Annotated in this window: 56 protein-coding genes (2 of these 56 cut by a window edge); 19 read left to right on the top strand and 37 right to left on the bottom strand. The window is 70.8% G+C overall.

Annotation, left to right across the window (positions count from 1 at the left end; genetic code table 11):
• Positions 1-556, top strand: partial view of an acyl-CoA thioester hydrolase/BAAT C-terminal domain-containing protein gene (locus tag BCF44_RS00565; protein WP_116172083.1) — the 3' portion only. 338 nt of this gene lie to the left of the window's left edge; the window shows 556 of its 894 coding nt (coding positions 339-894); its start codon lies off the left edge, out of view; the stop codon is at positions 554-556.
• Here BCF44_RS00565 and BCF44_RS00560 read toward each other — a convergent pair.
• The 3 genes from BCF44_RS00560 to BCF44_RS00550 form a co-directional block, all read right to left on the bottom strand.
• The gene (locus tag BCF44_RS00560; protein WP_246014757.1) at positions 535-2,640 is read right to left on the bottom strand and encodes a putative bifunctional diguanylate cyclase/phosphodiesterase; all 2,106 of its coding nucleotides are present in this window, start codon (positions 2,638-2,640) and stop codon (positions 535-537) included. The genes BCF44_RS00565 and BCF44_RS00560 overlap by 22 nt on opposite strands.
• 41 nt (positions 2,641-2,681) lie before the next feature.
• Positions 2,682-3,467 (bottom strand): SAM-dependent methyltransferase, encoded by a 786-nt coding sequence (locus BCF44_RS00555; RefSeq protein WP_170217276.1) that lies wholly within the window; start codon positions 3,465-3,467, stop codon positions 2,682-2,684.
• A gap of 244 nt (positions 3,468-3,711) precedes the next feature.
• Positions 3,712-4,596 carry a LysR family transcriptional regulator gene (locus BCF44_RS00550; RefSeq protein ID WP_116172081.1) on the bottom strand — a complete coding sequence of 295 codons (885 nt, stop codon included), beginning with the start codon at positions 4,594-4,596 and terminating at the stop codon, positions 3,712-3,714.
• A 109-nt stretch (positions 4,597-4,705) separates the two neighbouring features.
• Between BCF44_RS00550 and BCF44_RS00545 the strand changes: the two genes are divergently transcribed.
• Positions 4,706-5,566, top strand: a complete 861-nt coding sequence (locus tag BCF44_RS00545; RefSeq protein ID WP_116172080.1) for an aldo/keto reductase — start codon at positions 4,706-4,708, stop codon at positions 5,564-5,566.
• On the opposite strand, the gene BCF44_RS00540 is transcribed toward BCF44_RS00545, so the two are convergent.
• Positions 5,563-7,854, bottom strand: coding sequence for a CapA family protein (locus BCF44_RS00540; RefSeq protein WP_116172079.1), 2,292 nt, complete (start codon positions 7,852-7,854; stop codon positions 5,563-5,565). The two genes, BCF44_RS00545 and BCF44_RS00540, sit on opposite strands and share 4 nt — an antisense overlap.
• A 70-nt stretch (positions 7,855-7,924) precedes the next feature.
• Positions 7,925-9,325 (bottom strand): glutamate decarboxylase, encoded by a 1,401-nt coding sequence (gene gad, locus BCF44_RS00535; protein WP_116172078.1) that lies wholly within the window; start codon positions 9,323-9,325, stop codon positions 7,925-7,927.
• A 110-nt stretch (positions 9,326-9,435) separates the two neighbouring features.
• Between gad and BCF44_RS00530 the strand changes: the two genes are divergently transcribed.
• The 3 genes from BCF44_RS00530 to BCF44_RS00520 all read left to right on the top strand — a co-directional run bounded on the left by BCF44_RS00530 (position 9,436) and on the right by BCF44_RS00520 (position 12,280).
• The gene (locus tag BCF44_RS00530; protein WP_116172077.1) at positions 9,436-10,245 is read left to right on the top strand and encodes a lysozyme; all 810 of its coding nucleotides are present in this window, start codon (positions 9,436-9,438) and stop codon (positions 10,243-10,245) included.
• Positions 10,246-10,493: 248 nt separating this feature from the next.
• Positions 10,494-11,357 carry a lysozyme gene (locus tag BCF44_RS00525; RefSeq protein ID WP_116172076.1) on the top strand — a complete coding sequence of 288 codons (864 nt, stop codon included), beginning with the start codon at positions 10,494-10,496 and terminating at the stop codon, positions 11,355-11,357.
• A 119-nt stretch (positions 11,358-11,476) separates the two neighbouring features.
• Positions 11,477-12,280: a lysozyme gene (locus BCF44_RS00520; RefSeq protein ID WP_116172075.1), complete on the top strand. Its 804-nt coding sequence runs from the start codon at positions 11,477-11,479 to the stop codon at positions 12,278-12,280.
• A gap of 1 nt (position 12,281) precedes the next feature.
• On the opposite strand, the gene speB is transcribed toward BCF44_RS00520, so the two are convergent.
• From speB to purS, 4 genes are all read right to left on the bottom strand, one after another.
• A complete protein-coding gene (gene speB / locus BCF44_RS00515) occupies positions 12,282-13,292 on the bottom strand; it encodes an agmatinase (protein ID WP_211352831.1) in 1,011 nt (336 codons plus the stop codon).
• 178 nt (positions 13,293-13,470) lie between these two features.
• Positions 13,471-15,744: a phosphoribosylformylglycinamidine synthase subunit PurL gene (gene purL / locus BCF44_RS00510; RefSeq protein WP_116172800.1), complete on the bottom strand. Its 2,274-nt coding sequence runs from the start codon at positions 15,742-15,744 to the stop codon at positions 13,471-13,473.
• A 47-nt stretch (positions 15,745-15,791) separates the two neighbouring features.
• A complete protein-coding gene (gene purQ, locus BCF44_RS00505; RefSeq protein ID WP_116172074.1) occupies positions 15,792-16,469 on the bottom strand; it encodes a phosphoribosylformylglycinamidine synthase subunit PurQ in 678 nt (225 codons plus the stop codon).
• On the bottom strand, positions 16,466-16,705 hold the full coding sequence (purS, locus tag BCF44_RS00500; protein WP_116172073.1) for a phosphoribosylformylglycinamidine synthase subunit PurS: 240 nt from the start codon (positions 16,703-16,705) through the stop codon (positions 16,466-16,468). The genes purQ and purS overlap by 4 nt, the downstream gene beginning before the upstream one ends.
• 283 nt (positions 16,706-16,988) lie before the next feature.
• On the opposite strand from purS, the gene BCF44_RS00495 reads away from it, so the two are divergent.
• Together BCF44_RS00495 and BCF44_RS00490 are read left to right on the top strand one after the other, a co-directional pair.
• Positions 16,989-17,987, top strand: coding sequence for an NAD-dependent epimerase/dehydratase family protein (locus BCF44_RS00495; RefSeq protein ID WP_116172072.1), 999 nt, complete (start codon positions 16,989-16,991; stop codon positions 17,985-17,987).
• Between the two features lie 31 nt (positions 17,988-18,018).
• On the top strand, positions 18,019-18,660 hold the full coding sequence (locus BCF44_RS00490; protein ID WP_116172071.1) for an MBL fold metallo-hydrolase: 642 nt from the start codon (positions 18,019-18,021) through the stop codon (positions 18,658-18,660).
• Here the strand turns inward: BCF44_RS00490 and BCF44_RS00485 are convergent.
• Together BCF44_RS00485 and BCF44_RS00480 are read right to left on the bottom strand one after the other, a co-directional pair.
• Entirely contained in the window at positions 18,631-19,347 is a 717-nt protein-coding gene (locus BCF44_RS00485; RefSeq protein ID WP_116172070.1) for a DUF2334 domain-containing protein, read from the bottom strand. The genes BCF44_RS00490 and BCF44_RS00485 overlap by 30 nt on opposite strands.
• 65 nt (positions 19,348-19,412) lie before the next feature.
• The gene (locus BCF44_RS00480; protein ID WP_116172069.1) at positions 19,413-20,279 is read right to left on the bottom strand and encodes a phosphoribosylaminoimidazolesuccinocarboxamide synthase; all 867 of its coding nucleotides are present in this window, start codon (positions 20,277-20,279) and stop codon (positions 19,413-19,415) included.
• Positions 20,280-20,372: 93 nt separating this feature from the next.
• Between BCF44_RS00480 and BCF44_RS00475 the strand changes: the two genes are divergently transcribed.
• The gene (locus BCF44_RS00475; protein WP_147328338.1) at positions 20,373-20,810 is read left to right on the top strand and encodes an intracellular growth attenuator family protein; all 438 of its coding nucleotides are present in this window, start codon (positions 20,373-20,375) and stop codon (positions 20,808-20,810) included.
• On the opposite strand, the gene BCF44_RS00470 is transcribed toward BCF44_RS00475, so the two are convergent.
• Genes BCF44_RS00470 through BCF44_RS00450 form a run of 5 tightly spaced genes read right to left on the bottom strand, consistent with a single transcriptional unit; the run spans position 20,785 to position 24,955 of the window.
• On the bottom strand, positions 20,785-21,627 hold the full coding sequence (locus tag BCF44_RS00470) for an MOSC domain-containing protein (RefSeq protein WP_116172067.1): 843 nt from the start codon (positions 21,625-21,627) through the stop codon (positions 20,785-20,787). The genes BCF44_RS00475 and BCF44_RS00470 overlap by 26 nt on opposite strands.
• Positions 21,624-23,057 carry an adenylosuccinate lyase gene (purB, locus tag BCF44_RS00465; protein ID WP_116172066.1) on the bottom strand — a complete coding sequence of 478 codons (1,434 nt, stop codon included), beginning with the start codon at positions 23,055-23,057 and terminating at the stop codon, positions 21,624-21,626. The genes BCF44_RS00470 and purB overlap by 4 nt, the downstream gene beginning before the upstream one ends.
• Before the next feature lie 46 nt (positions 23,058-23,103).
• The gene (locus BCF44_RS00460) at positions 23,104-23,685 is read right to left on the bottom strand and encodes a TetR/AcrR family transcriptional regulator (protein ID WP_116172065.1); all 582 of its coding nucleotides are present in this window, start codon (positions 23,683-23,685) and stop codon (positions 23,104-23,106) included.
• A 21-nt stretch (positions 23,686-23,706) separates the two neighbouring features.
• Positions 23,707-24,411 (bottom strand): hypothetical protein, encoded by a 705-nt coding sequence (locus BCF44_RS00455; protein ID WP_116172064.1) that lies wholly within the window; start codon positions 24,409-24,411, stop codon positions 23,707-23,709.
• 25 nt (positions 24,412-24,436) lie between these two features.
• Positions 24,437-24,955 carry a SigE family RNA polymerase sigma factor gene (locus tag BCF44_RS00450; protein ID WP_116172063.1) on the bottom strand — a complete coding sequence of 173 codons (519 nt, stop codon included), beginning with the start codon at positions 24,953-24,955 and terminating at the stop codon, positions 24,437-24,439.
• 113 nt (positions 24,956-25,068) lie between these two features.
• On the opposite strand from BCF44_RS00450, the gene BCF44_RS00445 reads away from it, so the two are divergent.
• Positions 25,069-26,106: a threonine aldolase family protein gene (locus BCF44_RS00445; protein WP_116172062.1), complete on the top strand. Its 1,038-nt coding sequence runs from the start codon at positions 25,069-25,071 to the stop codon at positions 26,104-26,106.
• A complete protein-coding gene (locus tag BCF44_RS00440) occupies positions 26,103-26,702 on the top strand; it encodes an HAD-IA family hydrolase (RefSeq protein WP_116172061.1) in 600 nt (199 codons plus the stop codon). Before BCF44_RS00445 ends, BCF44_RS00440 begins: the two co-directional genes overlap by 4 nt.
• Here the strand turns inward: BCF44_RS00440 and BCF44_RS55195 are convergent.
• The 9 genes from BCF44_RS55195 to purD all read right to left on the bottom strand — a co-directional run bounded on the left by BCF44_RS55195 (position 26,680) and on the right by purD (position 34,051).
• Positions 26,680-26,835 (bottom strand): hypothetical protein, encoded by a 156-nt coding sequence (locus tag BCF44_RS55195; protein ID WP_170217275.1) that lies wholly within the window; start codon positions 26,833-26,835, stop codon positions 26,680-26,682. The genes BCF44_RS00440 and BCF44_RS55195 overlap by 23 nt on opposite strands.
• 144 nt (positions 26,836-26,979) lie before the next feature.
• Positions 26,980-28,137, bottom strand: coding sequence for a pyridoxal phosphate-dependent aminotransferase (locus BCF44_RS00435; RefSeq protein WP_116172060.1), 1,158 nt, complete (start codon positions 28,135-28,137; stop codon positions 26,980-26,982).
• Positions 28,138-28,146: 9 nt separating this feature from the next.
• Positions 28,147-29,322, bottom strand: coding sequence for a transglycosylase SLT domain-containing protein (locus BCF44_RS00430; protein ID WP_116172059.1), 1,176 nt, complete (start codon positions 29,320-29,322; stop codon positions 28,147-28,149).
• Positions 29,319-29,624 carry a hypothetical protein gene (locus tag BCF44_RS00425; RefSeq protein ID WP_116172058.1) on the bottom strand — a complete coding sequence of 102 codons (306 nt, stop codon included), beginning with the start codon at positions 29,622-29,624 and terminating at the stop codon, positions 29,319-29,321. The genes BCF44_RS00430 and BCF44_RS00425 overlap by 4 nt, the downstream gene beginning before the upstream one ends.
• Positions 29,625-29,697: 73 nt before the next feature.
• On the bottom strand, positions 29,698-30,456 hold the full coding sequence (locus tag BCF44_RS00420; RefSeq protein WP_116172057.1) for an ESX secretion-associated protein EspG: 759 nt from the start codon (positions 30,454-30,456) through the stop codon (positions 29,698-29,700).
• Between the two features lie 7 nt (positions 30,457-30,463).
• Positions 30,464-31,663: a hypothetical protein gene (locus BCF44_RS00415; protein ID WP_116172056.1), complete on the bottom strand. Its 1,200-nt coding sequence runs from the start codon at positions 31,661-31,663 to the stop codon at positions 30,464-30,466.
• 13 nt (positions 31,664-31,676) lie between these two features.
• Positions 31,677-32,276 carry a DUF3558 domain-containing protein gene (locus tag BCF44_RS00410; protein WP_116172055.1) on the bottom strand — a complete coding sequence of 200 codons (600 nt, stop codon included), beginning with the start codon at positions 32,274-32,276 and terminating at the stop codon, positions 31,677-31,679.
• Positions 32,273-32,680 carry a hypothetical protein gene (locus BCF44_RS00405; protein ID WP_147328337.1) on the bottom strand — a complete coding sequence of 136 codons (408 nt, stop codon included), beginning with the start codon at positions 32,678-32,680 and terminating at the stop codon, positions 32,273-32,275. Before BCF44_RS00405 ends, BCF44_RS00410 begins: the two co-directional genes overlap by 4 nt.
• A 114-nt stretch (positions 32,681-32,794) precedes the next feature.
• Positions 32,795-34,051 (bottom strand): phosphoribosylamine--glycine ligase, encoded by a 1,257-nt coding sequence (gene purD / locus BCF44_RS00400; protein WP_116172053.1) that lies wholly within the window; start codon positions 34,049-34,051, stop codon positions 32,795-32,797.
• A gap of 46 nt (positions 34,052-34,097) precedes the next feature.
• Here purD and BCF44_RS00395 point away from each other — a divergent pair, with 46 nt between their 5' ends.
• Positions 34,098-35,627 carry a Na+/H+ antiporter gene (locus BCF44_RS00395; RefSeq protein ID WP_246014756.1) on the top strand — a complete coding sequence of 510 codons (1,530 nt, stop codon included), beginning with the start codon at positions 34,098-34,100 and terminating at the stop codon, positions 35,625-35,627.
• A gap of 14 nt (positions 35,628-35,641) precedes the next feature.
• Here BCF44_RS00395 and BCF44_RS00390 read toward each other — a convergent pair whose 3' ends face one another.
• The 6 genes from BCF44_RS00390 to BCF44_RS59090 form a co-directional block, all read right to left on the bottom strand.
• Positions 35,642-36,547, bottom strand: a complete 906-nt coding sequence (locus BCF44_RS00390) for a zinc-binding dehydrogenase (protein WP_116172051.1) — start codon at positions 36,545-36,547, stop codon at positions 35,642-35,644.
• 68 nt (positions 36,548-36,615) lie between these two features.
• Positions 36,616-37,752: an LLM class flavin-dependent oxidoreductase gene (locus tag BCF44_RS00385; protein ID WP_116172050.1), complete on the bottom strand. Its 1,137-nt coding sequence runs from the start codon at positions 37,750-37,752 to the stop codon at positions 36,616-36,618.
• 2 nt (positions 37,753-37,754) lie between these two features.
• Positions 37,755-38,723, bottom strand: coding sequence for an ABC transporter substrate-binding protein (locus tag BCF44_RS00380; RefSeq protein ID WP_116172049.1), 969 nt, complete (start codon positions 38,721-38,723; stop codon positions 37,755-37,757).
• Positions 38,710-39,414 carry an ABC transporter ATP-binding protein gene (locus tag BCF44_RS00375; RefSeq protein ID WP_116172048.1) on the bottom strand — a complete coding sequence of 235 codons (705 nt, stop codon included), beginning with the start codon at positions 39,412-39,414 and terminating at the stop codon, positions 38,710-38,712. The genes BCF44_RS00380 and BCF44_RS00375 overlap by 14 nt, the downstream gene beginning before the upstream one ends.
• Positions 39,396-40,220, bottom strand: a complete 825-nt coding sequence (locus BCF44_RS00370) for an ABC transporter permease (RefSeq protein ID WP_379801725.1) — start codon at positions 40,218-40,220, stop codon at positions 39,396-39,398. The genes BCF44_RS00375 and BCF44_RS00370 overlap by 19 nt, the downstream gene beginning before the upstream one ends.
• 55 nt (positions 40,221-40,275) lie before the next feature.
• Complete coding sequence (locus BCF44_RS59090; protein ID WP_376776002.1) at positions 40,276-40,350, bottom strand: putative leader peptide; 75 nt, start codon at positions 40,348-40,350, stop codon at positions 40,276-40,278.
• 92 nt (positions 40,351-40,442) lie between these two features.
• On the opposite strand from BCF44_RS59090, the gene BCF44_RS00365 reads away from it, so the two are divergent.
• Together BCF44_RS00365 and BCF44_RS00360 are read left to right on the top strand one after the other, a co-directional pair.
• The gene (locus BCF44_RS00365; RefSeq protein WP_116172047.1) at positions 40,443-41,969 is read left to right on the top strand and encodes a Na+/H+ antiporter; all 1,527 of its coding nucleotides are present in this window, start codon (positions 40,443-40,445) and stop codon (positions 41,967-41,969) included.
• A 54-nt stretch (positions 41,970-42,023) separates the two neighbouring features.
• Complete coding sequence (locus BCF44_RS00360; RefSeq protein ID WP_116172046.1) at positions 42,024-42,602, top strand: Uma2 family endonuclease; 579 nt, start codon at positions 42,024-42,026, stop codon at positions 42,600-42,602.
• Positions 42,603-42,624: 22 nt separating this feature from the next.
• Here BCF44_RS00360 and BCF44_RS00355 read toward each other — a convergent pair whose 3' ends face one another.
• Positions 42,625-43,914: an adenylosuccinate synthase gene (locus BCF44_RS00355; RefSeq protein ID WP_116172045.1), complete on the bottom strand. Its 1,290-nt coding sequence runs from the start codon at positions 43,912-43,914 to the stop codon at positions 42,625-42,627.
• Between the two features lie 68 nt (positions 43,915-43,982).
• Here BCF44_RS00355 and BCF44_RS00350 point away from each other — a divergent pair, with 68 nt between their 5' ends.
• Both BCF44_RS00350 and BCF44_RS00345 read left to right on the top strand, forming a co-directional pair.
• Positions 43,983-44,666 (top strand): hypothetical protein, encoded by a 684-nt coding sequence (locus BCF44_RS00350; protein ID WP_116172044.1) that lies wholly within the window; start codon positions 43,983-43,985, stop codon positions 44,664-44,666.
• Positions 44,663-44,914 (top strand): hypothetical protein, encoded by a 252-nt coding sequence (locus tag BCF44_RS00345; protein ID WP_246014755.1) that lies wholly within the window; start codon positions 44,663-44,665, stop codon positions 44,912-44,914. The genes BCF44_RS00350 and BCF44_RS00345 overlap by 4 nt, the downstream gene beginning before the upstream one ends.
• Positions 44,915-44,921: 7 nt before the next feature.
• Here BCF44_RS00345 and BCF44_RS00340 read toward each other — a convergent pair whose 3' ends face one another.
• On the bottom strand, positions 44,922-45,995 hold the full coding sequence (locus BCF44_RS00340; RefSeq protein ID WP_211352830.1) for an FUSC family protein: 1,074 nt from the start codon (positions 45,993-45,995) through the stop codon (positions 44,922-44,924).
• 6 nt (positions 45,996-46,001) lie between these two features.
• Positions 46,002-46,418 (bottom strand): DUF3151 domain-containing protein, encoded by a 417-nt coding sequence (locus BCF44_RS00335; protein ID WP_116172043.1) that lies wholly within the window; start codon positions 46,416-46,418, stop codon positions 46,002-46,004.
• Positions 46,419-46,693: 275 nt separating this feature from the next.
• Between BCF44_RS00335 and BCF44_RS00330 the strand changes: the two genes are divergently transcribed.
• From BCF44_RS00330 to BCF44_RS00315, 4 genes are all read left to right on the top strand, one after another.
• Positions 46,694-47,863, top strand: coding sequence for a hypothetical protein (locus BCF44_RS00330; RefSeq protein WP_116172042.1), 1,170 nt, complete (start codon positions 46,694-46,696; stop codon positions 47,861-47,863).
• 180 nt (positions 47,864-48,043) lie between these two features.
• Positions 48,044-49,159, top strand: a complete 1,116-nt coding sequence (locus BCF44_RS00325) for a hypothetical protein (protein ID WP_147328336.1) — start codon at positions 48,044-48,046, stop codon at positions 49,157-49,159.
• A gap of 234 nt (positions 49,160-49,393) precedes the next feature.
• On the top strand, positions 49,394-49,999 hold the full coding sequence (locus BCF44_RS00320; RefSeq protein WP_116172040.1) for a DedA family protein: 606 nt from the start codon (positions 49,394-49,396) through the stop codon (positions 49,997-49,999).
• 10 nt (positions 50,000-50,009) lie between these two features.
• Positions 50,010-52,754, top strand: coding sequence for an AfsR/SARP family transcriptional regulator (locus tag BCF44_RS00315; protein ID WP_116172039.1), 2,745 nt, complete (start codon positions 50,010-50,012; stop codon positions 52,752-52,754).
• Positions 52,755-52,763: 9 nt separating this feature from the next.
• Here the strand turns inward: BCF44_RS00315 and fbaA are convergent, their stop codons facing one another.
• The 3 genes from fbaA to BCF44_RS00300 form a co-directional block, all read right to left on the bottom strand.
• Positions 52,764-53,795 (bottom strand): class II fructose-bisphosphate aldolase, encoded by a 1,032-nt coding sequence (fbaA, locus tag BCF44_RS00310; protein WP_116172038.1) that lies wholly within the window; start codon positions 53,793-53,795, stop codon positions 52,764-52,766.
• 132 nt (positions 53,796-53,927) lie between these two features.
• Positions 53,928-55,196 (bottom strand): GGDEF domain-containing protein, encoded by a 1,269-nt coding sequence (locus tag BCF44_RS00305; RefSeq protein WP_170217274.1) that lies wholly within the window; start codon positions 55,194-55,196, stop codon positions 53,928-53,930.
• Positions 55,197-55,436: 240 nt separating this feature from the next.
• On the bottom strand, positions 55,437-55,730 hold the end of the coding sequence (locus tag BCF44_RS00300; RefSeq protein WP_116172036.1) for an MFS transporter. 942 nt of this gene lie beyond the right edge of the window; only the last 294 of its 1,236 coding nucleotides appear in the window; its start codon lies beyond the right edge, outside the window; the stop codon is at positions 55,437-55,439.

Raw genomic sequence — 55,730 nt, 5'->3', positions numbered from 1 at the left:
GGAGAAGGTGTCGGCGGTGGTGAGCATTGCGGGCGGCGGCATACTCCCGCAGGGTATCGACGGCAACGGCGACTTCCTGCACATGTTGAGCACCGAGGTCGCGCCATTCACCTGGCGCGGCGAGCCGCTCCCGTTCATCGCCAACCCCGTCACGCCCGAGATGCGCCGCCAACTGCAGAACGGTGAACCCGTGGCCCTGCGCCCCGCCTTCGAGCAGGGCATGCGCGACGGGGACCGCCTCCACGCGGCAACCATTGCCGTGGAACGGATCCAGGGCCCGGCGCTGCTGATCTCCGCCGGCGACGATCGGCAGTTCCCCGCCGAGGCCATGAGCGACATCGCCCTGCGGCGGCTACGGGACGGCCGCCATCTGCGGTTTCCCGAGGCGGGGCACGGCATCTGCGTGCCGCCGGACCGCCCGATGACCGAGACCGCCGAGGACGGCCCGGGCGTGCGCCTGGCCCTGGGCGGCACGCCCGAGGCCACCGTCGCCGCGCAGCACGCCGCGTGGCAGGCGGTGGTCGACTTCCTGGGTCAGAACAGGACCTCGATCTGATCCGGCCGTCCCGGCCGAGCGAACAGCCAGCCCTGACCGGAGTCACAGCCGATCTTGCGCAGCCGCTCGGCCTGGGACGGCGTCTCCACGCCCTCCGCGGTCACGGTCAGCCCCAGCGCGTGGGCCAGCGACACCAGGGTGCTGACGATCTTGGCGTCCACCGGGTCGGCGCCGTCGGCCGCCCGCATGCCCTCCATGAACGAGCCGGCGATCTTCAGCTCGTGCACCGGAAGATGCTTGAGGTAGGCCAGATTCGAGTACCCGGTGCCGAAGTCGTCGATGGCGATCCGCACGCCCATGCCGGACAGTTGGCGCAGCGCCTCCAGCGGCTCGTCGGCGGTGCCCATGATCGCGCTCTCGGTGAGCTCGAGCTGCAACAGGTGCGGCGGCAGCGCGAACTCCTCCAGGATCGACTTGACGTCGTTGACCAGCGCCGGATCCCGGGACTGCCGCACCGCCAGGTTCACGCTGACGAACGGCGTCGCGTCGCCGAAGGCGTCCAGCCAGCGCCGGGCCTGCCGGCACGCCTGGCGCAGCACCCACCGGCCCAGCGGCACGATCAGGCCGGTCTCCTCGGCCAGCTCGATGAACCGGTCCGGCGCGAGCCGCCCGAACTCCGGGTGCTGCCAGCGGACCAGCGCCTCCACGCCGAGCACCTTGCTGTCCTCCAACCGGACCAGCGGCTGGTAGTCGACGTAGAACTCGTCGTTCTCCAGCGCCGCCGGCATGGTCGCGGACAGCGTGAACCGGGCGACCTCGCGGGCGTTGCGCTCCGGGTCGTAGAGCGCCCACCGGCTCTTGCCGTCGGCCTTGGCCCAGTACAGCGTGATGTCGGCGTCGCGCATCAGGTCGGCCGAGGTGGTGCCGTTGATCTCCCGCTCCACCAGGCCGATGCTGGCCGACACCGACAGCTCGTGGCCGTCGATGCGGATCGGGCCGGTCAGCGAGTACAGCACCCGGTCGGCGATGTCCACAATGGACTGCGTGCCGCTCGAGCCCTCGATCAGGATGACGAACTCGTCGCCGCCCATCCGGGCCACCAGCCGGCCGTCGCCGGCCACCGACTCGTCCAGCCGGTTGGCCACCGCGACCAGCAGCTGGTCGCCGATGTCGTGGCCGAGGCTGTCGTTGATCACCTTGAAGCCGTCGAGGTCCAGGTAGCACAGGCCGATCCGGGTGCCGGCGGCCCCGTCGAACGCCTTGCTCAGCCGCTCCAGGAAGAGCGCCCGGTTGGGCAGCGTGGTCAGCGGGTCGTGCAGCGCCTGGTAGCGCAGCCGGTTCTGGAGCAGGTGCCGGTCGGTGACGTCCTCGACCATCGCCACCTGGTAGGCGGGCTGGCCGTCGTCGTCGCGAACCAGAGAAATGGTCAGGTGCGTCCAGACCGCCTCGCCGTCGCGGCGGTTGAAGCGCTTCTCCACCCGGAAGTGGTCCCGCTCCCCGTGCAGCAGCTGCTCGTAGAAGCCCCACACGCTCTCCGCGTCGGCCGGGTGCATCAGCGACCGGAGATTGCGCTGCCGCAGCTCCGACGCCGGGTAGCCGAGCATGTCCTGCAGGGACTGGTTGACCTCCAGGATGTTGCCGTCGGTGTCGGAGATGCCCATGCCGATCGCGGCCTCCGCGAACACCGCGCGGAACCGGGCCTCGCTGGCCCGCAGCGCCGCCTCGGCGTGGTCGCGGGCGTCCAGCACGGCCTCCCGGATCGCCTCCTGCTCGTCCAAGGTGCGCTCCCGCAGGCTCTGCGCGTAGCCGGCGGACAGCGAGCCCTGCAGGGCCGCGATCCGGGAGCGCAGGTGCGGCTCGGTGTCCCGGCCCAGCTCGGTGAGCAGCTCGTCGCCCATCAGCTGGATGGTGCGGTCCAGCGTCTCGGTGCCGGTGAAGTGGGCCTCCACCAGCCGGATGCCCACCTCGTGCGCGGCCGAGGTGCGGAAGGTGTCCGCGAGCAGCGCCTCCACCAGCAGCTCGGTCAGCCCGCGCAGGTGGTCGACGACCTCGGCCTTGGTCATCGGCACGTAGCTGGTGCCGATGATCGCCGAGGCCCACGCCTGCGCGAAGGACTCCATGCCGGCGGCGACGGGCTCAGTCACGGCCGACCGCGCCCGGGGAATGTCCTGCCTGGTCCATCCGGTCATGGCCGGCGCCCCACCGCGACGTGGACGGCACTGCGCTCGGGCTCTCCATCCAGGTCCTCCACCGCCTCCGGACGCCACATCGACACGTCCACCACTCCAGGTTCCGCCAGTTCGTAGCCGGCTAACAACTCGGTCACCTCCGGCCCGCTCCTGGGGTGGAAATCGATGGTGTGGTCCCGGTAGAGCTGCCTGGTGCGGAAGTAGTCCTCGTCGCCGGCACCGGCGTAGTGGGTGAGCACCACGTGGCTGCCGGGCGCGATCCGCTCCCGGTAGCGGGCCATCACCTTGGCCAGATCGACGTCGTCGCCGACGAAATCGAGCACGCCGACCATCAGCAGGCCGACCGGCCGGTCCAGGTCGAGCAACCGTCGGGTCTCCGGATGGTCCAGCACCGCGTCCGGCTCGGTCATGTCGCCCAGCACCATCGTGGTGTCGGCGGAGTCCAGCAGGTGCTTGCCGTGCGCGATCACCGCCGGGTCGATGTCCACGTGCACCACTCGACTCGACGGGTCCAGCCGGCGCGCGACCTCCGCGGAGCCGCCCACGGTGGGCAGGCCCGAGCCCAGGTCGAGGAACTGAGTGACGCCCTGGTCGACGAGGTGGTTCAGGGCGCGCGCGAGGAAGCCGCGGTGCAGCTGGGTCATCCGCGGCAACTCGGGCATCAGCCGGGCGGCGGCGTCCGCGAGCTCCCGGTCGACGGCAAAGTTGTGCGCGCCACCCAGGTAGTAGTCAAAGATCCTGGCCACGCTCGCGCTGCGCAGGTCGATCTCCGGGCGCTCCACGCGGCCACCTCTCGTCCTCGGCGCTTGCTCCCCACCCGAGTAGGACCGGTGGCGAGCATACGACCGGGCAGGCCGGGCGTCTAACGTCACGTTTTCTCCCTGCTGGACGCCGACACCCGGTGCCAGGCGGCGTTGCCGCCTTCACTGTGAAAACCAGGTGCCATGGGTTCCTCCCCCCGACGCCGCCCGCGAAGCGCTCCAGTGGACCACTCGTTCGGCGGACATGGTGACAGCTTGAGGCCAATCACACAGGCTGGAGTCGGCCCTGTGGCGCAACCATGTCCAAGAGCACGCCGGCGGCTGCACCGGTCGACGCCGGCGTGACGATCGCGGTCTCCCAGACCGGCGCCGGCCCGGTGAGCGGCACGAACCGCGCCCGGGATCCCTTGTGCACGAAGTTGCTGGGCAGGATGGCCACGCCCAGGCCGTTGGCGACCAGGTCGAGCAGCGAGTGCACGTCGTTGACCTCCAGCGCCACGTGCCGGTCCACGTGGTTGGCGGCGAGCAGCCGGTCCACGGTGTCGCGGGTGCCCCAGTCGGGGTGGTAGTCGACGAACGCCACGCCGTCGAGTTCCCGCAGGTCGACGCTGTCCCGCCGGGCGAACGGGTGCTCGGGGCCGCAGGCCAGCATCATCGGCATCCGGTCCAGCGGCACGACCGTCACCTCGTCCGGGATGCGCGGGGGCCTCGTCACGAAGGCGACGTCCAGCCGACCGGCGCGGACCTGCTCGACCAGCGCGCCGGAGCTGTCGTGGCGGAGCTGGATCTCCACGCCCGGATGCGCCCGGCTGAATCGAGAAAGAAGATCCGGCAGGTCCACTGTGCACAGACATTGCAGCGTGCCGACGGCCAGCCGGCCGCGCAGCAGGCCCTGCACCGCGGCGACCGCGTCCTTGGCCGCGGCCACGTTGGTCAGCGCGCGCCGGGCCTCGACCAGCAGCGCCCGGCCCGCCTCGGTCAGCTCGACCTGACGGGTGCTGCGCAGGAACAGCGCCGCGCCGAGCTCCCGCTCCAGCGCGCGGATCGACGCCGACAGCCCGGACTGCGCGACGTGCATGCGCTGGGCGGCGCGGGTGAAGTGGCACTCCTCGGCGACCGCCACGAAGTACTCGAGCTGACGCAGCTCCACGATTGAGCATCCTCGATGATTGAGCGGATCACTTTCTTCTGTTGGACAGATTAATACCGTGCCAGCAGGGTAGAGCCAGGTCAACACCGCAATCGACGAAAGGACCACGATGCAGACTCGCCGCATCGGCGACGCCCAGGTCAGCGCGATCGGGCTCGGCGGCATGCCGATGTCCATCGAGGGGCGGCCGGACGAGGCGCGCAGCATCGCCACCGTGCATGCCGCCCTCGACGCGGGCATCACCTTCTTCGACACCGCCGACGCCTACTCGCTGGGCGGCCCCGAGACCGGCCACAACGAGACGCTGATCGCCCAGGCCGTCCATAGCTGGGGCGGCGACACCTCCGACGTGCTGATCGCCACCAAGGGCGGCCACCTGCGGCCCGGCGACGGCAGCTGGACGGTCGACGGCCGGCCCGAGTACCTCAAGCAGGCCGCCGACGCCTCGCTCAAGCGGCTCGGCGTGGACGCCATCGGCCTCTACCAGTTCCACCGGCCGGACCCGACCGTGGACTACGCCGACTCCGTCGGCGCCATCCGGGACCTGCTGGACGCCGGCAAGATCCGGTACGCCGGCATCTCCAACGCCAACCCCGAGCAGATCCGGCTGGCCGACGAGATCCTCGGCGGCCGGCTGGTCTCCGTACAGAACCAGTTCTCGCCGGCCTTCCGGTCCAGCGAGCCGGAGCTGGAGCTGTGCGACGAGATGGGCATCGCCTTCCTGCCATGGAGCCCGTTCGGCGGCATCTCCCGCGCGGCGGAACTGGGCAACCGGTTCGCGCCGTTCGCGGCCGTGGCCGCCGACAAGGGCGTCAGCCCGCACGTGCTGACGCTGGCCTGGATGCTGGCCAAGTCGCCGGTGGTCGTGCCGATCCCCGGCGCCTCCCGGCCGTCGAGCATCCAGGACTCGGCCACCGCCGTCGACGTCAAGCTGACGGTCGAGGAGATGGCCGCGCTCGACGCCGCCTAGGAGGCATAGCCGGTGAAGGAGAGGGCGACCGGCTGCGCTCCGGCGTTGCGGACGAAGTCGTAGGCGCCGGGCTCGTCCGGCACGCCGGCGGCCGGTCGCCACTCCACAAAGGACACGTCGTCGAAGTCGACGCTCTGCTCGGCCACCGAGCCGGCGCGGCCGGCGGCGATGCCCAGATGCGGCAGCACCATGTTGCCGTCGGCGCCGAGCTGTACGTCGAACGAGACCTCGTGCCACTGGCCGTCCGACGGCACCACCGTCGATTTGTCGACGTCACGCAGCGGCGTGGACTGCGGGTCCTCGGTCGGGTCGGAATCGTCGAAGTGGTACGGCGTCAGCCGGAACAGCGCGGTGGCGTTGCCGGTCGTACGGACCTTCGCCTTGATCGTGTACGTCGGCTCCGGGTCGAGCGGTGTGCCGTCGGCAGCCTCCTCCCGGTGCCGGGGCAGGGCGATCCGGGCCACGGGGCGGTCCAGCTTCTCCTGGCCGCCGGCGCTGCCGATGTGCAGGTAGCCGTCGGTGATGTCGGCGACGGCGGTGCCCCAGTGCGTGTCCCCGGCCAACCTGCCGTCGACGGTCTGGTCCTCGAAGCTGCCCCAGCCGAACAGGTCCCGTCCGACGGAGATGTCCGGGTTCGACTGGCGGGGATCGATCAGGCCGTCGAACCCGATCCTCGTGTCGGTGTGCGGGCCGACGGCGACCGTGACGGGCGTCGGTTTCGACGGATCGGCAGTGATCAGCGCCGTGCCGTGCTCGGCGTGGAACCGCGCCGGCTTCGTGTCGGGATCCCGGGTGATCGGCACGGTCAGCACGGCCCCGTTGGCAGCGCGGATCGTCTGCGCCGACCGCTGACTGTCCTCCCGGACGCCGTTGACGGTCCGCCGCGCCGCCTGGCCCGTCGCGAGTTCGGGCCGGTAGCCGTCGATCTCCACCGGCACCAGCCGGGCCTCCACCAGCCGGTCGCCGTCCCACACCGTGCGCAGGTACGCGGACGAGAAGGTGGACAGGAAGTCCTGGTCGAACACGAAATTGCCCAGGCTGTAGGCGATCAGGTGGCCCTTGTACCACTCGAAGCCCTGCAACACATGGGGGTGGTGGCAGATCACGATGCCCGCGCCGGCGTCGATCGCCGCCCGCGCCATCTCCCTGGTCTCCTCGGCCGACGCGGTCTGGAACTGGAAGCCGCTGTGCAGCTCGACGATCGTCAGCCTGGACTGCGCGGCGACGGTGTGGATCTGGGCCGGCGTCGCCCTGTTGTCCCAGCGGGCCGCGCCGGCGTGGCCGCGGCGGGCCACCCAGTCCTGGATCTCCGGGTACGTCCGGGTCAGCGACTGCCAGGCGGCGGCCTGCTCGGCCCTGGACAGCCGCTCGTACGCCGCCCAGGCCTGGCCGATCGTCCGGTCCGCGGTGGGGATCTTGCCGTAGCCCCAGGTCCGCGGCTGGTACTGCCAGGCGTCGTCGTCGCCGGTCGGCGCACCGGTCTTGGGGTACGAGTCGTTGACGTACGAGCCGTCGACGCTGGTGTAGCCCAGCACGGCGACGCCGGTGCCGTGCACGGTGGTCTGGAACGGCTTCTCCGGCTCGTCGCCTACGGCCGTGCCGACCACCGGCAAGCCGGCGTCGGCAAGGGCCTTGCTCGTGTCGGCGACGCCGCTGTCGAGGAAGTCTCGGGTGTGGTTGTTGGCCAGCAGCGGCACGGTGACGCCCAGCGCCAACAGCGCGTCCACACTGGCCGGCGGCGACTCCAGGATGAACCGCTTCTTCGGGTACGCCGCGCTCGGCGCCGCCGAGCTCACCACCGTCTCCAGGTTCACCGTGCTCAGGTCGGCCATCCGGAACGCCGGCGCGACCGCGTTGACCACCGCCCGCGCGCCGGCCGCGGCGTCGCCGGCCGGGATCTGCGGGCCCGAGTCGCCGCCGCTCTGGAAGCGCCGGCCGAACATCACGTCGCCGGCCGAGTTCACCACGAACCGCTTGCCGCCGTCGTCGGAGAGCAGTCGGACGTCGACCGTCTTGCCGGCGTCCTCCAGGCCGAGGAGCACCGGCTCGGCGATGTGCCCCGGCGCCTGGGCGACCGCCATCGCCGGCCCGTTGCCGAGCGACACGATCTGCTCGCCCAGCGGTCTTCCGGCCTCGTCGACCGCGCGCACGGTCACCGCCGGGCCGCCGGCGGTGGTGGCGACCCGGTCGTCGGCGGGGCCGGCGAGCAGTCTCGGCACGAACGCCACGCCGCCGACGACCAGAGTGAAGCTCAGGAACAGGGTCAACCGCTTGCCGCCGCCCGCCATCGCCACCCTCCGTTAATTAGGAAACTTTCCTAATAGTGGGGAGCGGTCCCGGCGCTCGTCAAGGTCTGGTCTAGCGGTGCTGGCCGTGCTCGAAGCCCGCCGCCTCCGACCCCAGCAGCGGCCGCTCCAGGCGCTCCAGCACCGGCAGCGCGCGGCGCAGGTCCTCCAGCAGCAGCTCGGCCAGATTGCGCCCGAAGCCGTTGCGCACCACGATGCGCAGCGCCGACAGGTCCGTGCGGTTGTCCGGGAACGTGTACGCCGGCACCAGCCAGCCCGCCTGCCGCAGCGCCGCCGACACGTCGAACACCGAGTAGCGCGTGATCTCGTCGGACAGCGTGAAGGCGAACACCGGCAACTGGTCGCCGACGGTCAGCAGTTGGAACGGGCCCAGCTTGCCGATCTCCCCGGCCAGCCAGGTCGCCACCTCCCGGCAGTACAGCTGCACACGCTGGTAGCCGTCGAAGCCCAGCCGCAGGAAGTTGTAGTACTGGGCGACCACCTGAGAGCCGGGGCGGGAGAAGTTCAGCGCGAACGTCGGCATGTCGCCGCCGAGGTAGTTCACCCGGAACACCAGGTCCTCCGGCAGCGCCTCGCTGTCCCGCCACACCGCCCAGCCGACGCCCGGGTAGACCAGGCCGTACTTGTGGCCGGAGGTGTTGATCGAGGCCACCCGCGGCAGCCGGAAGTCCCACTCCAGGTCCGGGTCGCAGAACGGGGCGACCATCGCGCCGGACGCGCCGTCCACGTGCACCGGGATGTCGTGGCCGGTGCGCTGCTGGAACTCGTCCAGCGCGGCGCAGATCTCGGCCACCGGCTCGTACGAGCCGTCGAAGGTGGATCCCAGGATGGCGACCACGCCGATCGTGTTCTCGTCGCAGCGGGCCACCGCCTCGGCCGCCGACAGGTGCAGCCGGTCGCCGTCCATGGGCACCAGGCGCGCCTCGACGTCCCAGTAGTTGGCGAACTTCTCCCAGCAGATCTGGACGTTGATCCCCATCACGATGTTCGGGCGATCCGTCGGTTTCCCGTCCACACGGCGCTTGTGCTGCCAGCGCCGCTTGAGCGCCAGGCCGGCCAGCATGCACGCCTCGCTCGACCCGGTCGTCGAGCAGCCGACCGCGCGGTCCGGGTCCTCGGCGTGCCAGAGGTGGGCCAGCATCCGCACGCACCGCGACTCCAGCTCGGCGGTGCGCGGGTACTCGTCCTTGTCGATCATGTTCTTGTCGAACGTCTCCGACATCAGCCGCGAGGCCTGCGGCTCCATCCAGGTCGTCACGAAGGTGGCCAGGTTCAGCCGGGCGTTGCCGTCGAGCATCAGCTCGTCGTGCACCACCTGGTAGGCCAGCTCCGGATCGACCCCCTCGTCCGGCAGCGTGTGCCGGGGGATGCTCACCGGCTCCCTGGTGAAGACCGGGTTGACGGAAACGTCGGTGTGCCGGCCCTTGTCGTCGGCCGGATGCCTGAGACCCATGTCCGCCAACGCTAGTCCCGGACACGCGGAGCTGCCCAGCGCGAGAAATTCGGCCATTCGGTCTACTGTGATAGTCCGTTCGGTCCCCCCAACGGGGAAGGAATTCGCCCATGGAGTCGACGACACGAACAGGGGTGCGGGCGTTGCTGGCCGGCGCGCTCGTCGCCGCGGCGCTCGCCGCCCCCACGCCCGCCTACGCGCGGCCGCTGGCCCATCCGCAGGACGACTACGCCGGGTCGCAGATCGCCAAGCACGAGGGCACCGGCGGCCGGCCGCTGCTGGACGTCCGGGCCGACGACGACGCCCTGGGGCTGGACGTCGCCAGTTATCAGGGCAATGTGGACTGGGGCACGGTCGCCAAGGGCGGCGGCTCGTTCGCCTACGCCAAGGCGAGCGAGGGCGTCACCTACACCAACCCGTACTTCACCCAGCAGTACAACGGCTCCTACAGCGCCGGGCTGGCGCACGGGGCTTACCACTTCGGGCTGCCGGACGTGTCCGACGGCAAGACCCAGGCCGACTACTTCTTCGACAACGGCGGCGCCTGGTCGCGCGACGGCAAGACGCTGCCGCCGGCCCTGGACATCGAGTACAACCCGTACGGCGACACGTGTTACAAGCTCTCGACGGACCAGATGGTCACGTGGATCAAGGACTTCGTCACCGAACTGGGCAAGCGCGCCGGCCGCGCGCCGGTGATCTACACCAGCTACACGTGGTGGACGAAGTGCACCGGCAACAGCGCGGCGTTCGGCGGGAATCCGTTGTGGATACCGCGCTACGGCACGGATGTCGGCGTTCTGCCGGCCGGCTGGAAGTCCCAGGCGATCTGGCAGTTCGCGGACAAGGGCCCCTTTCCGGGCGACCAGAACCGGTTCAACGGCAACGCCGGCAAGCTGCACGCGTTCGTCAACGGGTGACAGGTCTCGTGACTTCTTAACCAGACGTGTGGCCCCAGGGTTGACACGTGGCGCAGACTAGCCGTTGGCGCACGCCCGACATCGCTGCCAGGCCAACGAAGTTCACCCCGACGACGTAATACCGCTACTCCGTATACGTGAGAAAATCACCGCCAATCTGGTCAATACGTGAATAGTCGTTCACACTTCACCCAACGTGGAAGTTCCACGTGATCCGCTTCCCTGCGAGCAGATCGAGAGGTTCCATCATGAACACTCGGTTACTCCCTGCGGGCCGAGGCCGCCGCTGCGCGGCCGTCCTCGCCGCCGCGATCCTGTCCCTGACGTTCGGCGCCACCACCCCTGCCGGCGCCGCCGCCGCGACCGGGAATCCGAATCCCCCGGACTCCGTACAGGACGCCCAGCACAACCACACCATGGGCTCCCAGGTCGCCCGGCACCTCGGCCACCGCACCGCGCCCAAGCCCACCTCCTTCGGACCGCTGACCGTCGTCTACGGCATGGACGTCTCCAGCTACCAGGGCAACGTCAACTGGCAGGGCGCGTGGAACAACGGCGCCCGGTTCGCCTACATCAAGGCCACCGAGGGCACGTACTACACCAACGCCAACTTCGAGCAGCAGTACGACGGTTCCTACAACGTCGGCATGATCCGCGGCTCGTACCACTTCGCCACCCCCAACACCACCAGCGGCGGGACGCAGGCCAACTACTTCGTCGACCACGGCGGCGGCTGGTCCGCCGACGGCAAGACGCTGCCCGGCGCGCTGGACATCGAGTGGAATCCTTACGGCGCCGACTGCTACGGCCTCTCGCAGGGCGGCATGGTCCAGTGGATCCTGGACTTCAGCAACACCTACCACGCCCGCACCGGCGCGTGGCCCGTGATCTACACCGCGCAGCAGTGGTGGCAGGAGTGCACCGGCAACCAGGGTGACTTCACCTCCACCAACCCGCTCTGGGTCGCACGCTACGCCAGCAGCGCCGGCACCCTCCCGTACGCCTGGGGCTACTACACCTTCTGGCAATACGCGGACTCCGGCACCTTCCCCGGCGACCAGGACCTCTTCAACGGCGCCTACGACCGGCTCCAGGCCCTGTCGCTCGGCTGAGTCAACTGTCACCCGTGACCAGTGGCCGAGGTCACTCCACCTTGGACTCCGGTCACGCCCACACTCCCCAGTGGCGCCAGGAAACCCTTGGCGTCACTGGGGAAATGTGAGGTGTACAGATGGTTTCCGCCACGATACGGGCGCTTGTCGCCGCCGTTGCCGTGACCGCGGGCGCGCTGCTGGCCGCCGCCCCGACGTATGCCGCTACCACCCCGGGCTACCACCCGGACCGGGACTTCGCCGGGTCCACGGTCGCCTCGCACGAGGGCCGCGGGCCGGCGGGGTTCGCGCCGCTGACCACGATTCCGGGCCTGGACGTGAGCGGCTGGCAGGGGGCGGTGAACTGGAGCTCGGTGAAGTCCAAGGGCGCGACCTTCGCCTACGTCAAGGCGACCGAGAGCACCGACTACCAGAGCCCGGACTTCACCCAGCAGTACGACGGCTCCTACAACGTGGGCCTGATCCGCGGCGCCTACCACTTCGCGCTGCCGGACAAGGCCTCGGGCAAGGCGCAGGCGGACTACTTCGTGGCGCACGGCGGCGGCTGGTCGCGCGACGGCAAGACGCTGCCGCCGATGCTGGACATCGAGTACAACCCTTACGGCGACACGTGTTACGGCCTTAGCCAGGCCTCGATGCGCAGCTGGATCCAGGCGTTCGTCAACGAGATGCACACGAAGACCACGCGCTGGGTCACCGTGTACACGACGCTGGACTGGTGGACCAAGTGCACGGGCAACTGGAGCGGCCTGGCCGCCAACGACCCGCTGTTCATCGCCCGCTACGCCAGCAGCGCGGGCACGCTCCCGGCCGGCTGGAGCTTCTGGACGTTCTGGCAGTACGCGGATTCCGGCACCTTCCCCGGCGACCAGGACCTCTTCAGCGCGGGACTCGATCGCCTGAAGGTGTTGGCCACGGGCTGAGTCAGCGGCCGTCGAGCAGCGGCTGCGCCGGATCCCAGGTGTGGCCGCTCTCGGCGTCCTTGCGGCGCCGGGCGATGCCCGACAACGCTTCCAGCACAACACGATTGCCCAACGCTGCGGTGATCTCCGCGTGGTCGTAGGGCGGCGACACCTCCACGATCTCCACGCCCACCACGGGAAGCCGGTAGCAGATGCCGCGCACCGCATCCAGCAGCTGCCGCGCCGAGATGCCTCCCGGCTCCGGGGTTCCGGTGCCGGGAGCGTGCCCGGGATCGCACACGTCCACGTCCACCGACAGGTACACGCCGTCGCAGTCGTCCATCGCGATGGCCGACGCCTCCGCCAGGCACTCGTCGAAGCCGCGGGTGACGATCTCGGTCATCTCGTACGACCGCATCCGCTGCTCGGCCATCCAGTCCAGGGTGTCCGGCTCCGGCCAGTAGCCGCGCAGCCCCAGCTGGAGGAACCGGTCGCCGCGGATCGCGCCGCACTCCAACAGGCGGCGCATCGGCTGGCCGTGGCCGTAGAGGTGGCCGAACTCGATGTCGCCGGTGTCGGCGTGCGCGTCGAAGTGGATCATCGACACACGGCCGAAGCCGTAGTGCCGGGCCACGCCGCGGGCATCCGGCAGCGCGATGCTGTGGTCGCCGCCCAGCACCACCGGGATCGCGCCGGACGCGGTGATCGTGTGCACCGCCTCCTCGATGGCGGCGTGGCTCTCCATCTCGTCGCCGGCGTACATCTCCACATCGCCGGCGTCGAGCACCCGCAGGTCCTTGAGGGCGTCCACGCGCAGCGCCAGGCTGGGCCGGGATCCGTTGTGCCCCAGGTAATCCGTGGTGCGGATGGCCATCGGCCCGAAACGCGTGCCGGGCCGGTGCGACGTCCCGCCGTCGTAGGGCGCGCCCACGATCACGACGTCGGCTCCCGCAAAGGAAGCCGGCTCGGCGAGAGCACAGCGTTCCACGCCGAGGAACGTCACATCCGGCCCGTACATCGCCCCGTAGCGCATGGGGCGAAACTAGGTCAGTCGCACGCAACGGGCAAGGTGTGGCACAGAGCGCGAGGCCGCCGCCGATGCCTGGACCGCCGGCCGATGTCGATCGAATCTTTCCATCGATCGACATCGGCCAAGGGAAGGCATCGGCCTCGTGGGCGGCCGAGCCGCGCGCGGAACGCGCGCCAAAAGCTCAGTCGAACAACGCCGGCAGGGTGCCTTCCCAGGCCTCGCGCAGCTCGTCCAGACCGAACGTGGCCACGCCCTGGATCTCCAGCTCGTTCGACTCCTTGTCCACCACGCCGATGCGCACCCACGGCAACTCCCGCGCCGTGCACATCTCGGTGAACCGCAGCTCCTCGCTGCGCGGCACCGCCACCACGACCCGGCCCGCCGACTCGGAGAACAGCTGGACGAACGGGTCCGCGCCCTCCGGCAGGATGATGCGGGCGCCGGTCTCGCCGAGCAGGCAGGACTCGACGATCGCCTGCGCCAGGCCGCCGTCGGACAGGTCGTGCGCCGCCGACAGCATGCCGTCGCGGGAGCCCGCGACCAGCACCTCGGCCAGCAGCCGCTCCCGCTCCAGGTCGACCTGCGGCGGCCGGCCGCCGAGGTGGCCGTGCTCCACGTGTGCCCACTCGGAGCCGGCGAACTCGTCACGGGTGTCGCCGAGCAGCAACAGCGTCTCGCCGGGCTCGGCGCCGAACCCGGTCGGGGTGCGCCGGGCCACGTCGTCGATGACGCCGAGCACGCCGACCACCGGCGTCGGCAGGATCGCCGTGGTGCCGGTCTGGTTGTAGAAGCTGACGTTGCCGCCGGTGACCGGGATCCCCAGCTGCGCGCAGCCGTCGGCGAGGCCCTTGATGGCCTGCTCGAACTGCCACATCACGCCCGGGTCCTCCGGCGAGCCGAAGTTCAGGCAGTCGGTGACCGCCAGCGGCGTCGCGCCGGTGGCAGCCACGTTCCGGTACGCCTCGGCCAGCGCCAGCTGCGCGCCCTGGTACGGGTCGAGCTTGCAGAACCGGCCGTTGCAGTCGGTGGACAGGGCCACGCCGCGGCCGGTCTCCTCGTCGACCCGGACCATGCCGGAGTCGGACGGCTGGGCCAGCACGGTGTTGCCCCGCACGTAGCGGTCGTACTGCTCGGTCACCCAGCGCTTGGACGCCAGGTTCGGCGAGGAGATCATCCGCAGCAGCAGCGCCCGCAACTCGTCGGCGGTCCTCGGCCGCGGCAGCGACTCGGGGCCGTCGGCCTGGAGCGCGTCCTGGTCGGCGGGGCGCTCGATCGGCCGGTGGTAGACCGGGCCCTCGTGCGCCACGGTGCGCGGCGGCACATCCACCACGACCTGGTCGTGCCAGGTGATGACCAGGCGGTCGCCCTCGGTCACCTCGCCGATCTCGGTGGCGATGACGTCCCACTTGCGGCACACCCGCATGAAGGCGTCCACATCGGACGGCCGCACGACCGCCATCATGCGCTCCTGGGACTCCGACGACAGCACCTCGGCCGGCGTCATTCCCTTGGCGCGCAACGGAACCCGGTCCAGCCAGACGTGCATGCCGCCGTCGCCGGCGCTGGCCAGCTCGCTGGTCGCGCAGGACAGGCCGGCGCCGCCGAGGTCCTGGATGCCGACCACGATGCCCTCGCGGTAGAGCTCCAGGCAGCACTCGATGAGCACCTTCTCGGTGAACGGGTCGCCCACCTGCACGCTCGGCAGCTTCTTGCGGCCCGTGCCGCCCTCGTCGCCCGAGAACGTGTCGCTGGCCAGCACCGACACGCCGCCGATGCCGTCGAGGCCGGTCCGCGCGCCGAACAGGATGACCTTGTTGCCGGTGCCGGAGGCGTGCGCCAGGTGCAGGTCCTCCACCCGCAGCGCGCCGATGCAGCCGGCGTTGAGCAGCGGGTTGCCCGCGTACGTGGCGTCGAACACCAGCTCGCCGCCGATGTTGGGCAGGCCCAGGCAGTTGCCGTAGCCGCCGACGCCGGCGACCACGCCGTGCAGCACGCGCCGGGTGTCCGGGGCGTCGGCCGGGCCGAAGCGCAGGGGGTCGACCACCGCGATCGGGCGGGCGCCCATCGCCATGATGTCGCGGACGATGCCGCCGACGCCGGTCGCCGCGCCCTGGTAGGGCTCCACGTAGGACGGGTGGTTGTGGCTCTCCACCTTGAAGGTGACCGCCCAGCCGTCGCCGATGTCGACCACGCCGGCGTTCTCGCCGATGCCGGCCAGCATCTTGGCCCGCATCTCGTCGGTGGTGGTCTCGCCGAAGTAGCGCAGGTGCACCTTGGACGACTTGTACGAGCAGTGCTCGCTCCACATCACCGAGTACATGGCCAGCTCGGCGTCCGTGGGCCGGCGGCCCAGGATGTCGCGGATGCGCGCGTACTCGTCGTCCTTCAGGCCCAGCTCGCGGTAGGGCTGCGCGTTGTCGGGCGTCGCCGTCGCGTGCTCGACGGTGTCGAGCAGGTGGTCGACCGAGGACTCGCTTGCGGAGTTGAGAATCGACTCAGTGGTCACGCCGCCACCAGGGTGTCGAGAGCGGACAGGAACAGGCCCAGGCCGTCGTCCGACGGGCCGGTCAGCGCGTCGATGGCGTGCTCCGGGTGCGGCATCAGGCCGACCACGCGGCCGTTCGCGCTGGTGATGCCCGCGATGTCGTTGAGGGCGCCGTTCGGGTTGCCGCCGACGTAGCGGAACGCCACCCGGCCCTCGCCCTCCAGCTCGTCCAGGACGTGCTTGTCGGCGACGTAGCAGCCCTCGCCCGACTTCAGCGGGACCAGGATCTCCGCGCCCTGGTCGAACCGCGTCGTCCAGGCCGAGGTGGTGTTCTCCACCTTCAGCCACTGGTCGCGGCAGACGAAGTGCAGGCCCTTGTTGCGGATCAGGACGCCCGGCAGCAGGCCGGCCTCGCAGAGGATCTGGAAGCCGTTGCAGATGCCCAGCACCGGCAGGCCCTTGGCCGCCGCCGCGACGACCTCGGACATGACCGGCGCGAACCGTGCGATCGCGCCGGCGCGCAGGTAGTCGCCGTAGCTGAAGCCGCCCGGCACGACGACCGCGTCCACGCCCTTGAGGTCGGCGTCCGCGTGCCACAGCGCCACCGACTGCGCGCCCGAGCGGTCCACCGCCCGGGCCGCGTCGTGGTCGTCCAGGGTGCCGGGGAAGGTGATGACCCCGATGCGCGCGGTCACGACTCCACCCGCCGCACGACCCAGTCCTCGACGACCGGGTTGGCGAGGAAGGTCTCGGCGATCTTGGCGAGGGTGGCGTCGTCGACCGAGTCGTCGACGTCCAGTTCGAAGTGCTTGCCTTGGCGGACGCTGCCGATGCCGTCGAATCCGAGACGGGGCAGCGCATTGGCCACCGCCTGACCCTGCGGGTCGAGGATTTCGGGCTTGGGCATGACGTCGACGACGACTCGGGCCACTGAGGATGCTCCCGGTGTGGAGGGGTCGCGGTACCGCCAGAGCCTACCTGACCTGGGTGAAGTCGATGGACACCAGTTGAACGGCCGGTGGACGTCACATCCGCCGAGGACAGTGAGCCGAGGACAGGCGCCCGGCCGATGTCCGGGCGGTCGGCGGCCGAGCCGCACGCTGTCCAGGGCGGCCTTCCCCGGACGGATGATTTCCGTCACTCACCCGTGCGGGCCCGTTCGCCCAGCGCGAGAGGGGTGGCGGCCGGCTGGGAACCGGTCGAGGGTGTGAGCCATGCGACTACTGGTGCTGGGTGGGACGGTGTTCCTCGGCCACACGGTGGCGGCCGAGGCGCTGCGAAGGGGCCACGAGGTGGTCTGCGCGGCGAGGGGCACGGGTGGAGACGTGCCGGCGGGGGCGAAGCTTGTACGGCTGGACCGCAGCGATCCGGACGGGCTGGAGCCGCTGAAGGACGAGCGGTTCGACGCGGTGGTGGACGTGGCGACGATCTCCTACCCCTGGGTGAGGGACGCGGTCCGCGCGCTGGGCCCGAACGCGGGGCACTGGACGTTCGTGTCCTCGATCAGCGCCTACGCGAGCTTCGAGGAGCAGGGCCAGAACGAGGACTCGACGCTGCTGGCGCCCCGGCGGGAGGACGGCACGAAGCCGGACGCCGACCCCGGTCTGTACGGGGCGGTGAAGGTCGCGAGCGAGAACGAGGTGCTGGAGCACCTCGCCGATCGGGCGTTCGTGGTGCGCTCGGGCCTGATCACGGGCCCGAAGGACCCGAGCGACCGGTTCGGCTACTGGCCGGGGCGGTTCGCGCGCGGCGGCCGGGTGTTGCTGCCGCCGGTGGACGGCCAGATGACCCAGCACGTGGACGTCCGCGACCTGGCGAAGTGGATCATCGATGCCGGCGAGCAGCGGATCACGGGCGTGTACAACGCCACCGGAATCTCCCGACCGCTGGGCGGACTTCTCGACGAGATCAGGGAAATCCTGGCACCGGCGGGCACGGAGACGGTCACGGTGAGCGAGGAACTGTTGCGGGACAACGACGTTCAGTACTGGGGCGGCCCGAAGTCGCTGCCGCTGTGGCTGCCGCCGAAGCACATGGGCTTCACCACGCACGACGTGTCGAAGGCGATCGCGGCGGGCCTGACCTTCCGGCCGTTCGAGGACGCCGTGCGCGGCGCGCTGGCGAGGGAGACCGAACTCGGCTTCGACCGGGAGCGCAGATCGGGGCTGACGCCCGCACAGGAACGGGAGGTCCTGGACAAGCTCCAGGCATAGGGTGCAGGGACACGTAGCGAAGGAGCCATCGATGCATATCGTCCACTTCGGACACGCGTGCGTGCTGCTGGACACCGGCTCGGCGCGGCTGCTGATCGACCCGGGCACGCTCGCCACGGGCTTCGAGCAGACCGAGGGCCTGGACGCGGTGCTGATCACGCACCAGCACTTCGACCACCTCGACCGCGACCGGCTGCCGGCGCTGCTCGCGGCCAACCCGGGCGCGAAGCTCGTGGTGGACCCGGATTCCGCCGGCATCGTCACCGAGCTGGGCCTGGAGCACACGGTCGCGAACGCCGGCGACAAGCTGTCGCTGGCCGGCGCCACGGTCGACGTGATCGGCGGCGCGCACGCCACCATCTACGGCGACCTGCCCGGCATCACCAACGTCGGCTACCTGGTCGACGGCGGCGCGTTCCTGCATCCCGGCGACTCGTTCGCCCGCCCGGACGGCGACGTGGACGTGCTGGGCGTGCCGGAGTCGGCGCCGTGGCTGAAGCTGGCCGAGGTGCTCGACTACGTCAAGGCGGTTCGGCCCCGCGTGGGCGTGCCGATCCACGAGGGCCTGCACAGCGATCTCGGCCACATGCTCACGGAGAACTGGCTCAACCAGACCAAGCCCGAGGGCACAGAGATCGTGCGGCTAGCTCACGGCGAGGCGACGAAGCTGTAGCCCGCCGTAGGTCACGGGTTCGGCGCCGTGGTGCAGCGCGATGTCCACGGCGTCGAGCACGGCCTGCCGCGGGCCGGCGCGGTGCAGGTCGCCGGCGTCCGCCGCGATCCGCACCAGACCGCTGCGGCGGGCCGCCCGCGCGACACCGAGCACCAGCGCCCAGCACAGCCACTGCTCGCCACGCTCGGTGCGGGCCGCAAGGCCGTGCACCCGGCCCGGGATCACCACGCCGGTCTGGAGGTCGCGCACGGCCGTCACGTCGGCACAGAGCCGGAAACCGTGACGGCGCAAGGCGATCAGTGTCCCGTTGGACGCCAGCCAGCGCGGCGGCGCGAAGTAGTCGGTGTGCAGGTCGAGCCGCTCCAGCAGGGCCCGGGCCGCGACCAGGCGCAGGTTCGCCTCGTGCGCGGGCAGCGCGGCGAACTCGGCCTGGCGGCGGATCACCCGGGGCCGCCGGCACGGGTCGAGGTCGTGGTCAAGGCCGTGCAGCACGACGGCGTCGCCGCCGGCGGCGCGGCTGCGGACCCACCGCAGTGCGGGCGAGTCCGCCGAGTGCCGGCCCACCCTCGGGGCGACCAACAGCGACAGCGGCACCCCACGCGAGTCCAGCTCGGCAGCCAGGGCGGTGGCCTGCGCGAGCGTTCGGGCGTTGATGCCGGACAGCGAGACAACCAGCCGCGAGCTCACCCGTTAAGTGCGCAGCACCGGCATTGCCCCGGCCTGACGGTCAGGTGTCGCGTCGGCGAACCCTGTCAGAACCGTTTGCCGGTGACACGCTCGTACGCCTCGACGTACTTCGAACGGGTGGCCGCGACGACCTCCGCGGGCAGCGGCGGGGGCGGGGTGTCGGACTTGCGGTCCCAGCCCGACTCCGGCGAGGTGAGCCAGTCCCGGACGTACTGCTTGTCGTAGGACGGCTGCACGCGGCCGGCCTCGTAGCCCTCGGACGGCCAGTAGCGGGACGAGTCCGGCGTCAGCACCTCGTCGCCCAGCACGATCCGGCCGGACGCGTCGCGGCCGAACTCCAGCTTGGTGTCGGCGAGGATGACGCCCGCCTTCTCGGCGATCTCGGCGCCGCGCCGGTACACCGCGAGGGTGAGGTCCCGCAGCTCCTCGGCCTCCTCACGGCCCTGGGCCGCCATCCGGTCGAAGGTGATGTTCTCGTCGTGCTGGCCGATCGGCGCCTTGGTGGCCGGCGTGAAGATCGGCTCCGCCAGCCGGGACGCCTCGACCAGGCCGGCCGGCAGCTCGACCCCGCAGACCGCGCCGGTGTTCCGGTAGTCGATCAGACCCGAGCCGGTCAGGTAGCCCCGCGCCACGCACTCGAACTGGATCATGTCCAGGCTGCGCACCAGCAGCGCCCGCCCGCGCACCTCGGCCGGGATGCGGCCGTCGTCGTCGGACACCAGGTGGTTCGGCACGATGTCGCCCAGCGCCTCGAACCAGAACACGCTCATCGCGGTGAGCACCGCACCCTTGTCCGGGATCTCGGTGGGCAGCACCCAGTCGTACGCGGAGATCCGGTCGGACGCGACCAGCAGCAACAGCTCGTCGTCGACGCGGTAGAGCTCGCGGACCTTGCCGGCGGCGATCAGCTCGTAGTCAGTGAGTGCGGGCACGACCCGCAGCCTACGTGTTCGGTTCACCGGCCGTTCGAGTGAACCGAACGTCCAGGGCGAAACGGCGTCCGAAGGGCCGCGTATTGACCGGTCGTGACCGCGAGGCTCCCCGACGGCCGAACGCCGCGCGGCTTGTGTCCCAACGGCATGGTGCGCACCACCGGCTGGCTCCAGATCGGTCGGCTGCCGATCAGCTCCGGGGTGTGGCCGGCGCTCGCCTGCTCCCTGCTCGCGCTGCCGTTCAACGTGCCGTGGCTGCCGTTTCCTTTCGCCGCCGCGGGATTCGCCGTCTGGAAGCTCTGGATCCTTTACGTGCAGCCAAGTTCACGCGCCGTCAACCTCGATTCCACGGCGGTGTCGGCACTTGCGCCGGGCGAGTGGTTCCGCCCGTACGGCAGCATCGGCCCGGCCGCCGAGGTGGCCGCCACCCGTCTGGAGCCGGACGGCTGGCTGCACATCGCGCTGACCGGCGGCCGGGAGCTGACGCTGGCGCCGGAGTACCGGGTCAGGCGGGTTCGGCTGCGCAGCTAGGCAGTTCCGCCCAGCGCTGCACCGCCACGGCGTCGCCGACGGAGACGGCGCCGGGGCGCAGCACGACCGCCTTCATGCCGAAGGTCACGCCGCCGTCGGGGTGGCGCCGGTACTGGGCCAGGGAGCGAATGGGCTCGGGGCCGGCGCGGCGGCCGGTGTCCTGGTCGACCATCGGCACGGCGCAGCGCACGCACTCCTTGGCGTAGCCGAACTCGACGTCGCCGATGGTCATCCGGCGCACCTGGTCCTCGGTGTGCGGCTCGGACCAGCCGCTGATGACGATGTTGGGCCGGAACCGGGACATCGGCACCGCCTCGGCGCCCTTGGCCAGGATGCGCTCGTTCAGGCCGTCCAGCGACGCCAGCGAGGTGACCAGCAGCGCGTGCGCGTCGGCGAAGCCGACCAGGCCCTCGATCTCGCCGCCGGACACCCGGTGGTGCCCGGGCGGCAGCCCGACCAGCCGGGACGGCTCGCCGAGCACCTCGCTGAACCACTCGGCCGCCGCATCGCCCTGGTCGGCGCCGATGCCGTTCCAGCTGTGCACCCGGACGGGCCGCTGCGGGCCGTCCGGCATGACGTCGAGCACCAGGTCCTCGATCTCGGGCGCGGTCACCACGAGCCGGTCACCCTGCACGGACGGCCGGACCACGGCCAGCCGGGGCTCGTTGCGCTGACTGCGGAACACGCCGTCGCCGTCGACGACCATCCACGCGCGGTCGTGGAGCAAGCCGGTCGGCGTGACGACGGCGGTGCTGGCCGGGGTGCCGGCGCACCCCTTGATCGGGTAGCTGACCAGGCCGGCGACCTGGGCGCTCACAGGATCGGCTCCGGCACGTACCCGACGGCGTCGGGGAAGCGCTCCAGGGTCTTGCCGATCTCGGCGGCGACCGCGTCGACCTGCGCCCCGGCCACGCCGGTGAACGACAGCCGGTCGGCCAGCAGCTCGTCGAGCTGGGCGCGGTCCAGTGGAATCCGTGAGTCGGCGGCGAGCCGGTCGAGCAGGTCGTTGCGCTCCTGGCCCTGCTCACGCATGGCCAGCGCGACCGCGACGGCGTTCTCCTTGATCGCCTCGTGCGCGGTCTCCCGGCCGACGCCGGCCCGCACGGACGCCATCAGCACCTTGGTGGTGGCCAGGAACGGCAGGTAGCGGTCCAGCTCGCGGGACACCACCGCCGGGTACGCGCCGAACTCGTCCAGCACGGTCAACAGCGTCTCCAGCAGGCCGTCCAGCGCGAAGAACGCGTCCGGCAACGCGACCCGGCGCACCACCGAGCAGGACACGTCGCCCTCGTTCCACTGGTCGCCGGCCAGCTCGCCGGTCATCGCCAGGTAGCCCCGCAGGATCACGGTCAGGCCGTTGACCCGCTCGCAGGACCGGGTGTTCATCTTGTGCGGCATCGCGCTGGAGCCGACCTGGCCGGGCTTGAAGCCCTCGGTGACCAGCTCGTGCCCGGCCATCAGCCGGATCGTCTTGGCCAGGCTGGACGGCGCGGCGGCCAGCTGCACCAGCGCCGACAGCACGTCGAAGTCCAGCGAGCGCGGGTAGACCTGGCCGACGCTGGTCAGCACCCGGCGGAAGCCCAGGAACTCGGCCACCTTGCGCTCCAGCTCGGCCAGCTTGGCCGCGTCGCCGCCCAGCAGGTCCAGCATGTCCTGGGCGGTGCCGACCGGGCCCTTCACGCCGCGCAGCGGGTACCGCTCGACCAGGTCCTCCAGCCGCCCGAACGCCACCAGCAGCTCGTCGGCCGCGGTGGCGAAGCGCTTGCCCAGGGTGGTGGCCTGCGCGGCCACGTTGTGCGAGCGGCCGGCCATCACCAGGTCGGTGTGCTCGACCGCGAGCCGGGCCAGTCGGGCCAGCACGGCGGCGACCTTGCCGCGGACGAACTCCAGCGACTGCCGGATCTGGAGCTGCTCGACGTTCTCGGTGAGGTCCCGCGAGGTCATGCCCTTGTGCACCTGCTCGTGGCCGGCCAGGGCATTGAACTCCTCGATCCGGGCCTTCACGTCGTGCCGGGTGACCCGCTCGCGGTCGGCGATGGACGCCAGGTCGACCTGGTCCAGCACCCGCTCGTAGTCGGCGACCGCGCCGGCGGGCACGTCGATGCCGAGCTCGGCCTGCGCGCGGAGCACGGCCAGCCACAGCTGCCGCTCCAGCACGACCTTGTGTTCCGGCGACCAGAGGCCGACCAGCTGGGCCGACGCGTAGCGGCCGGCGAGCACGTTGGGGATGAGCGGCTTGGTCGTCACGTATCCAGAGCTTAATGCGCCGCCCGGTCGGGCAGGCCCGACATGGTCAATGGTTCGCCAGGTCGGGCATCACCGAGAGCAGCATCCGCCGGGCCGCGGCGCGTGGATCGGGGTGCACCTCGATCAGGGCGTTGACCACCGCCCCGTCCACCACGGCGATCAACTGGTCGACGCGCTCGGGGGTCATCGCGAAGCCGCCGGCGGTGAGCAGGTCCAGCAGCAGCTGCTGGAGCTCGACGCCCATCCGGCGCATCAGCGGCTGGAGGTAGGGCCGGCGGGCGGTGCCGACCAGCCGCTCGTAGCGCAGCAGCACCGCCTGCGTGTCGCTGTCCTTGACCAGCAGGTCCAGCGCGAACTCGATGACGTCCATCGGCTCGCCGGCCTGAAGCTCCGCCAGCCGCGCCCGGCCGGCGTCCAGCTCGGCCCGGCCGTTGTGCTCGACGGCCGCCTCGACCAGCTCGTCCAGCGAGTCGAAGTAGTACGTGGTGGAGGCCAGCGGCAGGCCCGCGCGCTCGGCCACGGCCCGGTGCCGGACGGCGTCGAAACCGCCCTCGGTCAGCAGCGCCGCCGCGGCGGCGACCAGCTCGTGGCGACGGCGCTCGCCCTTGGGGGTGCTGGCGGCGGTCATGACCCGCGATGGTGCCAGTGGTCAGTAGAGCGCCGCGAGCCGGGCCGCGATGTCGCCCAGCTGACCCGCGTAAGGGCCGACGGTCGAGCCGTTCATCGGCACGCTGGCCAGCGTCAACGCGCCGCCGCTGCGGGTCGCCACGGTGATCGAGTTGCCCTTGCTGACGGTCACCGCGGGCTTGGCCCCGGTGCTCGGGTCGTTCGCCACCGAGGCCGGCACCAGCACCATCTCGATCTTGCCGGAGTTGGAGCCGTCGGTGGTCTGGTACGCCACCGCGGACGAGCCGGACGGGCAGCCCACGTCCGCGGCCTGCGTCTCGGCGCCGGTGAGGATCGGCAGCTCGGTCACCAGCGCGGCGGCCAGGCCCTGGTCGGCCCCGCCGCAGTTGGCGCTGGTGCCCTCCTCGGTGTGGTTCGGGGCCATCTTGCCGGTCTGCGGGCCGGTGTCCACGTTCGGATTCAGCGACAGCGACGAAGGCACGTTCGGGCCCGCCGCGGAGCCCGCGCTCGACGTGTTGATGGCGTCGCCGCCGAACGGCTTGACCAGCACCAGCACGCCGCCGATCAGCACCACGCCCAGCGCCACACCGACGCCGGACTGCAAGCGCTTGCGGGCCCGGGCCGTCGCCCGCGCCGAGGCGACCTGGACGTCTTTGGTGTCGAAGGACGGTGGCGGCATCTCGCCCACGGCGTCCCTGAACTTGTCCGTTAGCTGCTTCTCGTCCATCCGTCCTTCCACCTCCCCGTCACGGTCACGTCGCCGGCCGCAGGTCGTCGAGCACGTCCCCCAGCTCCGCGCGCAGCGTCTCCAGGCCCCGCGCCGTCTGGGACTTCACGGTGCCCTCGGTGCACCGGAGGATCTTCGCCGCCGCGGCGACGTCGAGTCCCTCCAGGAACCGCAGCACCAGCACCGCCCGCTGGCGCGGCGGCACCTTGCGCAGCCCGTCCAGCAGCACGTGCCGGGTGGCGACCGCGTCGCCGACCTCGGTCGTCGCCGCCGGGGCGTCCGGCAGCTGGTCGGTGAACCGCTCCCGGCGCCAGGGCCGGCGCGACTCGTCGATCACCGCGCGCACCACCGTCCGTCGCACGTAGGCGTCCAGGGCCTCCCGATCCCTGATCTTGTGCCACCTGCGGTGCAGGGCGACGAACGCGGTCTGGGCGAGATCGTCCGCGCGGTGCCAGTCGCCGCACATCAAGTACGCGGTTCGGCGCACGGCATCGCGCCGGGCCGCGAAGTACTCCGCGAACTCCTGCTCGTCGCGCTGGTCCACGCGGGCTCTCTCTGCTGTCCTGTCGACACCTACCGGACGGAAAGGTGGCCCCATACGGTTGCACGCCCCTGGTGACGTCCGCCATACGGGTGGGTGCAGGCCGGCACCACCCGATGTGGTGTGATCCGACCGTGACCCAGCAGCCGCTGCTCGACTTCCGCTCGGACACCGTGACCAAGCCGGACGAGGCGATGCGCGCCGCGATGGCCTCCGCCGAGGTGGCCGATGACGTGCTCGAACACGACCCCACGATGCGCGCGCTCGAGGAACGGGTGGCTGGACTGCTCGGCACCGAGGCCGCGCTGTGGGTGCCCAGCGGCAGCATGGGCAACCTGATCGCACTGTTCCTCCAGCTGCGCAAGGGCGACCGGTTCCTGGCCGCGCACGGCTCGCATGTGCTGGACGCCGAGCTCGGCACCGCCGCCTGGATCGCCGGCGGCATGCCGTGCCCGATGGACTGGGACGCCGGCCCCGGCCGGATGTCGGCCCAGGCCATCCACGACATCGCCGGCAACGAGCCGCGCTACGACGGCCTGCACACCACGCTGCTGTCGCTGGAGAACACCCACAACGCCGCCGGCGGCGCGATCATGCCGCTGGCCGCCCACATGCAGCTCGTCGCCGCCGCGCGCGAGTGCCGGCTGCGGGTGCACCTGGACGGCGCGCGGCTGTGGAACGCCGCCGTGGCCCTGGGCGTCGGCCCGGCCGAGCTGGCGGTCGGCGTCGACACCGTGCAGGTCTGCCTGAGCAAGGGGCTCGGCGCGCCGGTCGGCTCGGTCGTCGCCGGCACCGAGGACTTCGTGGTCGAGGCCCGCCGGGTGCGCAAGATGCTCGGCGGCGGCGTCCGACAGGGCGGCATCCTGGCCGCGGCCGGGCTCGTCGCGCTGGACCGGATCGACGACCTCGCCACCGACCACGCCAACGCCACGCTGCTCGCCGAGGGCCTGACCGAGCTCGGCTGGAGCACCCGGACGCCGGAGACGAACATCGTGCTGGCCGCGGTGCCGGACGTGCGCAACGCGATCAAGATGCTGGGCCGGCTCGGCATCCAGACCGGGCCGATGTCCGGCCAGGTCCGCTTCGTCACGCACCGGGACCTGTCCACCGCCGACGTCAAGGAAGCCCTGCACCGCATCGGGAGCGCGAGTTGAACCCCTGGCTCGTTTTCGACTACGGCGGCGTGATCAGCCTGCACACGCAGGCGATTCCCGCGATGGCGGCCCGCGTCGGCGCGACGCTGGAGGCGTTCGAGCCGGGCTACTGGTCCGAGCGCGACGCCTACGACCGCGGCTGCCCGGACATCGACTACTGGCGGGCCGTCTGCGCGCACGTCGGCGTCGACGTGGACTCGGCGTTGTCCGACGAGTTGACCCGCCTGGACATCGAGGGCTGGCTGTCCACCGACGACAAGACCGTGAAGCTGCTCGGCCAGTTGGCCGGTATGGGCGCCCGGCTGGCGCTGCTGTCCAACGCCCCCAGTTCGTTCGGGCGGGTCGCCGAGCGCCAGCCGTGGGCCGAGCGCTTCACGCACCTGGTGTTCTCCGGCGACCTCCGGCTGGCCAAGCCGGACGCCGAGTTCTACGCCGCCCTGTTCGGCAAACTGGGCGCCAGGGCGGCGGACTGCCTGTTCGTCGACGACCGTCAGGTCAATGTGGACGGTGCGCTCGCCGTCGGCATGCCGGCCCACCTGTGGACCTCCGCCGACGAGCTCGCCACCACCTTGGTCAGGTTCGCGACTTGTTCCTGAGCGCGCCGTAGGCGGCGGTGCCCAGGAACAGCAGGCCGCCGATGACGGCGAGCCAGAACAGGCCCTTGAGCACGGCGCCCAACACGGTGATGGCCAGCCAGACGATCAGCAGGATGGCGATGATGGCGAACATGGCGGTCTCCCCTTCAGCAGTTTGCCTTGACACCAAGCCTGCCACTCCGGCACGGCCTTTGGCGGCTTCCGAGGCGTAGATCAGGGACAGATCAGGGTCGCCCTGAGACTGGGACAGTGCCGCGCGTGCCGCGCGGGGCTCCAGCTACCGATCGGGCATCGTCGGAAGCCATCCGTTGAGCCGTTCCAGGGCCCGTTCCATGTCCAGGGTCGAGCCGGCGAAGGACAGCCGCACGAACCGGTCGCCGTGCACCGGGTCGAAGTCCACGCCCGGCACGATGGCCAGCCCGGTGTCGGCCAGCAACCGCTTGCACCAGGCCATCGAGTCGTCGGTCAGGTGCGAGACGTCGGCGTACACGTAGAACGCGCCGTCGGCCGGGGCCAGCTTGTCGATGCCCAGCTCGGCGAGGCCCTTCACCAGCAGGTCCCGGTTCAGCCGGTAGCGCTCGACGTGCGCGTCCACCTCGGCGTACGACTCGGGGGTGAACGCCTCGACCGCCGCGTGCTGGCTGGGTGCGGGCGGGCAGAGCGTGAAGTTGCCGGTCAGCCGGTCCACCGGCCGCACCAGCTCCTGCGGCGCCAGCATCCAGCCCAGCCGCCAGCCCGTCATCGAGAAGTACTTGGAGAAGCTGTTCACCACGATCGCCTCGCGGGAGGTCCGCCAGGCGCAGTCCAGCGGCTCGCCGTAGCTGATGCCGTGGTAGATCTCGTCGCTGACCAGCCGGACACCGTTGCGCTCGGACCACGCGGCCAGCTCCGCGACGCGGCTGGCATCGAGCACCGTGCCAGTGGGGTTGGCCGGGCTGGCGACGACCAGGCCCTGGATGTCCAGGCCGTCCAGCATCTCCACGGTCGGCTTGAAGTCCACCTCCGGCCCGCACGGCAGGTCCACGACCTCGCAACCCAGCGCGGCCAGGATGTTCCGGTACGCCGGATAGCCCGGCCGCGGCAGCGCCACCCGGTCGCCGGCGTCGAAGGCGGCCAGGAACGCCGACAGGAAGGCACCCGAGGACCCAGTCGTCACGATCACCGACTCCGGCGACACGTCCAGGTCATAACGGGTCCTGTAGTGGCCGGCTATGGCCTCCCGCAGCTCCGGGATGCCCAGCTGCTCGGTGTAGCCGAACGGCTGCGTCTCCAGCGCGCGGTGCGCCGCCGCCAGCACCGGGGCAGGTGCGGGCGTGGAGGGCTGGCCGGCGGCCAGCGACAGCACGTCACCGTGGGTGCGCTGCCGGATGGCGGCGGCGGACACCACGTCCATCACGTGAAACGGCGGCACATCCGCACGCCTGGCGACGACCATGAGGTCACCTTAGTAGCCCTGGTACGCGCCTCCGTGCGCCATCGAGCGGATGCCCGGCACGTTGGACACCGAGCCGTAGCGGGCGATCGAGTAGCGGACGCCGGCGATGATGTTGTCCACCGGGTTGTAGATGTCGTCGTGGCCGGGCAGCTTGTTGGACTGGAACGTGGAGTCGATGCACTGCATGAGGCCCTTGGACGGGTGACCGGCCTTGGCGTTGGAGTCCCACAGGTTGATCGCGTGCGGGTTGCCGCCGGACTCGTGCTGGATGATCGCCCAGATGTCGTTCTCGCTCATCTTCGAGGTGTCGACGCCGTTCTCCTGGAGGATCTTCATCGCCTCGTCGATCCACTCCTTGACCTGGCCCTGCGGCGCGGGACCGCCGCCGCCGGCCGGCGGACCGCCGCTGGGACCGAGGCCGCCACCGCCACCGCCGTCGTCACCACCGCCTCCGCCTCCGCCGCCGTAGCCGCCGCCACCGCCGCTGTTCGAGCTGCCGCCGCTGTGCGAGTCGCCGCCGCTCGAGGCCGGCGGGTTCGCGCCCTGCGGGGTGGTGCCGGTCTGTCCGGGATCCGGCTTGGCCTGCCAGTCGATGGAACGGCCCGGCGCCGGCGTGAAGGACTGGTCGCCCGGGGCCGGCAGCGCGGAGAACTTCGAGGCGATGGTCGTCGCGCCCTTGAGCTGGTTGAGGGCGTTGTTCAGTTCGTTGTTGGCCGCGTCCACCGACTTCTGCACGTCGCCCTTGGCCGCGTCGCACATCGGCTTGATCGCCGCGTCCCGCTCGCCCGGCTGCGGGTTGGGGTGCGCGGCGTCCCATTTCCTGGCCTCGCCCAACAGGTTCTCGCAGCGACCGTCCACAGCGGACTTCGCCTGCTCCAGCGCGCCGGCCGCCGCCTCCAGCGCCGCCGCGCCATTGTTGAGGGCCTCCGACATCGAGGTGCCGGCCTTGGTGAAGTTGGCCATGTAGGCCGTGAACGAGTCCGCCGAGCCGCCCGCCCAGGCGCCGTCCAGCGCGTTCACCGCCGAGGTCACGGCCTTGCCCTGGTCGTCACACTTGGAGGCGCTGTCGCGCCAGTGCGTCGCGATGTCCCGGACCGCCTGCGGCTGCGCGTTCTCCATCTTGCGGGCGATGTCCGCGACCTCGCCGCCTCCCGGCAGGCCCGCGACGTCGTCGGCCGCGCTCATGTCGCCGTCAGCCCCTTCTTGTTCTGCTGCTCCACGTCCTGCACCGTGGTCTCGATCGAGTCCAGCGAGGACTCGACCTTGCGCAGCAGGTTCTCCGCCGCCTGGAGCTCGCCGTGCACGGAGCTCGCGAAGCCGTCGATCGCGCTCGCGAAGCCCGCCGAGGCGTCCAGCTTGCCGAACGCGTCCGCGCTGGTCGCCGCGCCCTGGAAGCCGTCGCCCACGCCGCCGTACTGGCCGGCCTGCGTGTTCATGGCGCTGCGGCAGGCGTCGATCGCGTCGAAGTTGTACTTCGTGGCCGTCACGGTGCGCCCCCCTTCTCGCGTAACTCTGACGGGCTCGACCGGCTCGTGGTTCCGTTTTCAGCCCGAAGGGTGATCAGAGCTCGTCCAGCAGCTCCCGGACGCTCGTCGCCAGCACCCGGTTGTCCGCCGGGGTGATCGTGCTCCAGTCGGTGCCGTCCGCGCTGGGTTTCACCAGGTGCAGGTAGCGCCCGTAGGGGGTGTCGTGGAACGCCACCACCCGCTTCGCCCTTTTCGGACGCTCTCCGCCCTGGGCCGTCTCCGCGCCGAACTGGCCGCGAGTCGTCATGCCCGCGACCATGCCCGTCAGGGCCTGCGCCTGGCTCAGCGGCAGCCCCTCGTCCGCCAGTTCCAGGCTCAGCCGCTGCGGGTCGCCATGCGCCCGGCTGTCGGCCGCCGTCAGCAGCTTCGTCGGCAGGCTCATCGACTGGCCCGGGCCCGGCGGCATGTCGCCCGCCACCGAGACCGCCGCGTCCGCCACCGAGTCGGCGCGGATCAGCCACACCTCGTCGCCGTCGACCACGCCCATCAGCACGTCGCCGCCGTTCGTCGCCGCCAGCAGCGTGATCTTGCGGTCCGGGGCCCAGATGAACCCGTACACCGCGCGCCTCGGGTAGGCCAGCAGCGCCAGGTCGTCGGAGATGCTCACGGCGGCCCGGCCGCGGTCGGCCAGGCCCCGCTCCTCCAGCGACCGCCAGGTCTGCGCGACCAGCTGCGCCCGCTCCGTGTGCGTTGCGCCCGGGCTCGGGACGTCCAGTGCGACGTGGCGGCGGGGGAAGCGCTCGTTCTCCCACAGCACGTCGAAGTCCAGCCGGGACAGGACGATCGGCTCCATCGGCGGGCTACGCGTCCGGGTCCTCGCCGAGCACCGTCGGCGCCACGCGTTGTTGGTCGCCGAACAGGTCCTCCTCGACCATGTACTTGCGGTCGTGCTCGGAGTCCTCCTCCTTCTTGCCCCGACCGCCCGCCGCCCCCGGCATCCCGGCCGCACCCGGCCTGGCCTGCGGCCCGATCCGCTCCGCCGCCCTGGCCTGCGCCGCCTGCTCCTCGTCGATCGCCCCCGCCGTCGCGCTGGCGCGGCTCGGTGTGTTCGCCCTCTCCCCAGGCGTGGCATTCGTGCCACCGCCGCGCACGATCGTGTTCGGGTTGCCGCTCCTGGCCCCCGCCGCCACCGCCCCCGCACCGCCGGCCAGCGCCGCTCCCAGGCCCACTTCCTCCGCCAGCATGCCGCCCGCCGCCGCTGCCGCCGGCGGCATCGCCCCCGGCAGCCGGCCCGCGCCCGGTCCCACACCCGTCATGCCACCCGGTCCCACCTGCCCCGGCGCCCCCGGTCCTCCGCCGCCCGGGATGCTCCCCGGCGTGGCGTAACCCCCGCCTGGGCCGCCCGTCGAGGAATAGCCCCCGCCACCGGGATAGCCGCCCCCGCCCGGCACTCCGTACCCACCCGGGCTGCCGTAACCGCCCACCGACGGCATCGCCGTGTTCTGGATGGGTTGTGCCGTGAGCCCGATCGTCGGCGGTGCACTCATCGGCACCGTGCTCGCGATCGCATCCATGGAGTTCTGCTGGTAGTTGTTCAGCTGCTGGATCGCCGTGTCCCGATCCGCCTGCGCCTGCTCGACTTCCTTGGCATGGTCCGTCTGGTACCCGAAGAACCCCGTCACATTGTCCCAAGTGGACTTGTTCGTGTCCGTCGACGGCGCCGGCGCACTCTTCGCCACAGCATGCGAGTCGCCCTGAGTGGTCAGCGCGTTGTTCACGCCGGCGATGTTGCTCTGGGATTCATCGGTGTAGGTGACGGTCGAGGACATGACGTCGGTCGCCCCCTGCCCGGCGCCACTCTGCCAATCAATGTGCAGACTCTTCAACTGAGAGGCCAGTGCCGCGTTCGCCGCGGTCATGTCCTGCGCGATGAGATGCAGAGCATCGATGGCCGGCTGCAACGCCGCAGCCCCGGCACCAGCCTTGACCTTGTTCACCTGGTCCGCGAGCGCACCGTTGTCCCTGCCCTCGAACCGAATGTTGCCGAGAGTCTCCGCCATCGTCCCCTCCGCTCTACTGGTTCGCCTGCAACGTCGTGAACGCGAGTCCGGCCGCCTGCTTCGACAGATCGCACATCTGGGTCGTGGAGAGGCCGTTGGTGGTCTGAGTGATGGCCACGTTCAGTTCCTGCCCGTCCGCAGTGCTCACGAAGGTCGAGCAGGCAGTGGCGTACGGGTCGCTGAACTTCTCATTGATCAGAAGGGTCTGCGCTGCCGGATAGGACTGCACCGAAAGCTGCCGCACGTCCTGTCCCTCGTAGGCCCCACCCAGCCAGCTCTCCACACCACGTTTGATGTCGAGGGAGACATTCAGGCCGTAGACAGCCGGCTGGTTCACGGTGTACGAGCAACTCGTCGTGGAACCGCCCTCGGGATGCCCTGGGCCAGGCGACTTGTGGGTAATGCCCATCTGCGTCAGCTGCGCGTCCGTGAGCAGCGTGCACGGATCCACGTTTGCGATCTTGAGGTCCTTCGGCCGTGAGACGGTGGGACTTGCCGACCCCGATGTCGACGGCTGCGGATCCGCGTGGCCACCGTCCGTGGTGGTCGAGCAACCCGCCATCGCGACCGCCACGAGGACCGCCACCGCGCCGAGCCCGATCCGAACCGTCACCGCAGAGCTCCAAACGCGTCCTTGACTTGATCCTCGGTGAAGCCGTACTGCTGTGCTGCCGCCCGAAGGTTGTCGGCAAGCTGCCGCAAGCCCTGGACATAGGCCGTGATCCGCTTCGAGTACGAATCGGGATTCGAGTTCAGGACCTCGTTCCAGGCGATCATCGCCGCCTCACTGACGTCGTCCTTGCCCATCCCGCTCACCACCAGGTCGGGCAGCTTCGACTGGGTAATCTGCTGCAGCTGCAGCCAATGGTCGGCGATCGCCTTGCCGGCTTGCAGCACGGTGTCGTGGTTCACCGTGATGTGGCCGCCGCTGATGCCGGCGTACTCGGACTTCACCCCGTCGAACGGCGCGAGAATGGCGCCGATCGCGCCGAGGTCGGCTCCGACCTGCTCCGCCATGTCCATCACAACCGCCCCCGCACGCTTCGTGACTACTAGGACCCGGTTCGCAGGCTACCAACGTTGGTGTGTGCCGTGCCTGAGATCGGACGAAGGCGGGGGGCGGGACGGTTCCTACGGGATGTGGACGTCGCCGTCGACGGCCTTGAGGGCGATGTCCGAGCGGTGGTGCGAACCGGTGAGTTCGACGCGCTCGACCAGGCGATACGCGGCCAAGCGGGCCTCGGCGAGGGAGGGGCCGGTGCCGACCACGGACAGCACACGGCCGCCGGCGGAGACGACGGCGCCGTCGTCGCGGCGGCGGGTGCCGGCGTGCAGGACGCCGTCGAGCTCGGCGCCGGTGATGACGTCGCCGGTCCGCGGCCGGCCGGGGTAGCCCTCGGCGGCGATGACGACGGTGACGGCGGCGCCGTCCTCCCACTCGAGCGGGGGATGCGAAGCCAGCCGGCCCTCGGCGGCGGCCAGGAAGAGGCCGGCGATGGGGGTCCGGAGCAGGGCCAGCACGACCTGGGTCTCGGGGTCCCCGAACCGGCAGTTGAACTCGATGACCTGCGGCCCGTCGGAGGTCAACGCCAGGCCGCAGTACAGGAGGCCGGAGAAGGGGGTGTCGCGGGCGGCGAGCTCGTCGACGACGGGCTGCACGATCCGGGCGACGACATCGTCAACGAGGCCGGAAGGGGCCCACGGCAGCGGGCTGTACGCCCCCATGCCACCGGTGTTGGGCCCGGCGTCGTTGTCGCCGACGCGCTTGAAGTCCTGGGCGGGCAGCAGCGGCACGACGGTGGTGCCGTCGACGACACAGAACAGGGACGCCTCGGGACCGTCGAGGAAGGACTCGAGCAGCACGGGATGTCCACCGTCGAGCAGGTGCATGGCATGCGCCCGGGCGACGTCGTAGTCCTTGGTGACGACGACGCCCTTTCCGGCGGCGAGGCCGTCGTCCTTGACGACCCAGGTGGGCCCGAAGCGGTGCAGCGCGGCGTCGAGGCGCGCGGGGGTGTCGACGATCTCGCTACGGGCGGTGGGCACGTCGGCGGCCTGCATGACGTCCTTGGCGAAGGCCTTGGACCCCTCGATCCGGGCGGCCTCCTTGGACGGCCCGAACACGGGGATGCCGACGGCCCGCACGGGGTCGGCGGCGCCGGCCACCAGCGGCACCTCGGGCCCGATGACGACGAGCCCGGCGTCCCACTCCTTGGCCAACGCGGCGACGGCGTTGGGGTCGGCGAGGTCCACGCCGTACGTCTCGGCCAGGGCGGCGGTGCCGGCATTGCCGGGGGCGCAGGCCAGGGCGGTCACGGCGGGGTCCTTGGACAACGCCAGCAACAGGGCATGCTCCCGGGCACCAGACCCGATGACGAGGACGCGCACGACCGAACAGCCTACAGGGGCGAATTCAGCACCTACGCTTCCCCGCGTGCAAGGCGTCGAGATTCTCCTGCTGCTGGCGGGATCGCTGGCGGTGACCGCGGTCGCCCGCCGGCTGGACTGGCCGGCCCCGCTGCTGCTGGTGGCGGTGGGCCTGGCTGTGTCGTACGTGCCGGGCGTGCCGGATTTCCGGCTGGAGCCGGAGCTGGTGTTGGTGCTGGTGATGCCGCCCCTGCTCTACACCTCCGCGCTGGACAGCTCGTACGTGAACATCCGCCGCAACATCCGCCCGATCGCGCTGCTGGCGATCGGCCTGGTGCTGGCGACGACGCTGGGTGTGGGCCTGGTGGCTCATCTGGCGATCCCGTCGCTGCCGCTACCGGCGGCGCTGGTGCTGGGCGCGATCGTGGCCCCGCCGGACGCGGTGGCGGCGGTGGCGATCGGCCGCAAGCTGGGCCTGCCGCGCCGGATCATGACCCTGCTGACGGGCGAGAGCCTGGTGAACGACGCGACGGCGCTGACGGCGTACAAGGTGGCGGTCGCGGCGGCGACGGGCACGGCGGCGCTGTCCTGGGGCTCGGGCATCGCGACGTTCCTGCAGGCCTCGGTGGGCGGCGCGGTGATCGGCTACCTGATCGGCGTGGTGGTGCACTGGATCCGGCTGCGCCTGCACGACAGCCTGCTGGAGAGCGGCCTGGGCATGCTGGTGCCGTTCGGGGCGTACCTGATCGGCGAGTCGGCGGGCACGTCGGGTGTGCTGGCGGTGGTCGCGGCGGGCCTGTACCTGGGCCACAACGCGCCGAAGGCGGGCTACGCGACCCGGTTGCAGGAGACGGCGGTCTGGCGCGCGGTGGATTTGCTGCTGGAGTCCTGGGTCTTCGCGCTGATCGGTCTGCAACTGCGCTTCGTCCTCACGGACAGCGGCGCGACCTGGCCCCTGTTCGGGGCGGCGCTGCTGGTGCTGCTGGCGGCGATCGTGGTGCGGATCCTGTGGGTCTATCCGGGCACCTACGTGCCACGCCTGCTATCGGCGAAGATCCGCGAACGGGAGGCATTCCCGGCTCCACGGGCGGTGTTCATCGTGGCCTGGACGGGCATGCGCGGCGTGGTGTCGCTGGCGGCGGCCGTGGGGCTACCGCTGAACATGCCCGGCCGGGACGTGATCCTGCTGTGCACGTTCGTCGTGACGGTGGGAACCCTGATGGTGCAAGGGCTGACGCTGCCGGGCCTGATCCGTTTCCTCGGCATCCGCGGCGACGACGAACAGGCCGACTCGCTGGCCGAGGCCCGAGTGAAGGCCGACGCTGCCAAGGCCGCGATCGAACGGCTGGAGCAGGCCTCCGACGGCAACGTGCCGCAGCCGGTGATCGTCCGCCTGCGGACGCTGGCCGAGCACCGCACCCAGATCCCGACGGAGGACGGTCCCGGTGCGCGCTGGAAACGGCTGCGTCTGACGATGTTGGTCGCCGAGCGCGAGGTCTTCCTCGCCGCCCGGAACGCACGGGAGATCGACGACGAGGTCTTCCGCCGGGTGCAACGGGAACTGGATCTGGAGGAGGCCGCGCTCACCCGCGAGTGAGCGCGGCCGGCGGCTCACGCCACGTCGAGCACGGCCTTGCCGACGACCTTGCGGCCGATCAGCGCGGCGATGGCGTCCTCGCTGTTCTCCCAGCTGCCCCGGTAACCGATCTCCACGTCCAGCTTGCCCGCCGCGACCAGCGACGCGACGTAGGCGAGGTCCTCGCCCAGGTTGTAGCCCATCATGAAGCCCTCGACCCGGCGCTGCGGGCCGACCGTCGCGTACGGCGGGTACACCGACGGCTCACCGGAGGTGGCTCCGATGGACTGGATCGAGCCGCCCTCGGCGAGCAGGCCGAACGCCGTGACCTGGTTCGGCCCGCCGACGTTGTCCAGCACGCCGTGCAGCGGGCCGGTCAGACCCTCAACGCCCACAATGACTTCCGCCGCGCCGAGCTTCTCGAGCCCCTCGCCGCGGGCCACGCTGCCGACGGAAGCGATCACGTGCGCCCCGGACAGCGCGGCGAGCTGTACGGCAAAGCGGCCCACACCGCCGGCCGCGCCGGTGACGAGCACCCGGCGGCCGAGCACGGAACCGAACCGGCGCAGCGCGCGCAGCGCCGTCACGGCGGCCACGGGCAGCGCGGCGGCCTGGGCGAAGTCGACGCCGTCGGGCAGCACGGCCAGCTCGGTGGTGTCGACGGCCCGCAGCTCAGCCCAGGCGCCACCGGAACCGAACGTGACGACACGTGAGCCGGGCTCGGGTCCGCTGCCGTCCGCGGCGGCCTTGACCACCACACCCGCGGCGTCCCAGCCGTTGACCGCGCCGTCCTCCTTGCCGTAGCCCCCGGCCACTTCGCCGTAGTTCAGCGAAAGCGCCTTGATCTCGACGAGCGCCTGGTTCGGCGCGGGCGCCGGCTCGGCGGTCTCACCCAGCCGGAACCCGCTCTTCGCCGACGAGTCCACGAGCAGTGCGCGCATTTGAACACCCCTGTAGTTCGACTGCTGTCGCACTACGCCAACTCGCGGTCCACGTGACTTATTTCCGCCTACAGCGCGGGAACCAGTTCGCGGTGAGCTGAATTCGGGACCGGGCCGTCGATGAGGCCGCGCCGGACCAGTTCCGGCCGGACGCCCTCGCCGAACCAGTACGCCTCCTCCAGATGGGGATAGCCGGAGAAGATGAACTCGTCGATGCCCAGCGAGTGGTACTCCTCGATCCGGTCGGCCACCTCCTGGTGGCTGCCGACCAGCGCGGTGCCCGCGCCGCCTCGGACCAGCCCGATGCCGGCCCACAGGTTCGGGTAGATCTCCAGCTTGTCCAGCCGGCCGCCGTGCAGGGCGACCATGCGCTGCTGCCCGACGGACTGGCTGGCGCCCAGCTGCGCCTGGGCCTTGGCCAGCGACTCCGGGTCGATCGCGTCGATGAGGCGGTCCGCCTCGGCCCACGCCTCGCGCGAGCTGTCCCGGCTGATCGTGTGCAGGCGGATACCGAACCGCAGGGTGCGGCCGTTGGCCTCGGCCAACTCCCGCACGCGGGCGATCTTCTCCGCGACCTGCGCCGGCGGCTCGCCCCACGTCAGGTAGACGTCCACGTGCCGCGCGGCGACCGGCAGGGCGGCCTCGGACGAGCCGCCGAAATACACCTGCGGCAACGGGTCCGGCGGCGTCGGCACGAGGCCGCCGGCGATCTTGAGGTGCTGGCCGGCGAAGTCGACCGGCGCGCCGCTCCAGAGCTTGCGCACGATGGCCAGGAACTCGTCGGTACGCGCGTAGCGCTGGTCGTGCTCCAGCCAGTCGCCGAAGCGCTGCTGCTCGATCGCGTCGCCGCCGGTGACGACGTTGAGCAGCAGCCGGCCCCGCGAGATGCGCTGGTAGGTGGCGGCCATCTGCGCGGCCAGCGTCGGCGAAATCGTGCCGGGGCGGAAGGCGACGAGGAACTTGAGCCGCTCGGTCTGGGCGATCAGTGCTGCGGTGGTGAGCCAGGCGTCCTCGCACCAGGTGCCGGTCGGCGTGAGCACGCCGGTGAAGCCCAACTGCTCGGCGGCGCGGGCGATCTGCGCCAGGTAGTCGATGTCCGGGCCGCGCTGGGCCGGCGCGCCGGCCTCCTGCGAGCCGTGGAAGCGGTCGACGATGGTGCGGCCGTCGCCCGAGGTGGGCAGGAACCAGTGCAGGACAACGCTCATCGTCAGCTCCCCGTGCTCTCGTACTGCTTGTCCACGAAGTCGGCGAACTTCACCTCGGCGGGGATGACCTTGGCCGTGGTGAACGCGTCGGCCAGCTGCTGCTCAGAGGCGATCACCTTGTCGTCCAACGGGATCGGCTTCGTGGCCCCGTCGTCGACGGCCGCCTTGGCCACCGTCGGGTCGAGCCCGGTGACCTTGGACCAGGCGGTGGCCCACTCGCCCTTGTGCGTGTCGGACCACTTCTGCGCCTTGGCCAGCCGGGCCAGGTAGTCCTTGATGGCCGCGGTCTTGCCGGCGTCGGCCAGCGCGGCCTTGCCGGCGACCTGGAAGGAGTAGCCGTTGGCGGTGCCGCTGGTGCCGTTGACGATCGACCGGGCGTGCGCCTGGAGCAGCGCCTGCGAGGTGTACGGGTCCCAGATCGCCCAGGCGTCCACCCGGTGCTGGGTGAAGGCGGCGTAGGCGTCGGACGGCTGCAGATAGTCGATCTTCACGTCGGTCACCGCGATGCCGTACTTGTTCAGCACCGTCAGCAGCTGCCCGTGCGCCGAGCTGCCCTGGGCCACCGCGATGGTCTTGCCCTTCAGCTCCTTCGGGTCGTGGATCGGCGAGTCGCCGGGCACCAGGACGGCGTCGCCGGGCCCGTTCTTCTGCCCGGCCTGCACGACGGTGATCTTGGCGTTGGCCGCGGCCGAGAAGATCGGCGGCGTGTTGCCGACCCCGCCGATGTCGATCGCGCCGGCGTTGGCCGCCTCCAGCAGCGGCGGCCCGGAGGTGAAGGTCGACCACTCGATCTTGTACGAGGTGCCGGCCAGCAATCCGGCGGCCTGCAGCAACGCCTGCGAGCCGCCCTTCTGGTCGCCGACCTTGAGCACGACCGAGCCGTCCGGCGCGGCGGCGGCACCGCCACCGCAGCCGGCCAGCGCCAGCGTCGACACGGCGAGCAGGGGTAACAGCGCCTTACGCAGCTTCATCGGTGACAACTCCCAGGTCGGCGAGCACCCGGGCCCGCAGTTCGGTCAGGTCGGCATGCCGGCGCGGCCGGCCGGCGGGTGGCGTGTGTTCGGCGACGATGCGGCCCTCGTCCAGCACGAGGACCCGGTCGGCGAGTTCGAGCGCTTCGTCGACGTCGTGGGTGACCAGCAGCACCGCCGGGCGGTGCCGCTGCCACAGGTCGTCGACCAGCCGGTGCATCGCCAGCCGGGTCAGCGCGTCCAGCGCGCCGAACGGCTCGTCGAGCAGCAGCAGGTCGGGCTCGCGGACCAGCGCCCGGGCCAGGGAGACGCGCTGCGCCTCGCCGCCGGACAGTGTCAGCGGCCAGGCCTGCGCGTGATCGGTCAGCTGCACCTCGGCCAGCGCCTTCTCGGCGACCTCGCGGCCGTCGACACCGTGCAGGCCGAGGGAGACGTTGCGCCACACCCGCCGCCACGGCAGCAACCGCGGCTGCTGGAACGCGACGGACACGGTCCCGTCGACGGCAATCTCGCCATCGGCGTCCCGGTCGAGGCCGGCCAGGATGCGCAGCAGCGTCGACTTGCCGGAGCCGCTGCGGCCCAGCAGGGCGACGAATTCCCCTTGGCGGACAACGAGATCCAGGTCGTCGAGCACGCGGCGCGGCCCGAACTGCCGGACCAGCCCGCGCACGGTCACCGTGTGCTGCGCCATCTGAGCGCCCTCCCCTCCAGCGCGCGGACGAGCGCATCGGTGGCCAGGCCCAGCCCCGCGTAGACCACCAGGCCGACCACGACCTGGTCCGTACGCAGGAAATCCCGGGCGTTGTTGATCAGGTAGCCGAGGCCGGCGTCGGCGTTGATCTGCTCGCCGACGATCAGCGACAGCCAGGCCACGCCGAGTCCCTGCCGCAGGCCGACCAGGGCCTGCGGCAGCGCGGCCGGCAGCACCACGTGGGCCAGCCGCTCCCAGCGGGTGAAGCCGAGCACCGCGGTGGCCTCCAGCAGCTGGGGATCGGTGTCGCGGATGCCGGCGTAGACGTTGAGGTACAGGGGAAACGCGAAGCCCAGCGCGACGAGCGCGATCTTGGGCTCCTCGCCGATGCCGAACCAGATGATGAACAGCGGGATCAGGCCGAGGAACGGCAGCGTGCGCAGCATCTGCACGGGCGGGTCGACCAGCACCGCGCCCCAGCGGGACAGGCCGGCGGTGATGCCCAGCGCGAGCGCGATGACCGCGCCGACGGCGACGCCGATCAGCACGCGGCGCAGCGACACCACGAAGGCGTCGCCGAGCTGCCCGGACGTGGCCAGATCCACGCCCGCGGCCAGCACTTTGGCCGGCGACGAGAGCTTGTCGTCCGGCAGGATCCCGGTGCTGCTGGTGACCTGCCAGAGCAGCAGCAGGGCCACCGGGCTGGCCCAGCGCCAGGCGCCGGACAGGGCGCGGCGGCGGGGTTTGCGGGTTGGGGTGACGGCGGCCGACGACACGCGCGTGCGGTCGGCCGTCAGGACGGGAATCGACACGATTCCTCCGACGGGGCGAAGGTGAGGGTTTCTCAGACAGTGAGAGGAGTCAGCGGACCGGACAGACCGCGCTGGCCTGCCGGCGCAGGTCCACGTGGATCCGTGCGACCAGTCGTTCACCCATGCGTGGGAGTCTTGGCGAGCCGCCGACGGTGTGTCAACGCTGGTCGGGGGTGGTCCCGGATCCTGGGAGTCCGTCGGAGAGGGAGGTTTCGCATGCACGGCGCCCAGCTGCTGCTACTCGTCGTCGGATCGATCGCGGTGACGGCGGTCGCCCGCCGCCGGGATCTGCCGGCCCCGCTGCTGCTGGTCGTGGTCGGATTGGCGATCTCGTTCCTGCCCGGCGCCGACGACTACCAACTGGATCCGCACATCCTGCTCGGCGTCGTGCTGCCGCCGCTGCTCTATTCGGCGTCGCTGGACAGCTCGTACCTGAACTTCAAGGCCGTCGCCGGGCCGATCGTCCAGCTCGGTGTGGTGCTGGTGGTGATCACCGCTTTCCTCATCGGGCTCGCCGCGCACCTGCTGATGCCCTCGCTGCCGTGGGAGGTCGCGCTGCTGCTCGGCGCGGTGGTCGCGCCGCCCGACGCCGTCGCCGCCGTTGCCATCGGCCGCAAACTCGGGCTGCCCAGGTCCGCGATGACCGTGCTCACCGGCGAATCCCTCGTCAACGACGCGTCCGCGCTGACGCTGTACAAGGTCGCCCTCGCCGGCGTGGCCGGCGCCAGCACAGGGCTCTTCTCCCAGCTGTCCACGTTCGTCGTCGCCGTCGTGGTCGGCATCGCCGTCGGTCTGGTCATCGGCGTCGTCGCGCACTTCGCCCGTACGCATCTCGACGACACCGTGCTGGAATCCGTGCTGGGCCTGGTCGTTCCGTTCGCCTGCTACCTGATCGCCGAGGAGTTCGAGGGCTCCGGCGTGCTCGCCGTCGTCGCCGCCGGCCTGTACCTGGGGCACAACTCCCCGAAGGCCGGCTTCGCCACCCGACTCCAGGAGCAGTCGGTGTGGACCACCGTGGACGTTCTGCTGGAGTCGTTGGTGTTCGGGCTGATCGGTCTCGAACTGCCCTTCGTGCTGCGCGGCGTCTCCGGCCTCGACCCGTGGCTCACCGCGCTGGCGCTGCTCGCCGCCGTGATCGTCATCCGGATCGTTTTCGTCTTCTCCCGCCACGTGATCCTGCGTCTGCTCCGCCGACCTCGCCCGTCGTGGCGGGTTGTCGCCATCGTGTCGTGGACAGGCATGCGTGGTGTCGTCACTCTCGCCGCTGCCGCCGGCATCCCCGACTGGACCCCAGGCTGGGCCTATCTCCAGCTCGTGGCGTTCGTGATCACCGTCGGAACCCTGCTGCTGCAAGGGATTTCCCTGCCGTGGCTCATTCGCGGCCTCGGCGTGCACGAGGAGAAGGACACCGCCCAGGAGGCGCAGGCCCGCAAGGTCGCCGCCAAGGCCGCGAAGGCGATGCTCTCCGAGCTGGTGCCCGCCGACATCCCCGTCGAACAACGGAAGATGTTCAGCCAGCGGATGCACGCCATGATGCAGGCGCGGGACCGGATCATCGAGCAGGACCCGTCCCAGGAGGGCGCGATCACCCGGGTTCGGCGGGAAATGCTGGCCAGGCAACGGGAGGTCCTGGTCGCCGAGCGCTCCGCTGGCCGCCTCGACGACGAGGTCATGCGCAAGGTGATGCGCGAACTGGACCTGGAGGAGGCCATGCTCACCGGCACGTGGCGTTCGCGCTTGTAGCCCAATCGTGGAACGATGACTGTGGGACAGTGGTTAGGACAAAAGGAGCAATCGATGACCGTCCTTCCTGACTGGCTCAGCCGCCTGTACACCGTCGCGGAGTACATGGAGCTCGGCGAGGACGAGAACGGCTACACCGAGCTAGTAGAAGGTCGCCTGATCGTGTCCCCGAGCCCTGTCCCCGACCACAACTTCGCCGGCTTCGAACTGGCCGTTCAGCTGAAGCCGCAGCTGCCAGACGAGCTTGAGCTCATCCAGGACATGGATGTCGACCTTGAATTCGCCCCGGCGGACCAGCCGGGTTCCGTTCGGCGGCCCGACCTGATCATCGTCGACCGGAAGGCACGGCAGCGGGTCCGCCATGAGGGCGGGCTGATCCGCGCCTCCGACGTGGCGGTCGTCGTTGAGATCGTGTCGCCCGGTTCCAAGCGGACCGACTACAAGACCAAGCACCTGGAGTACGCCGACGCCGGCATCCCGCACTACTGGATCGTCGACATCACCGAGCCGGTGTCGCTGGTGGAATGCCATCTGGCCGGCGCGTTCGGCTACCAGGACCGCGCGGCGGTGACGGGCGAGCTCATCACCGACCTGCCGTTCCCCATCAGCCTGCGGCTGGACCAGTTGCTCTGAGCCCAGCCGCAGGAAACCGCCGTCAGCTGACGAACTGGTGGCGGACGATGGTCTGGTCGCGACCGGGGCCGACGCCGATGGCGGAGATGCGGGCGCCGGCGATGGACTCGAGGTACTCGACGTACGCGCGGGCGTTGGCGGGGAGCTCCTCGAACGAGCGGCAGCCGCTGATGTCCTCGAACCAGCCGGGCAGCTCCTCGTACACCGGCACGGCGTGGTGCACGTCGGTCTGGGTCATGGGCATCTCGTCGACCCGCTGACCGTCCACTTCGTACGCGACGCACACCGGCACCTTCTCGTGGCCGGAGAGCACGTCGAGCTTGGTGAGGAAGAAGTCGGTGATGCCGTTGACCCGCGCGGCGTAGCGGGCGATCACGGCGTCGAACCAGCCGGTGCGGCGGGACCGCCCGGTGGTGACGCCGAACTCCCCACCGGTCTTGCGCAGCAGCTCGCCCATCTCGTCGTTGAGCTCGGTCGGGAACGGGCCGGAGCCCACGCGGGTTGTGTACGCCTTGAGGATGCCGATGACGGTGGTGATCCGGGTGGGCCCGATGCCGGAGCCCGCGGACGCACCGCCGGAGGTGGGGTTGGACGACGTGACGAACGGATAGGTGCCGTGGTCGACGTCCAGGAGCGTGCCCTGCGACCCCTCCAGCAGCACGTTCTCGCCGCGGTCCAGAGCCTGGTTGAGCAGCAGCCGGGTGTCGGCGATGCGGTGCCCGAACGCGTCGGCGTGCTTGAGCACGTCGTCGACGACCTGCTCGGGGTCGATGGCCTTGCGGTTGTACACCTTGACCAGCAGCTGGTTCTTGAAGTCCAGCGCGGCCTCGACCTTCTGCCGCAGGATCTTCTCGTCCAACAGGTCCTGCACGCGCACGCCGACGCGGGAGACCTTGTCCTGGTAGGCCGGTCCGATGCCACGGCCGGTGGTGCCGATCTTGGCCTTGCCCAGGTAGCGCTCGCTGACCTTATCGATGGCCACGTGGTACGGCATGATCAGATGCGCGTCGGCGGAGATCAGCAGCTTGCTGGTGTCCACCCCACGGGCCTCCAGCCCGGCCAGCTCGTCCAGCAGCACGCCGGGGTCGACGACGACGCCGTTGCCGATCACGTTGTGCACGCCGGGGGTGAGGATGCCCGACGGGATCAGGTGCAGCGCGAAGTTCTGGCCGTCGGGGAGCACGACGGTGTGGCCGGCGTTGTTGCCACCCTGGTAGCGGACGACCCACTGGATGCGGTCTCCGAGCAGGTCGGTGGCCTTGCCCTTGCCTTCGTCGCCCCACTGGGCGCCGATCAGGACGATGGCAGGCATGTGAGACTCCCCGTGCTAGACGACTAAAGGCCGAATGCCGGTGCACGACTGTAGACCAGGAGGTGGCGATGGGTGCACTAGTGCTGGCCTGCGGAAAGGACGCGGGTCACGCTCAGTCACCAGCTCTTGCCGATCGTGACGACGTGGAGGTCTACCACGCCCCCGCCCGGCCCGGCAAGGACGAAGTGGATCACCTGGTCAAGGGCCTGGACGGGCGCCGGCTGGTGGTCATCGGCACCGACGCCGACCTGGCCGCGGTCACCCTCCGGCTGCTCCGCACCGACGCGCTCAGGGACGTGACGGTCGGTTTCGTGCCGACCGAGGCGGACTCGACGGTGGCCTCGCTGTGGGATCTGCCACTCGACGCCGGCCGAGCCGTCGACATCGCCCTGACCGGCGACCCCGATCCGGTGCCGCTGATCCGCGACGACAGCGGCGGCGTGCTGGTCGGTCGGGGCGTGATCGGCCCGGTGCGGGGCATGGCCTACTGCGACGAGGCGGTGGTCCTGCGCGGCCAGGCCAGCCGCATTACGGTCAGTCCGGACCCGGACCGGGGCGCCGGCCTGCTCGTCCAGGTGACGAAGCGGACGCTGGTGGTCAAGCGGACCTCGGCGACCACGGGCCGGGCCTGCCAGATCGGCTGCGTGCCGGCGATCGTGCACCTGGACGGCGTGCCCCATCCCCGTCCGGTGTCGAAGTGGACCTGGTACCGCAACACCGACGACCTGCGACTGGCGAGGGGACTGCTGTGACTGAGCCGCTGACGTCGCCGTTCAAGGCCGGGCCCGGTGGCGTGATGACCGACGACGTCGGCGTGATCACCGGCGACCTGGAGCTGCGTACGACGCTGACCGACGGCGCAGTGGCGGTGGAGGTCCGCTACGAGGGCGCGGACGAGTGGTACCGGCTCTCGGCGGCGGACTGTCAGCTCGCCGACCAGAAGGACCACGAGGCCGTGCACCACGCGCTGCTGGGAGTGCTGCACCGGCCGGAGGGATGAGGGTCGCTCACAGCGGCGGCAGCGCGGAGAGGGCGTCGGCGCGGCTGACGCCGGCGGCCACCAGCAGGTCGACGACGATGGACCGGAGCTGGGCGATCATCACCCGCACGGAGAAGCCGTCGTCGACCAGGAGCTGGTCGGTCTCGGCGGCGGTGGTGCGCAGCAGGGCTCGGGTCCGTACGGGATCGACGCCGCGGGCGAGCTCGTCGCGCAGGGCGTCCACGGCGTTGGCGAGCCCGTCCAGCACGTACGGCAGCTTCGACGGCGGCTCCTCGCCGTCGCGGAGCACGGCCAACGCGCGCCGGGCCAGCACCCGCGTGTTGCGGACGGCGAGGTCGACGGGCCCGGAGGCGGCACGATAGCGGTCCAGCTGGCTCCGGTTGCGCCAGCGGATGGGCGCGATGGTGGTGACCTCGGCGCTGGTGACCAGGGCGGTCTTGAACTCGTCGATGGCCTTCTGGCTGGCCCGCGCCCGGCTCAGGGCGGCCGCGGCGGCGACGGTGTCGCGCTCCGGCACGGCCTCGCCGATGGCCCGCAGCACGCCAGCGAGCTCGCCGAGCACGACCCGGCCGTGCCGGTGGGCCAGGTTCAGCGGGTCGGGCGGGAACAGGGCGATGGCGATCAGCCCGAGGGCGCCGCCGATCAGGGCGTCGATCATCCGGTCGAAGCCGCCGGTGGTGGTCGGCGGGGCGAGGGTGGCGATCAGCACCGCCGAGGTGCCGGCCTGCAGCGCGATCACCGCGCCGCCGTCGAGCAGCACGGCGGCGGCCATGGCCAGCACCACGACCAGCACGATCTGCCAGGTGCCGGTGCCGATCCGGGAGATCAGCACGTCGCCGACGCCGACCCCGACGCTGACGCCGACCACCAGCTCGATGACCCGGCGCAGCTTCTGGCCGAGCGCGACGCCGATGCAGGTGACCGCGGCCGCGGGCGCGAAGAACGGCTGGGTGTGGCCGACGAGGTCGGTGGCGACGAGCCACGCGCCCCCGGCGGCGATCCCGGCCTGGGCGATGGGCAGGGCCGTGCGCTGCAACCGCCGGAACCGGCGCCGCAGCTGCGCCCGCAGCCGCTGGAGCACGTCGGGTCAGGCCAGACCGAGGGCCGCGGGCGCCTGCGGGTCGCTGTCGGCGAGGAAGGTGCGGCAGCGGTCGAGTTCCTCGGTCTCGCCGATCTCGCCGGCGGCCTTGGCCAGCGCGGCGAGCGCGCGCAGGAAACCCTGGTTGGCGCGGTGCGAGAACGGCACCGGGCCGAAGCCCTTCCAGCCGTTGCGGCGGAGCTGGTCCAGGCCGCGGTGGTAGCCGGTGCGGGCGTAGGCGTACGCGGCGACGGCGTCGCCGTCGGCCAGCGCGCGCTCGGCGAGCGCCGCCCACGCCTCGCTGAAGTCCGGCGCGGTGCGCACGACCGCGGCCGGGTCGGCGCCGCCGTCCAGCTGGGCCTGCAACTCGGGACGGTCGGGCAGCAGGGTGGGGCCGGGGCCGAGCAGGTTGTCGTTGAGGCTCATGGCCACATCGTGCCCGACCCTGGACCCTGAGAAGAATCAGCTCAGCATGAGCCGGACGATGGCCCCGCCGGCGACCAGCACCAGCGCGGTGACCACGACACCAGCGATGACACGCTTGTTCACTGCATCACTCCCGTACTCGGTTAGACCGGTGACATTGCCCACTCGGCCCGGCGGGGGCAACGCGCCTCACCCACTCGATCGGGTGGTATGCGACTGATCTCGGTTCGGCCGATTCGGTGGAATCGGCGCGGGCGAGCGTTCATGCTCCAGACATGAGCACCAAGGACTGGTCGGTGGCCCGCGTGCGCGAGCTGTGGTCGGTGTACTGGACGCGCGGCACGGCCGGCCGGGAGACTCCCGCCGAGCTGGTTTCGATCATGTACGCCTGGTGGTTCGTCGCCCTGGTGCTCAAGCTGCTCGGTGGCTCGTGGGACATCTCCTGGCACTTCTGGACTATCCGCGACAACCTGGCGCCGCCGCACGACCTGAACACCGTCGGCACCGCGATCGCGGTCGCGCTGGTGCTGTTCCACACCTACACCGGTTACGGTGCGGACCGCACGACGCTGCGCTGGATGCAGTGGGGCACCGGGCTGTTCCTCATCGCCATCCCGATCGACGTGGTCAACCACACCGTGAACGGGCTGGACATCACCACCTGGAGCCCGTCGCACTCGCTGCTGTTCATCGGCACCGCCGGCATGCTGATCGGCGTCGCGCTGGGCTGGCACCGCAACGCCGCCCGCGGCCGCTGGTTCGTGCCGGGTCTGCTCGTGCTGCTGGCGATGATCTTCGAGGACTTCTGGTTCCCGAACGAGCAGCAGGAGTACGGCGTGCTGGAGATCGCGTCGTGGGACGCGAATCCCGGCCACCCCTACGCCAACCAGGAGTTGCTGAAGTTCGCCTCCGACCAGATCCACCAGCCGATCGGCCGGGCCGGCATCGTGCACTTCTCGCTGCCGATGCCGGACTGGGTGTACCCGGTGTGGGGCCTGGGCGTGTGCGTGCTGCTGTTCGCGCTGGGCCGGCAGATCGTCGGCCGGCGCTGGGCCGCGACCGCGATCGCCGGCCTGTACGTGGGCTTCCGGTCGGTGCTGTGGCTGGTCCTGACGGCGACCACCTTCCCGCCGTCCGCGGTGCCGTTCTTCCTGCTCGGCGCGGGCGTGGCGATCGACCTGGTGTTCCTGCTGCCGCTGTCGAGGTGGCTGCGGCCGTTCGTCGGCGCGATCGTGGTCACGGCCGTGGCCTACGGCCTGCTGTTCGCGCAGTCGGTCCTGCTCGCCGCCCCGCCCCGCGCCGTCTGGGCCGCCCCCATCAGCGCCGCCGTCCTCGCAATCCTCTGGCTGGCCGCCACCGCCTGGACCTCGCGGGAGCGCGCGAGGTCGCGCCGGCCTCTGGACCGCAGTCTCAACTCGATCGAGTCTGTTCATCGATCGAGTTGAGACAAGGGACGAGGCCGGCTTAGAAGCGACCTCGCCCCGCGCGGTACGCGCGGCACAAGCACGGCACACCGAATGTAGATCTCAGGCAGACCCCGACGAACTAACCCGGGGGTTTTCCCTACCCGCTCTGGGGGCCATTACCTATTCACGCCGGCCGCCGCCGCAACCAGGATTGTCGCCATGAGGGGGACACTGCGGCGGATCGCTCCACTGTGGACACGCGGCGAGGCGGGGAGGCCCACGCCGCCGGCGGTGACGGTCGCGCTGTACACGTCCTGGCTGGTCGCCCTTGCGTTCAAGACGCTGGGCGCCAGCTGGGACGTGGCCTGGCACTTCAAGTGGATCCGGGACACCACCGCCCCGCCGCACCTGGTCAACTTCGTGGGCACGGGCATCGCGGTTGCGCTGGTGCTGGTGCACACGTACACCGGCCTGGGCGCGGACCGCCGAACACTGCGGTTCCTCCAGGTCGGCATGGGCTCGTTCGTGGTGACGATCCCGATGGACATCGTCAACCACACGGTGAACGGCCTGGACCTGACGGCGTGGAGCGTCACGCACGTGCTGCTCTACACCGGCACCACGGTCACCCTGATCGGCCTGATCATGGGGTGGCACAAGGAATTCCCGCGCGGGCACCGGTTCTATCGCCTGGGGCTGGCCGCACTCTGGCTGTCGCTGCTGGAGAACCTGTGGTTCCCCAACGAGCAGCAGGAGTACGGCGTGTTGTCGTTGGCGGCGTGGGATCGCGGCCAGCCGTACGCGCAGCCGGAGCTGTTGCAGTTCGCGGCGGCGCAGATCCACCATCCGGTCGACCGCGCGGCGGTGGAGCATTTCGCGCTCGGTCTGCCGGAATGGCTCTACCCGGTGTGGTGTGTCCTGTCCGCGGCGGTCACGTTGACGTTGGCGAAACGGTTCCTGCACGGGAGGTTCACCGCCACCGCGATCGCCGCCTGCTACGTCGGATACCGCACCCTCGCGCTGCTTTTCGTTACGGGAATCGGCTTTCCTCCCTACGCGGTGCCGTTCTGGGCGCTGGCGATCGGTGTCGCGGTGGACGTCGCGTACCTGCTCCGGGCGCCGCTGACGGTCGCGGTGCTGGCTCCCGCACTGGGATATCTGGCTCTGTGGGGCCAAAGCACGTTCCTGACGGCGCCGCCCACGGATTTCCACTCATGGCCGGCGGCGGTCGTCGTGCTGCTGGCGGTGCTGGTCGGCATCGGGGGACTGACGCCCGTCGGACTCGGGTGGACGTCGGCACGGACTCCGTGGGGGAGTTCGGCCTCGGCGCGCTAGCAGGGGTGCGGGCCGAGGCCGAAGAGGACGGTTCGCTCCTGTGCGCATCCGGCGCACAGGAGCGAACCGGGACGATCCTCCTCGAACGTGACAACTCGAGTTCACTGTCCGTTACTGTCGCCGCGCTCGCGGACGTCCTACGTTCAGGAGGTTCCGTCGCCGTCTTCCCGGAGGGAACACCCCGGTGTGGCAAGGGAATGGGGTGTCCGGCCGCGGCGGCGAGGCGGGTGATCGGTGCTTGACATCGTGCGGGAACTGGCCGGGTCGCCGTGGCTGTGGGTGGCCGTGTTCGTGATCGCGGCGCTGGACGCGCTGCTGCCGTTCATGCCGAGCGAGACCACTGTGGTGCTGGTCGGCGTGTTGGTCGCGCCGAGCGCGGCCGGCCTGGGCGAACTGGTGCTGATCGCCGCCGCCGGCGCGTTCGCCGGCGACACCGCCGCGTACGTGCTGGGCCGCACCACCGGCAACGCCGTGCTGACCCGGCTGATGCGCCAGGACCGCGGGATGCGCGCCCGCGAATGGGCGCAGCGACAACTGGAACGACGCGGCCGGTTACTCATCGTGTTCGGTCGTTACGTGCCGGGCGGCCGCGCGGCGACCCTGGCCACCGCCGGCGCGCTGGGCTTCCCGACGGCCTGGTTCCTGCTCCCGGAGGTGGCCGCCGTGCTGCTCTGGGGCACCCAGGCGGCGCTGGTCGGATTTGTCGGCGGCAGCGCGTTCCAGGACCATCCGCTGATCGGGATGGCGGTGTCCTACGGATTCATCCTCACGGTCGTGATCGGTACCGCTATAACCCACCGCGTCCGCCACGCCGGTATTACACTGCGAGGTCGGCGATGAACGGGGGGTCATGGCTTCAGGCTTCGACTTCCGGGTCCTCGGGCCGCTGGAAGTCAGATACGACGGTGTGCCGGTGACGGTGGGCGCGGCCCGCCAGCGCACCCTGCTCGCCGTCCTGCTCATGCACGCCAACCAGGTGGTTTCGCTCGACGAGCTGGTCCGAATCGTGTGGGAGGAGCACCCGACCACAGGCGCCCGCACCACCGTGCAGAACTATGTGATGCGGCTGCGAAACGTATTGCGCGGGGTCGCCGGAACATCGCCGATCGTCACGGCGTCCGACGGTTACCTCATCTCGGTGGGTGAGTCCGAACTCGATGTGTGGCGGTTCCGCGAGCTGGTCGCGCAGGCCCGCGCCGGCGATCCGGAATTGGCCTCGAAGCTGCTCGCCGATGCGCGCGGTCTGTGGCGCGGAAAACCGTTGGCCGATGTCCAGTCGGAGACGCTGCGCCGCGAGGAGGCGCCCCGCCTGCACGAGCAGCTGCTGTCCGCCGAGGAGCTGCGCTTCGACGTGGAGCTGGGGCTGGGCCGGCACAACGCGATCATCGGCGAGCTGCGTGATCTCACCGTGAGTAATCCGCTGCGGGAGCGGTTCTGGGCCCAGCTGATCACCGCGCTCTACCGCTCGGGCCGGCAGGCGGAGGCGCTCCAGACGTTCCAGGACGTGCGCCGGGTGCTGGCCGACGAGCTGGGCATCGACCCCGGCCCGGAGCTGCTGGCGCTGCACCAGCAGGTGCTCACCGGCGACACCGCGCTGGCCGGCCTGGTCGCCCGCCAGCCCCTGCCACGCCAGCTGCCGCCCCCGGTCGGCGGTTTCGTCGGCCGCAGCGCGGAACTGAAGGTGCTGGACCAACTGCTCACGCGGCAGCCGTCGATGGCGCTGATCTCGGCCGGCGGCGGCTTCGGCAAGACGTCGCTGGTGCTGCGCTGGGCCCACGACCGGATCGACCGCTTCCCGGACGGCCAGCTGTTCGTGAACCTGCGCGGCTTCGACCCGTCCGGCCCGTCGATGCAGCCGACGAACGCGGTGCGCGGCTTCCTGGAGGCATTCGGGGTGGCGCCGACGTCGATGCCGGTCGAACTGGAAGCGCAGACCGCGCTGTACCGCAGCCTCGTCGCCGACAAGCGCATGCTGATCGTCCTGGACAACGCCCTGGATTCCGCCCAGGTCGCGCCGCTGCTGCCGGGCAGTCCGACCTGCACGGTGCTGGTGACCAGCCGCAACCAGCTCGGCGGCCTGATGACGGCCCACCAGGCACTGCCGCTCGCGCTGGACGTGCTCGGCGAGCACGAGGCGCGGGACCTGCTCGCGGCTCACCTGGGCGAGGACCGTGTGGCGGCCGAGCCCGCCGCGGTCGCCGAGATCGTGGAACGTTGCGCGAGCCTGCCGCTGGCGCTGAGCATCGTGGCCGCACGCGCCTCCGGCCACCCCGACTTCCCGCTGTCCACGCTGGCCGACGACCTGACCGAGGCCCGGCTGGACGCGCTCGACGCCGGCGACCTGTCGGCCAACCTGCGCGCGGTGTTCGCCTGCTCGTACAATGCGCTCGGCAGCGCCGCCGCCGAGGTCTACGGGCTGCTCGGGCTCGCGCCCGGCCCGGACATCGGCCTGCCGGCGGCCGCGTCGCTCACCGGCCTGCCGCCCGCGCGTGCCCGGAACCTGTTGCGGGAACTGGAGAATTCCCACCTGGTCAGCCAGTACGTGCCCGGCCGCTATCGGATGCACGACCTGGTCCGGCTCTACGCCGCCGAGCGCGGCCTGCCCGGCCCGGTCCGCGAGGCGGCGCTGTCCCGCTTGGTCGACTACTACCTGCGGTCCGCCTTCAGCGGCGAGATGACGTTCCTGGCGCACCACCGGCCGGTCCGGCTGCCACCGCCGGCGCCCGGCGCGCGGCCCGAGGAGTTCACGGACCAGGCGGCGGCGGTGGCGTGGTTCAACCTCGAGCACCTCAACATCCTGTTGACGCTGCGGCTGGCCGCGGAGCGAACCTGGGATCAAGCGGTGTTCGCGCTCGCCTGGTCGCTGTCCACGTACCACTGGCGCCGCAGCCACACCCGCTACGGCGCCATGGTGTGGCAGGCGGCCATCTCCGCCGGGCAGCGGCTCGGGCCGCAGGTGGCGACCGCGCACCGGCTCTTCGGCCGGGCCCTGATCCAGGCCGGTCAACTCGACGAGGCGCTGGACCAGCTCCAGCAGGCCCAGCGCCGGGTGGCCGACGACGACGTGGCGGAGCAGGCGCAGATCCACCACACCTTCGCCTGGCTCTGGGAGAACCGGGGCGACGACCACGAGGCGCTCAAGCACGCCCGGCGGGGGCTGGCCCTGTTCGAGGCCGCCGGCGACCAGGCCGGCGCGGCGCGGGCGTACAACGTGGTCGGGTGGTACCTGGCCCGGATCGGCGAGTTCGAGCAGGGCCTGGAGTACTGCGAGCGGGCGCTGGAGCTGACCAAGCAGCAGGACCGCGCCGGCCAGCACGGCGTGCTCGACAGCCTGGGGTACATCGCCCGCGGGCTCGGCGACAACGTCAAGGCGCTGGGCTACTACGAGCAGGCGCTGACGCTGAACCGAGAGCTGGGCAACACCTTCGAACAGCCGAGGATCCTGGAATCGATCGGCGGGCTCCGACAGAAGGTCGGCGATCCGACCCGCGCCCGGCAGACCTGGATCGAGGCGCGGCAGATCTACACCACACAGGGCCGCCTGAACGACGTCGAGCGCGTCCAGCGGCTGCTGGACGCGCTCGACGGGGACTGAACTCCGGACTCAGCCGGCGATCATGCGACCGCTGGACTTGAGCTGCTCGGCGGCCTGCGCGATGCGGGCGGCCATGCCGACCTCGGCGGCCTTGAGGTAGCTGCGCGGGTCGTACACCTTCTTGTTGCCGACCTCGCCGTCGATCTTCAGCACGCCGTCGTAGTTCTTGAAGAAGTGGTCCACGATCGGCCGGGTGAAGGCGTACTGGGTGTCGGTGTCGATGTTCATCTTCACCACGCCGTAGCTGACCGCCTCCTGGATCTCCTCCAGCAGCGAGCCGGAGCCGCCGTGGAAGACCAGGTCGAACGGCTTGGTGCCGGCCTTGCCGAGCTTCTCGGCCACCACCTCCTGGCCGGACTTGAGCACCTCGGGGCGGAGCTTGACGTTGCCCGGCTTGTACACGCCGTGCACGTTGCCGAAGGTGGCGGCCAGCAGGTAGCGGCCCTTCTCACCGGCGCCCAGCGCGGCCAGCGTCTTCAGGAAGTCGTCGGGGGTGGTGTACAGCTTGTCGTTGATCTCGTTGGCGACGCCGTCCTCCTCGCCGCCGACGACGCCGATCTCCACCTCGAGAATGATGTTCGCCTTGGCCGCCTGGTCGAGCAGTTCGGCGGCGATGGTGAGGTTCTCGTCCAGCGGCACCGCGGAGCCGTCCCACATGTGCGACTGGAACAGCGGGTTCTCGCCGCGGGCCACACGCTCCTGGCTGATCGCCAGCAGCGGGCGGACGAAGCCGTCCAGCTTGTCCTTGGGGCAGTGGTCGGTGTGCAGCGCGATGTTGACCGGGTACTTGGCCGCCACCACGTGCGCGTACTCGGCCAGCGCCGCCGCGCCGGTGACCATGTCCTTGACCTTGGTGCCGGACAGGAATTCCGCGCCACCGGTGGAGACCTGGACGATGCCGTCGCTCTCGGCCTCGGCGAAGCCGCGCAGCGCCGCGTTCAGCGTCTCCGAGGAGGTCACGTTGATCGCCGGGTAGGCGAACTCGTTCGCCTTCGCCCGGTCCAGCATCTCGGCGTAGACCTCGGGGGTCGCGATAGGCATCGGTCGTCACTCCTCGGGATTTCGACGTTGTCCGCGCACCATCCTACGAGGGACGCGGCGGCGGCGAAGCGCCCGCGCGCGCCCGCACGCTGGAACGATACAGTCAACGCCGACGGAGCGACATGGCCAGGTTCAGGCCGCGACCGCCAGCACGGGTTTGACCAGGGCCGTGGAACTCACCACTTGGTTCCGCCCCCCGTTCTTCGCTTGATAGAGGGCCGCATCCGCCGCCAGGAGCAAGGGTTCTATGTCGTCACCGGCAGCCGGGAACGTCGACACCCCGATCGACGCCGACAGGTTCCTGATGACGGTCGTCGCGCCCTCGACCGGGGCCTCCACCACCAACTGCGTCACCGCGTGTCGGATCCGTTCGGCGACGCCGACGCCGTCGTCGTCGCTCATGCCCGGCAGCAGCACCACGAACTCCTCGCCGCCGAAGCGGCCGACCGCGTCGTAGTCGCGGACCTCCTTGGAGATGGCGTCCGCCACCGCCTTGAGCACCGCGTCGCCGGCCACGTGCCCGTAGGTGTCGTTGACCCGCTTGAAGTGGTCGAGGTCGACCATCAGCAGGCCGAAGGTCTCGCTGGCGCGGACCGCGCGGGAACGCTCACGGTTCGCCCGCTCGTGCCAACCCTCGCTGTTGAGCAGGCCGGTCTTGCTGTCCTTGCGCGCCTTCTCCTCGACCTGCTTGAGCAGCACGGAGCGGTGCAGCATGAGCACCGGCGGCAGCGCGAGCACGACCAGCGCCGGGCTGTAGGACAGCGCAAAGGCGAGCAATGCTCCGTAGAACAGGGTCGAAATCTCCAGCATGTGCTTGGAGGGATCGCTGAAGCCCTTGCGCACGGTCACGCCGGGGGTGCCGTAGAGCAACACGCGAATAGCGATCATCGCGACATCCAGCGCACTGAACGTGACCAGAGCGGCCACCACGACCAACACGGTCAGCGGCGCGATGGTCGGGCCGAACAGGTGACCGGCGCCGCCGACCAGATCGAGCAGCATCGCGGCGACCTTGCCGGCAATGATCATGACGCTGATGCCGAACACGCGGCGGTGCCACGCGACGAACGGGTTGCGCCACTGATAGTGCGCGTAGATCACCGCGATGACCGCGGCCGCCAGCGGGGTCGGCAGGAGCAGGACGCCCGCGAAGACCCAGACCGACGCGAGGTCGACGTGCCCCTGTCCGGCAACGGCCCGGCGCGCTTTTTCGATAGTGCTCGCGAGTTCTGTATGAGCCACGCCACAACCGGCGAGCACACTCGCAGTCACAATTTCACTAACAGTGACCGTCACCTGGAGTGTGGATATCAATACGATTAGTAGCGCGAGCGCATCAACCGCCAACAAGTATCCGACCGCCCGCCGTGGCACCTGGAACAGCTGCCATCCGGAGAACATGGACCTCACGTGAGTGCTGAGCATTGAGACCCCCTCGGGACGGTGGAACACGAATACGCATCGGCGCTAGTTGCATGGCTGGCAAACTGCGTAGTGGGCGTGCACACTGACTGCGGCGAAGCGCGCAATGCCTGCTCGGGAGGGGGTGCGTCTGATGACGGTGTCGCCGCCCAGAGGCTGGGAGCCCAGCTAGAGGAGCTCTTACGCCGTGGCGAGGCGGGCCGATGTCCATCGGCCCGCCTAGGCAGCATGACCCACCTCGTGCAACCGGCTCCGTCGCCAAGCGACTGTCAGCCCGATACCGGCGACCACGGCCGCCAGCCCGGCGATCGCGATGGTGGCCGAAGGCCCCAAGCGATCCGCGAGCACACCCGCGAGCGCCACCGCAATGCCTTGCGCGGCAATCGCTCCCGATGACATCAACCCGATCGCCTGCCCCCTGCCGACGACGGGCGTGCGCTGAATGAATGCGGGCGGCGCGACCACCATGTAGGACGCGGCCACCCCCGACAGCGCGAACAGCACGCAGGAGAC

The organism is Kutzneria buriramensis, assembly GCF_003387475.1.
Lineage (GTDB): Bacteria > Actinomycetota > Actinomycetes > Mycobacteriales > Pseudonocardiaceae > Kutzneria > Kutzneria buriramensis.
Note: the sequence above shows the minus strand (reverse complement) of the source record. Positions and strands in the feature narration are given on the sequence as shown.

What these genes read in the sequence shown, in the direction of transcription:
- BCF44_RS00365 (WP_116172047.1), top strand. Translation starts at nt 40,443, where the DNA reads ATGCACGGCGCCCAGCTGCTGCTACTCGTCGTCGGATCGATCGCGGTG.
- BCF44_RS00305 (WP_170217274.1), bottom strand. Translation starts at nt 55,196, where the DNA reads ATGTTCTCCGGATGGCAGCTGTTCCAGGTGCCACGGCGGGCGGTCGGA.
- BCF44_RS00445 (WP_116172062.1), top strand. Translation starts at nt 25,069, where the DNA reads ATGTGGTGTGATCCGACCGTGACCCAGCAGCCGCTGCTCGACTTCCGC.
- fbaA (WP_116172038.1), bottom strand. Translation starts at nt 53,795, where the DNA reads ATGCCTATCGCGACCCCCGAGGTCTACGCCGAGATGCTGGACCGGGCG.
- BCF44_RS00545 (WP_116172080.1), top strand. Translation starts at nt 4,706, where the DNA reads ATGCAGACTCGCCGCATCGGCGACGCCCAGGTCAGCGCGATCGGGCTC.
- BCF44_RS00405 (WP_147328337.1), bottom strand. Translation starts at nt 32,680, where the DNA reads ATGGCGGAGCAGGTCGGAGCCGACCTCGGCGCGATCGGCGCCATTCTC.
- BCF44_RS00325 (WP_147328336.1), top strand. Translation starts at nt 48,044, where the DNA reads ATGAGGGGGACACTGCGGCGGATCGCTCCACTGTGGACACGCGGCGAG.
- BCF44_RS00350 (WP_116172044.1), top strand. Translation starts at nt 43,983, where the DNA reads ATGGGTGCACTAGTGCTGGCCTGCGGAAAGGACGCGGGTCACGCTCAG.
- BCF44_RS00360 (WP_116172046.1), top strand. Translation starts at nt 42,024, where the DNA reads ATGACCGTCCTTCCTGACTGGCTCAGCCGCCTGTACACCGTCGCGGAG.
- BCF44_RS00420 (WP_116172057.1), bottom strand. Translation starts at nt 30,456, where the DNA reads ATGGAGCCGATCGTCCTGTCCCGGCTGGACTTCGACGTGCTGTGGGAG.
- speB (WP_211352831.1), bottom strand. Translation starts at nt 13,292, where the DNA reads ATGCGCTACGGGGCGATGTACGGGCCGGATGTGACGTTCCTCGGCGTG.
- BCF44_RS00380 (WP_116172049.1), bottom strand. Translation starts at nt 38,723, where the DNA reads ATGAAGCTGCGTAAGGCGCTGTTACCCCTGCTCGCCGTGTCGACGCTG.
- gad (WP_116172078.1), bottom strand. Translation starts at nt 9,325, where the DNA reads ATGGGTCTCAGGCATCCGGCCGACGACAAGGGCCGGCACACCGACGTT.
- BCF44_RS00520 (WP_116172075.1), top strand. Translation starts at nt 11,477, where the DNA reads ATGGTTTCCGCCACGATACGGGCGCTTGTCGCCGCCGTTGCCGTGACC.
- BCF44_RS00490 (WP_116172071.1), top strand. Translation starts at nt 18,019, where the DNA reads ATGCATATCGTCCACTTCGGACACGCGTGCGTGCTGCTGGACACCGGC.
- BCF44_RS00375 (WP_116172048.1), bottom strand. Translation starts at nt 39,414, where the DNA reads ATGGCGCAGCACACGGTGACCGTGCGCGGGCTGGTCCGGCAGTTCGGG.
- BCF44_RS00335 (WP_116172043.1), bottom strand. Translation starts at nt 46,418, where the DNA reads ATGAGCCTCAACGACAACCTGCTCGGCCCCGGCCCCACCCTGCTGCCC.
- BCF44_RS00330 (WP_116172042.1), top strand. Translation starts at nt 46,694, where the DNA reads ATGAGCACCAAGGACTGGTCGGTGGCCCGCGTGCGCGAGCTGTGGTCG.
- BCF44_RS00540 (WP_116172079.1), bottom strand. Translation starts at nt 7,854, where the DNA reads ATGGCGGGCGGCGGCAAGCGGTTGACCCTGTTCCTGAGCTTCACTCTG.
- BCF44_RS55195 (WP_170217275.1), bottom strand. Translation starts at nt 26,835, where the DNA reads ATGTTCGCCATCATCGCCATCCTGCTGATCGTCTGGCTGGCCATCACC.
- BCF44_RS00530 (WP_116172077.1), top strand. Translation starts at nt 9,436, where the DNA reads ATGGAGTCGACGACACGAACAGGGGTGCGGGCGTTGCTGGCCGGCGCG.
- BCF44_RS00435 (WP_116172060.1), bottom strand. Translation starts at nt 28,137, where the DNA reads ATGGTCGTCGCCAGGCGTGCGGATGTGCCGCCGTTTCACGTGATGGAC.
- BCF44_RS00355 (WP_116172045.1), bottom strand. Translation starts at nt 43,914, where the DNA reads ATGCCTGCCATCGTCCTGATCGGCGCCCAGTGGGGCGACGAAGGCAAG.
- BCF44_RS00415 (WP_116172056.1), bottom strand. Translation starts at nt 31,663, where the DNA reads ATGGCGGAGACTCTCGGCAACATTCGGTTCGAGGGCAGGGACAACGGT.
- BCF44_RS00315 (WP_116172039.1), top strand. Translation starts at nt 50,010, where the DNA reads ATGGCTTCAGGCTTCGACTTCCGGGTCCTCGGGCCGCTGGAAGTCAGA.
- BCF44_RS00390 (WP_116172051.1), bottom strand. Translation starts at nt 36,547, where the DNA reads ATGCGCGCACTGCTCGTGGACTCGTCGGCGAAGAGCGGGTTCCGGCTG.
- BCF44_RS00385 (WP_116172050.1), bottom strand. Translation starts at nt 37,752, where the DNA reads ATGAGCGTTGTCCTGCACTGGTTCCTGCCCACCTCGGGCGACGGCCGC.
- BCF44_RS00525 (WP_116172076.1), top strand. Translation starts at nt 10,494, where the DNA reads ATGAACACTCGGTTACTCCCTGCGGGCCGAGGCCGCCGCTGCGCGGCC.
- BCF44_RS00495 (WP_116172072.1), top strand. Translation starts at nt 16,989, where the DNA reads ATGCGACTACTGGTGCTGGGTGGGACGGTGTTCCTCGGCCACACGGTG.
- BCF44_RS00455 (WP_116172064.1), bottom strand. Translation starts at nt 24,411, where the DNA reads ATGGACGAGAAGCAGCTAACGGACAAGTTCAGGGACGCCGTGGGCGAG.
- BCF44_RS00460 (WP_116172065.1), bottom strand. Translation starts at nt 23,685, where the DNA reads ATGACCGCCGCCAGCACCCCCAAGGGCGAGCGCCGTCGCCACGAGCTG.
- BCF44_RS00430 (WP_116172059.1), bottom strand. Translation starts at nt 29,322, where the DNA reads ATGAGCGCGGCCGACGACGTCGCGGGCCTGCCGGGAGGCGGCGAGGTC.